The organism is Streptomyces iranensis (genome assembly GCF_017874715.1).
GTDB classification, from domain to species: domain Bacteria; phylum Actinomycetota; class Actinomycetes; order Streptomycetales; family Streptomycetaceae; genus Streptomyces; species Streptomyces iranensis.
Genome location: NZ_JAGGLR010000012.1, coordinates 57,672 through 114,589, shown reverse-complemented (window position 1 = coordinate 114,589; position 56,918 = coordinate 57,672). Strand labels below are relative to the sequence as shown.

51 protein-coding genes and 2 pseudogenes (2 of these 53 cut by a window edge) are annotated in these 56,918 nt (G+C 70.3%); 29 read left to right on the top strand and 24 right to left on the bottom strand.

All coding sequences use genetic code 11. From position 1 onward, the window contains the following. Positions 1-1,477, top strand: partial view of a glycosyl hydrolase family 95 catalytic domain-containing protein gene (locus J2Z30_RS22735; protein WP_107073452.1) — the 3' portion only. The gene continues 875 nt to the left of window position 1, outside the view; only the last 1,477 of its 2,352 coding nucleotides appear in the window; its start codon lies off the left edge, out of view; its stop codon occupies positions 1,475-1,477. A gap of 44 nt (positions 1,478-1,521) precedes the next feature. Here J2Z30_RS22735 and J2Z30_RS22730 read toward each other — a convergent pair whose 3' ends face one another. Together J2Z30_RS22730 and J2Z30_RS22725 are read right to left on the bottom strand one after the other, a co-directional pair. Continuing rightward, the gene (locus tag J2Z30_RS22730; protein WP_044580470.1) at positions 1,522-2,589 is read right to left on the bottom strand and encodes a D-2-hydroxyacid dehydrogenase; all 1,068 of its coding nucleotides are present in this window, start codon (positions 2,587-2,589) and stop codon (positions 1,522-1,524) included. Beyond that, positions 2,586-3,224 (bottom strand): RraA family protein, encoded by a 639-nt coding sequence (locus J2Z30_RS22725; protein WP_044580471.1) that lies wholly within the window; start codon positions 3,222-3,224, stop codon positions 2,586-2,588. The genes J2Z30_RS22730 and J2Z30_RS22725 overlap by 4 nt, the downstream gene beginning before the upstream one ends. Before the next feature lie 472 nt (positions 3,225-3,696). On the opposite strand from J2Z30_RS22725, the gene J2Z30_RS22720 reads away from it, so the two are divergent. The 8 genes from J2Z30_RS22720 (at position 3,697) to gdhA (ending at position 11,835) form a co-directional block, all read left to right on the top strand. After that, positions 3,697-5,073 (top strand): MFS transporter, encoded by a 1,377-nt coding sequence (locus J2Z30_RS22720; RefSeq protein ID WP_078957207.1) that lies wholly within the window; start codon positions 3,697-3,699, stop codon positions 5,071-5,073. A gap of 52 nt (positions 5,074-5,125) precedes the next feature. After that, entirely contained in the window at positions 5,126-5,941 is an 816-nt protein-coding gene (locus J2Z30_RS22715) for a 5-oxoprolinase subunit PxpA (RefSeq protein WP_044580475.1), read from the top strand. An 18-nt stretch (positions 5,942-5,959) separates the two neighbouring features. Beyond that, a complete protein-coding gene (locus J2Z30_RS22710) occupies positions 5,960-6,697 on the top strand; it encodes a 5-oxoprolinase subunit B family protein (RefSeq protein ID WP_044580476.1) in 738 nt (245 codons plus the stop codon). After that, entirely contained in the window at positions 6,694-7,698 is a 1,005-nt protein-coding gene (locus J2Z30_RS22705; protein WP_052701932.1) for a 5-oxoprolinase subunit C family protein, read from the top strand. The genes J2Z30_RS22710 and J2Z30_RS22705 overlap by 4 nt, the downstream gene beginning before the upstream one ends. Before the next feature lie 53 nt (positions 7,699-7,751). Beyond that, positions 7,752-8,549 (top strand): SDR family oxidoreductase, encoded by a 798-nt coding sequence (locus tag J2Z30_RS22700; protein ID WP_078957208.1) that lies wholly within the window; start codon positions 7,752-7,754, stop codon positions 8,547-8,549. Between the two features lie 23 nt (positions 8,550-8,572). Further along, positions 8,573-9,742, top strand: a complete 1,170-nt coding sequence (locus J2Z30_RS22695; RefSeq protein WP_044580478.1) for a pyridoxal phosphate-dependent aminotransferase — start codon at positions 8,573-8,575, stop codon at positions 9,740-9,742. A 32-nt stretch (positions 9,743-9,774) separates the two neighbouring features. Beyond that, complete coding sequence (locus J2Z30_RS22690) at positions 9,775-10,401, top strand: TetR/AcrR family transcriptional regulator (RefSeq protein ID WP_044580479.1); 627 nt, start codon at positions 9,775-9,777, stop codon at positions 10,399-10,401. Positions 10,402-10,488: 87 nt separating this feature from the next. Then, positions 10,489-11,835 (top strand): NADP-specific glutamate dehydrogenase, encoded by a 1,347-nt coding sequence (gene gdhA, locus J2Z30_RS22685; protein ID WP_044580480.1) that lies wholly within the window; start codon positions 10,489-10,491, stop codon positions 11,833-11,835. Between the two features lie 86 nt (positions 11,836-11,921). Here the strand turns inward: gdhA and J2Z30_RS22680 are convergent, their stop codons facing one another. Further along, positions 11,922-13,184 carry an outer membrane protein assembly factor BamB family protein gene (locus tag J2Z30_RS22680; protein ID WP_044580482.1) on the bottom strand — a complete coding sequence of 421 codons (1,263 nt, stop codon included), beginning with the start codon at positions 13,182-13,184 and terminating at the stop codon, positions 11,922-11,924. 143 nt (positions 13,185-13,327) lie between these two features. Between J2Z30_RS22680 and J2Z30_RS22675 the strand changes: the two genes are divergently transcribed. Then, positions 13,328-13,900, top strand: coding sequence for an SRPBCC family protein (locus tag J2Z30_RS22675; protein ID WP_044580483.1), 573 nt, complete (start codon positions 13,328-13,330; stop codon positions 13,898-13,900). Between the two features lie 81 nt (positions 13,901-13,981). Here J2Z30_RS22675 and J2Z30_RS22670 read toward each other — a convergent pair whose 3' ends face one another. Then, entirely contained in the window at positions 13,982-14,926 is a 945-nt protein-coding gene (locus J2Z30_RS22670; protein ID WP_044580484.1) for an SDR family oxidoreductase, read from the bottom strand. Between the two features lie 411 nt (positions 14,927-15,337). On the opposite strand from J2Z30_RS22670, the gene J2Z30_RS22665 reads away from it, so the two are divergent. Together J2Z30_RS22665 and J2Z30_RS22660 are read left to right on the top strand one after the other, a co-directional pair. Next, positions 15,338-16,177: a helix-turn-helix transcriptional regulator gene (locus tag J2Z30_RS22665; RefSeq protein WP_044582565.1), complete on the top strand. Its 840-nt coding sequence runs from the start codon at positions 15,338-15,340 to the stop codon at positions 16,175-16,177. A 127-nt stretch (positions 16,178-16,304) separates the two neighbouring features. Then, on the top strand, positions 16,305-17,099 hold the full coding sequence (locus J2Z30_RS22660; RefSeq protein ID WP_044580485.1) for an SDR family NAD(P)-dependent oxidoreductase: 795 nt from the start codon (positions 16,305-16,307) through the stop codon (positions 17,097-17,099). A gap of 422 nt (positions 17,100-17,521) precedes the next feature. On the opposite strand, the gene J2Z30_RS22655 is transcribed toward J2Z30_RS22660, so the two are convergent. Next, the gene (locus tag J2Z30_RS22655; protein WP_044580486.1) at positions 17,522-18,145 is read right to left on the bottom strand and encodes a TetR/AcrR family transcriptional regulator; all 624 of its coding nucleotides are present in this window, start codon (positions 18,143-18,145) and stop codon (positions 17,522-17,524) included. Next, a complete protein-coding gene (locus J2Z30_RS22650; RefSeq protein WP_044582566.1) occupies positions 18,142-18,822 on the bottom strand; it encodes a TetR/AcrR family transcriptional regulator in 681 nt (226 codons plus the stop codon). The genes J2Z30_RS22655 and J2Z30_RS22650 overlap by 4 nt, the downstream gene beginning before the upstream one ends. A gap of 317 nt (positions 18,823-19,139) precedes the next feature. On the opposite strand from J2Z30_RS22650, the pseudogene J2Z30_RS22645 reads away from it, so the two are divergent. The 5 genes and pseudogenes from J2Z30_RS22645 to J2Z30_RS22625 all read left to right on the top strand — a co-directional run bounded on the left by J2Z30_RS22645 (position 19,140) and on the right by J2Z30_RS22625 (position 24,151). Then, positions 19,140-20,778, top strand: a pseudogene (locus tag J2Z30_RS22645) (acyl-CoA carboxylase subunit beta). 167 nt (positions 20,779-20,945) lie between these two features. Next, a complete protein-coding gene (locus tag J2Z30_RS22640; RefSeq protein WP_044582567.1) occupies positions 20,946-22,715 on the top strand; it encodes an acetyl/propionyl/methylcrotonyl-CoA carboxylase subunit alpha in 1,770 nt (589 codons plus the stop codon). A 74-nt stretch (positions 22,716-22,789) separates the two neighbouring features. Next, positions 22,790-23,224 (top strand): Zn-ribbon domain-containing OB-fold protein, encoded by a 435-nt coding sequence (locus J2Z30_RS22635; protein WP_052701934.1) that lies wholly within the window; start codon positions 22,790-22,792, stop codon positions 23,222-23,224. A gap of 27 nt (positions 23,225-23,251) precedes the next feature. Next, positions 23,252-23,377 (top strand): annotated as a pseudogene (locus J2Z30_RS22630) (acyl-CoA dehydrogenase family protein); the annotation flags it as partial. A gap of 3 nt (positions 23,378-23,380) precedes the next feature. Beyond that, positions 23,381-24,151: an SDR family NAD(P)-dependent oxidoreductase gene (locus J2Z30_RS22625; RefSeq protein WP_044580487.1), complete on the top strand. Its 771-nt coding sequence runs from the start codon at positions 23,381-23,383 to the stop codon at positions 24,149-24,151. A gap of 141 nt (positions 24,152-24,292) precedes the next feature. On the opposite strand, the gene J2Z30_RS22620 is transcribed toward J2Z30_RS22625, so the two are convergent. The 4 genes from J2Z30_RS22620 to J2Z30_RS22605 all read right to left on the bottom strand — a co-directional run bounded on the left by J2Z30_RS22620 (position 24,293) and on the right by J2Z30_RS22605 (position 28,656). Then, the gene (locus J2Z30_RS22620; protein WP_044580489.1) at positions 24,293-25,291 is read right to left on the bottom strand and encodes a sugar phosphate isomerase/epimerase family protein; all 999 of its coding nucleotides are present in this window, start codon (positions 25,289-25,291) and stop codon (positions 24,293-24,295) included. A gap of 23 nt (positions 25,292-25,314) precedes the next feature. Further along, positions 25,315-26,511, bottom strand: coding sequence for a Gfo/Idh/MocA family protein (locus J2Z30_RS22615; RefSeq protein ID WP_044580490.1), 1,197 nt, complete (start codon positions 26,509-26,511; stop codon positions 25,315-25,317). A gap of 203 nt (positions 26,512-26,714) precedes the next feature. Next, on the bottom strand, positions 26,715-27,572 hold the full coding sequence (locus J2Z30_RS22610) for a sugar phosphate isomerase/epimerase family protein (RefSeq protein ID WP_044580491.1): 858 nt from the start codon (positions 27,570-27,572) through the stop codon (positions 26,715-26,717). Positions 27,573-27,621: 49 nt separating this feature from the next. Next, positions 27,622-28,656, bottom strand: a complete 1,035-nt coding sequence (locus J2Z30_RS22605) for a sugar ABC transporter substrate-binding protein (protein ID WP_044580492.1) — start codon at positions 28,654-28,656, stop codon at positions 27,622-27,624. A 209-nt stretch (positions 28,657-28,865) separates the two neighbouring features. On the opposite strand from J2Z30_RS22605, the gene J2Z30_RS22600 reads away from it, so the two are divergent. After that, a complete protein-coding gene (locus tag J2Z30_RS22600) occupies positions 28,866-29,897 on the top strand; it encodes a LacI family DNA-binding transcriptional regulator (RefSeq protein ID WP_044582569.1) in 1,032 nt (343 codons plus the stop codon). Positions 29,898-29,945: 48 nt separating this feature from the next. On the opposite strand, the gene J2Z30_RS22595 is transcribed toward J2Z30_RS22600, so the two are convergent. After that, positions 29,946-30,494, bottom strand: a complete 549-nt coding sequence (locus tag J2Z30_RS22595; protein ID WP_044580493.1) for a DapH/DapD/GlmU-related protein — start codon at positions 30,492-30,494, stop codon at positions 29,946-29,948. 78 nt (positions 30,495-30,572) lie between these two features. Between J2Z30_RS22595 and J2Z30_RS22590 the strand changes: the two genes are divergently transcribed. Both J2Z30_RS22590 and J2Z30_RS22585 read left to right on the top strand, forming a co-directional pair. Then, entirely contained in the window at positions 30,573-31,250 is a 678-nt protein-coding gene (locus J2Z30_RS22590; RefSeq protein WP_308280018.1) for a LysR family transcriptional regulator, read from the top strand. A gap of 87 nt (positions 31,251-31,337) precedes the next feature. Continuing rightward, entirely contained in the window at positions 31,338-32,828 is a 1,491-nt protein-coding gene (locus J2Z30_RS22585; RefSeq protein WP_044580494.1) for an MFS transporter, read from the top strand. Between the two features lie 12 nt (positions 32,829-32,840). Here the strand turns inward: J2Z30_RS22585 and J2Z30_RS22580 are convergent, their stop codons facing one another. The 6 genes from J2Z30_RS22580 to J2Z30_RS22555 form a co-directional block, all read right to left on the bottom strand. Next, the gene (locus J2Z30_RS22580) at positions 32,841-33,845 is read right to left on the bottom strand and encodes a hypothetical protein (protein WP_044580495.1); all 1,005 of its coding nucleotides are present in this window, start codon (positions 33,843-33,845) and stop codon (positions 32,841-32,843) included. 51 nt (positions 33,846-33,896) lie between these two features. Further along, positions 33,897-35,183: a TRAP transporter large permease gene (locus J2Z30_RS22575; protein ID WP_044580496.1), complete on the bottom strand. Its 1,287-nt coding sequence runs from the start codon at positions 35,181-35,183 to the stop codon at positions 33,897-33,899. Next, the gene (locus J2Z30_RS22570) at positions 35,171-35,788 is read right to left on the bottom strand and encodes a hypothetical protein (RefSeq protein WP_052701937.1); all 618 of its coding nucleotides are present in this window, start codon (positions 35,786-35,788) and stop codon (positions 35,171-35,173) included. Before J2Z30_RS22570 ends, J2Z30_RS22575 begins: the two co-directional genes overlap by 13 nt. Next, a complete protein-coding gene (locus tag J2Z30_RS22565) occupies positions 35,785-37,917 on the bottom strand; it encodes a hydantoinase/oxoprolinase family protein (RefSeq protein WP_044580497.1) in 2,133 nt (710 codons plus the stop codon). The genes J2Z30_RS22570 and J2Z30_RS22565 overlap by 4 nt, the downstream gene beginning before the upstream one ends. A gap of 82 nt (positions 37,918-37,999) precedes the next feature. Further along, positions 38,000-39,598 carry an FAD-dependent oxidoreductase gene (locus J2Z30_RS22560; RefSeq protein ID WP_044580498.1) on the bottom strand — a complete coding sequence of 533 codons (1,599 nt, stop codon included), beginning with the start codon at positions 39,596-39,598 and terminating at the stop codon, positions 38,000-38,002. A gap of 64 nt (positions 39,599-39,662) precedes the next feature. Next, positions 39,663-40,769: a LacI family DNA-binding transcriptional regulator gene (locus tag J2Z30_RS22555; protein WP_308280016.1), complete on the bottom strand. Its 1,107-nt coding sequence runs from the start codon at positions 40,767-40,769 to the stop codon at positions 39,663-39,665. 278 nt (positions 40,770-41,047) lie between these two features. Here J2Z30_RS22555 and J2Z30_RS22550 point away from each other — a divergent pair, with 278 nt between their 5' ends. After that, complete coding sequence (locus J2Z30_RS22550) at positions 41,048-41,854, top strand: IclR family transcriptional regulator (protein WP_044580499.1); 807 nt, start codon at positions 41,048-41,050, stop codon at positions 41,852-41,854. Positions 41,855-41,912: 58 nt separating this feature from the next. On the opposite strand, the gene J2Z30_RS22545 is transcribed toward J2Z30_RS22550, so the two are convergent. After that, a complete protein-coding gene (locus tag J2Z30_RS22545) occupies positions 41,913-43,292 on the bottom strand; it encodes an MFS transporter (RefSeq protein WP_044580500.1) in 1,380 nt (459 codons plus the stop codon). A 195-nt stretch (positions 43,293-43,487) separates the two neighbouring features. Here J2Z30_RS22545 and J2Z30_RS22540 point away from each other — a divergent pair, with 195 nt between their 5' ends. The 7 genes from J2Z30_RS22540 to J2Z30_RS22510 are packed head-to-tail and all read left to right on the top strand — an operon-like array spanning position 43,488 to position 49,140. Continuing rightward, the gene (locus J2Z30_RS22540) at positions 43,488-44,378 is read left to right on the top strand and encodes a DUF6282 family protein (protein WP_044580501.1); all 891 of its coding nucleotides are present in this window, start codon (positions 43,488-43,490) and stop codon (positions 44,376-44,378) included. Beyond that, entirely contained in the window at positions 44,379-45,314 is a 936-nt protein-coding gene (locus tag J2Z30_RS22535; RefSeq protein ID WP_245388312.1) for a cupin domain-containing protein, read from the top strand. After that, positions 45,311-46,099 (top strand): HpcH/HpaI aldolase family protein, encoded by a 789-nt coding sequence (locus J2Z30_RS22530; protein WP_044580502.1) that lies wholly within the window; start codon positions 45,311-45,313, stop codon positions 46,097-46,099. The genes J2Z30_RS22535 and J2Z30_RS22530 overlap by 4 nt, the downstream gene beginning before the upstream one ends. Then, entirely contained in the window at positions 46,096-47,004 is a 909-nt protein-coding gene (locus tag J2Z30_RS22525; protein WP_052701939.1) for an LLM class flavin-dependent oxidoreductase, read from the top strand. Before J2Z30_RS22530 ends, J2Z30_RS22525 begins: the two co-directional genes overlap by 4 nt. Next, positions 47,004-47,945 carry a 3,5-dioxohexanoate:acetyl-CoA acetone transferase gene (gene kce / locus J2Z30_RS22520; RefSeq protein ID WP_044580503.1) on the top strand — a complete coding sequence of 314 codons (942 nt, stop codon included), beginning with the start codon at positions 47,004-47,006 and terminating at the stop codon, positions 47,943-47,945. The genes J2Z30_RS22525 and kce overlap by 1 nt, the downstream gene beginning before the upstream one ends. After that, complete coding sequence (locus J2Z30_RS22515) at positions 47,942-48,700, top strand: SDR family NAD(P)-dependent oxidoreductase (protein WP_044580504.1); 759 nt, start codon at positions 47,942-47,944, stop codon at positions 48,698-48,700. Before kce ends, J2Z30_RS22515 begins: the two co-directional genes overlap by 4 nt. Before the next feature lie 44 nt (positions 48,701-48,744). Beyond that, the gene (locus J2Z30_RS22510; RefSeq protein ID WP_044580505.1) at positions 48,745-49,140 is read left to right on the top strand and encodes a GNAT family N-acetyltransferase; all 396 of its coding nucleotides are present in this window, start codon (positions 48,745-48,747) and stop codon (positions 49,138-49,140) included. Here J2Z30_RS22510 and J2Z30_RS22505 read toward each other — a convergent pair. Continuing rightward, complete coding sequence (locus J2Z30_RS22505; RefSeq protein ID WP_044580506.1) at positions 49,106-50,017, bottom strand: NAD(P)H-binding protein; 912 nt, start codon at positions 50,015-50,017, stop codon at positions 49,106-49,108. The genes J2Z30_RS22510 and J2Z30_RS22505 overlap by 35 nt on opposite strands. 163 nt (positions 50,018-50,180) lie before the next feature. Between J2Z30_RS22505 and J2Z30_RS22500 the strand changes: the two genes are divergently transcribed. Beyond that, positions 50,181-51,101 carry a helix-turn-helix transcriptional regulator gene (locus tag J2Z30_RS22500; protein WP_078957210.1) on the top strand — a complete coding sequence of 307 codons (921 nt, stop codon included), beginning with the start codon at positions 50,181-50,183 and terminating at the stop codon, positions 51,099-51,101. Here the strand turns inward: J2Z30_RS22500 and J2Z30_RS22495 are convergent. The 5 genes from J2Z30_RS22495 to J2Z30_RS22475 form a co-directional block, all read right to left on the bottom strand. Then, positions 51,077-52,087, bottom strand: coding sequence for a sugar ABC transporter substrate-binding protein (locus tag J2Z30_RS22495; RefSeq protein ID WP_044580507.1), 1,011 nt, complete (start codon positions 52,085-52,087; stop codon positions 51,077-51,079). The two genes, J2Z30_RS22500 and J2Z30_RS22495, sit on opposite strands and share 25 nt — an antisense overlap. A gap of 36 nt (positions 52,088-52,123) precedes the next feature. Continuing rightward, a complete protein-coding gene (locus tag J2Z30_RS22490) occupies positions 52,124-53,173 on the bottom strand; it encodes an ABC transporter permease (RefSeq protein ID WP_209468791.1) in 1,050 nt (349 codons plus the stop codon). Further along, positions 53,170-54,720 (bottom strand): sugar ABC transporter ATP-binding protein, encoded by a 1,551-nt coding sequence (locus J2Z30_RS22485; protein ID WP_245388335.1) that lies wholly within the window; start codon positions 54,718-54,720, stop codon positions 53,170-53,172. The genes J2Z30_RS22490 and J2Z30_RS22485 overlap by 4 nt, the downstream gene beginning before the upstream one ends. A 105-nt stretch (positions 54,721-54,825) precedes the next feature. Continuing rightward, positions 54,826-55,845 (bottom strand): zinc-dependent alcohol dehydrogenase family protein, encoded by a 1,020-nt coding sequence (locus J2Z30_RS22480; RefSeq protein WP_044580508.1) that lies wholly within the window; start codon positions 55,843-55,845, stop codon positions 54,826-54,828. A gap of 92 nt (positions 55,846-55,937) precedes the next feature. Continuing rightward, positions 55,938-56,918, bottom strand: the 3' portion of a protein-coding gene (locus J2Z30_RS22475; RefSeq protein WP_044580509.1) for a zinc-dependent alcohol dehydrogenase. 36 nt of this gene lie beyond the right edge of the window; only the last 981 of its 1,017 coding nucleotides appear in the window; the start codon falls outside the window, past its right edge; its stop codon occupies positions 55,938-55,940.

The window sequence follows — 56,918 nt, the reverse complement described above, 5'->3', positions numbered from 1 at the left end:
CTACGAGCACAGCCTGCTCTCCGTGCCCGACAAGCGGATTCAGGACTTCTACTGGATCCAGCTCTACAAGGCCGCCTGCGCCACCCGCGCCGGAGGACCCTCGATGTCCGAATGGGGACCCTGGTATCCGGAGACCGGCGGGAGCTGGACCGCGGTCTGGTGGAACCTCAACGTCCAGATCGCCACCTGGCTGATCCAGGGCTCCAACCACCTCGAACTCGACTCCGTCACCTCCACCTTCAAGAGCTTCGAGAAGAACCTGCCGCTGTCGCTCCCGCCCGAGATCCCGAACGAAGAGATCTACGCCCTGTCCCACCCCTCCGACTGGACGCTGCGCCCCGGCGCCCACACCGTCGGCGTCCCGGGCACCTCCACCAAGACCGACAACAACGGCAACCTCTCCTGGGCCATGCACAACGTCTGGCTCAGCTACCGCCACACCATGGACGTAGCGATCGTGCGCGATGTCCTCTACCCGATCCTCGTCAAAGCGGTGAACTACTACGACCACTTCCTCTACGAGGGCGGTGACGGCAAGCTGCATCTGCCGCTCACCCGCTCTCCGGAGTACGCGGACGCGGTGGACTGCACCTACGACCTCTCCCTGCTCCGCTGGGGTTGCGCCACGCTCCTCGACTGTCTGCGCATCCTCCGCACCGACAACCCGCGCGCCGGGCGCTGGCGGGAGATCCTGCGCCGTCTGGTCGACTACCCGCGCGGCGCGGACGGCGTCCTGATCGGCGCCGACACACCACTCGCCGACTCCCACCGCCACTTCTCCCACATGCTGTGGCTGTACCCGCTGCACGAGCTCACCTGGGACCGGCCGGCCGACCGGGACATCATGCGCACCACCTTCGACCACTGGGCGGAGGACCGCAGCCTCTGGGCGGGGTACAGCTACGCGGCGGCCTCCTCGATGGCGTCGCGGATGGGGCGGCCCGACGACGCCCTCGACTTCCTGACCACCTTCACCGGGAACCTCTTCGACGAGTCCTACATGGACTGCTACATGACCGCGAACACCATGTACGCGGAGGACACCAACCTGGGCATCGAGAGCCCGCTGACCACGGCCCAGTCGATCCTCGACATGGGGATGCAGAGCCATGGCGGCGTCGTCCGGGTCTTCCCCTCCGTCTCACGGCGCTGGCCCGACGTCTCGTTCCAGGCCCTGCGCGCCCAGGGCGCGTTCCTCGTCGACGCGGACCGCTCCGACGGCAGGACCCGGTGGGTGCGGGTCCACAGCGAGGCGGGTGCGCCACTGGTGCTGCAGCACGGCATCGCCGGCGCCGTCGACGTACGGGACGAGCACGGCCGCCGGCTGCGGTACCGGGAGACGGGACCCGGCCGTATCGAGATCCCGCTCGGCCGGGACGAGACGGCCGTCGTCGCCCCGCGCGGCGCCCACCCGGACCTGCGGCCGCGCGACGTACCTGCCGTCGGCGACGCGAAGCCGTGGGGGCTGCCGGACTGAGCCGGGGCTCCGGAGAGAGGCCAGGTGCGCGGGTGGTCCCCCGGTCAGTAGAACTCGACGGTGTTGACACGGTTGATCAGCTCGTGTCCGTCGAGGAGCCGGGTGGCGTTGGCGGCGAAGAGTTCGGCGATGAGGCGGTCCTCCGCCGCGTCGAGCGCGGCGGTGTGCGGGCTCACCAGCACCCGCTCGTGGTCCCACAGCGGGCTGTCGACCGGCAGAGGCTCCGTCTCGAACACGTCCAGCGCGGCGAAGCCGACCCGGCCGGAGTCGAGTGCGCGGGCCAGGGCGGCCTCGTCCACGACGCTGCCGCGGCCGACGTTGACGAGGGAGGCCCCGGGGCGGAGGGCGTCGAAGAACCGCTCGCCGAGGAGGTGCTCGGTCGCCTCGGTGCCGGGGAGCGTGTTGACGACGGCGTCCACGGTCGGTGCCACCTCGGTGATGCGGTCGGGGTGGATCATGGTGGAGACACCGGGGACGGTGACGCCTGACCGGCTCGTGCCGATGACCGTCGCACCCAGCGCCTGGAGTGCCCCGGCGACGGCCCGGCCGATCCCGCCGAGGCCGAGGAGGAGCACGGTCTGGCGGCTGACCTGTCCCATCGTCCAGCGGCCGCCCCACTCCCGGTCACGTTGCCGGCGGCTGAGGCGGGGCAGATCCTTGGCTCCCGCGAGCACGCCGAAGACGGCGAACTCCGCGAGCGGGCGTCCGTGGACCCCGGCCGAGGTGGTGAAGAGGACACGGTCGAGTTCGTCCGGACGCAGCCCGGCGGCCTTGACCTGACTGCCTCCGCCCGCGGCCATGGTGTGTACCCAGCGCAGGCGCGGATTGGCCCGGACGGCTCGCGCCAGGGCGGCCGGGTCCACGTCGGGGACGCCGTACAGGGCGTCGGCGGAGTCGATGGCCTCCTCGTAGGCGCGCTGCCGCGCGGCGCCGCGCGGCCAGGCCGGGTCGCCCGCGAAGTCGGCGGGCCAGCGCATCGGAGGCAGCAGATCATGGTCGACGACGAGGTCGATCCGCGGCTCCAGCTCCCTGACGCGGGCGCGGTTCTCCTCGGACAGCGGGGCGGCGACCGCGACACGGAGACGGCCTCCCGCCTGGTTCCGGCCGGTCATCGGACGCCCGCGTTCCGCAGTGCCTCGACCTCGGCGTCCAGTGCGGCCTCGCGGGCGACGATCTCCTGGACCGACGTCAGTGCCTCGTGGGCCCGGTGGGGCGGGATGACGATGACGCCGTCCCCGTCGGCCGCGACGATGTCTCCGGGGTTCACCACGACGCCGCCGATGGCGACCGGTTCGCCGATGGCGCCGGGCCCGTTCTTGAACGGGCCGGCGGGGGTGAGCCCCCGGGCGAAGACCGGGACGCCGAGTTCCCCGATGATCGCGGCGTCGCGGACGTAGCCGTCGACGATCGCGCCGACGGCCCCGTACGCGGCGAAGCGCTGGGCGAGGTTGTCCCCGATGACGGCGCGCCCGTCGTGGCCGAAGGCGTTGATGACGAGGATGTCGCCGGGGCGGATGTGCTCGAGTGCCGCGATCACCGCCTTGTTGTCCCCGGCGACGGTCAGGACCGGAAGGGCGGTTCCGACGGCCTTGGCGCCCTGCCAGACGGGTGCGATGCCGCCGTCGACGATGTTCAGCCGGTCGAGCGCATCGCCGAGGTTGGCCACGGAGTGGGCGCGGAACCGGTCCAGCAGCTGCCCGTCGACGCGCTCCCATGAGGGTGTCACGCGCACGTTGTCCTGAGTCATCGAGGGCTCCTTCGGATGGTGTCCGGCGCGAGGGAGGAAGCGCGCCGGCGACGGTGTCGTACGGCATAGAAAATGCGAAAGTTTTCGCGTTTCATGGGTGTCAGTCTGCATCGCTCCGCGCCGCAGGACAAGGGCCGGTGTGGGGGAGTGGGCCACCGGAGCCGTTCCCGATCGTATGGGCAACTCCGACAATTCGGGACGGAAGTGCGGCGGAGGTGAGGGGTTAACGTGGGGGCAACGCGGACCCTTGACCGCCCCAAGAATGCGAATCTATTCTCATTCGCGATTCAAGTCGCACCTTGGAACCGTCGCGACGAGCGGTCCGGCACGGACCACCGCGAGCCCTGGACGGACGGGTTCCTGAACATCCAGAAGCCACCCTCACCGCGGCTGCCGGCGGCTACCAGGCTCAGCTCACGATCCTTCTTCAGGACACCCTTCCCGGAGTCCGCGACACCGAAAGTGAACGCGTATGACAGCGTCAGATCGGCTTGACACCACATCAGCCCGTCCGGAGGCGGTGCCGGGCCAGTTCGATACGGCAGCCGCCAATGTCGTCTCCGCCGATGACAAGGTGGTCCGCAAAGCCACCTTCGCGGGCGCGATCGGGTCCTTCGTCGAGTGGTACGACTACGGCATCTACGGCCTGCTCGTCACCTATCTCGCGATCGACATCATGGGGGAGGCCGAGGCCGGCAACCTCTTCCTCACCAACGTCGGCTTCCTGATCAGCTTTGTCGCCCGCCCGTTCGGCAGCGTCATCTGCGGATACCTCGGTGACAAGATCGGCCGGAAGTCCCTCCTGGCCACCCTGCTGGTCCTCATCAGTACGGCGACCGCGGCGATCGGGCTGATCCCCTCCCACTCGGTCATCGGCATCGCGGCGCCCGTCCTCCTGGTCCTGCTGCGGGTGCTCCAGGGCTTCTCGGCGGGCGGCGAGGTGGCCGGTGCGATGTCCTTCGTCGGCGAGTACGCCCCCGACGCGCGCCGCAACTACATGATGAGCTTCATCGCCGTGGGCTCGTTCATCGCCCTGATGTTCGGCAGTGCCTTCTCCGCCATCCTCATCACCGCGCTCGGCGACGACTCGATGACCTCATGGGGCTGGCGTCTGCCGTTCCTCCTGGCCGTCCCCCTCGGGTACATCGGCTTCTACATCCGCCGCCGGCTGGAGGAAACCCCTCATTTCGAGGCGCTGCGCGAACAGAGGACGGTAGCGCGCAACCCGCTGCGGGAGGCGCTGAGCTCGCCGCGCCACCTGAAGGCGATCGGGCTGACCATCTTCCTCCCCGCGCTCAACGGCCCCGGCTACTACCTGCTCTTCGTCTACATGCCGACGTACCTGAAGACCTCGCTCGGCGAGCACGACTTCTCCATGCTGCGAGCCCTCATGGTCACGGCGTTCAGCCTGATCGCCATCGCCATATGCATCCCGGTCATGGCCCGCCTGTCGGACCGGATCGGCCGCAAACCCGTCCTGGCCGGATCGGCCGTGGCCATGGCCGCCGTCTCGTACCCGATGTTCCGGCTCCTCACCACGGGCGAGTTCGGGCTTGCCTGTATCGGCACCATCGTGCTGGCGATCGCCTTCTCCGGGCACGCCGCCGTCGTCCACACCGCGCTCGCCGAGATGTTTCCGACCAGCGTGCGCTACTCCGCCTACAGCATCGGGTTCTCCATCTCGACCATCATCTTCGGCGGCAGCGCCCCCCTGCTGATGACCGAGCTGATCGAATCGACCGGCTCCAACATGATCCCCGCCTACGCCTCCATCCTCACCGCTCTGATCACCTTGGCCACTGTCGCCTTCGTGCGCGAGACCAGGGGCCGGCCCCTCGCCGGCCACTGAGCCACCCGGCGGCATCCCACTCGGCGCCCGCCCCTACCTCAGGAGACACCTCATGGGAAGCAATTCCGTAGCCGTCGTCGCCGATCTCGGCGAGAGCTTCGGCAACTACACGATCGGCGACGACGCCGCCCTGCTCACCCTCGTCACCTCCTCGAACATCGCGTGCGGCTTCCACGCCGGTGACCCGCGCATCATGGACCGCACCGTCGCCGACTGTGTCGAGCGGGGCATCGAGCTCGGCGCCCACCCCGGCTACCCGGACCTCGTCGGCTTCGGCCGCCGGCTCATCGAGGCCACCGAGGAGGAGATCCGTACGGACGTCCTCTACCAGCTCGGCGCGCTCGACGCCTTCGCCCGGGTGCACGGCGGCACCATCAGCCATGTGGCCCCGCACGGCCGTATGGGCTCCATCGCCCAGACGGACGCCAAGCACGCGCGGGCCATCACCGACGCGATCGCCGCGTACAACACCGACTACATCGTCATCTGTCAGCGCGGCCTGCTCGCCGAGGAGTCCCGCAAGCGCGGCCTCGAGGTCGGCTACGTCTTCCTGGCCGACCGCGGTTACGGCGACGACGGCATGCCGGTGTCCCGCTCGCACGAGGGCGGCCTGATCTACGACCCCGAACTCATCGGCCGGCGCTCGGCCCAGGTCGTGCAGGAGGGCACGGTCCGCTCGGTCAACGGCAATGTGGTCCCCCTCGGCCATGACGCGGACGTCCTGCTCCTGCACGGTGACCACCCGACCGTGCTGGAGAACGGCACCGCTGTGCGGGCAGCACTGGACGCCGCCGACATACGGGTCACCGGACTGCGGGACGTCCTGGCGGAGAAGGCAGAGAAGACGGAGGCCGCGCTCGCCGGCTGACGTCGGGCGCACCAGGCGATGACCACAGCACAGTACGGCGCCATCACCGTCGAACCCTTCGGGGACTCGGCGGTGATGGTGACCATCCCCCACGCCGACCAGGCCATCCGCAGAGCCGCGACCGTCGCCTTCCGCGACCGGTTCCTGGCGCACCGCCCGCACGGTGTGCTCGACGTCGTCTCCGGTCTCGAATCCCTGCTCATCGAGTTCGATCCGCTGCGGACCGCGCTCCAGCACGTGGAGTACGCGGCTCGTCTGGTGGCGCGGTGGGCGCCCTCCCCGTCGAGTACCACGGACGGCGGGCGAGCCGTACGGACCTTCGCGATTCCCGTCGTCTTCGACCACGACAGCGGTCCCGACCTGGCCTCCGTCGCCGGAGAACTGGGACTCGCGCCTGCCGAGGTCGTCGAGGCGATCGCGGAGTCCACCTTCACCGTCGCTCTCCTCGGCGCGGCGATGGCCCCGATGATGGACGGTCTGAAGGTACCCGGGCCGGTGCGCCGCCGTGCCGAGCCACGGACGGACGTCGCTCCCGGAGCCGTCATGATCGCCGGTACCAACGCGATCATTCAGCCGTTCCCGGGGCCGACCGGCTGGCGGGTCGTCGGCCGCACTCCGCACACCATCGTCGACATCTCCCGCCCTGACCCGGCGGCGTTCGGGACGGGCGACATCGTGCGCTTCGTGCCCGTCACACGGGATGAAGCCGAGGCGCTGAAGGCCGGTTTCCCGCTGCCGACGGGGGAGGGCGCATGAAGACCGTGGCACTCGAGATCACCGGCACCGGCTGGATCACGACGTTCCAGGACCTCGGCCGACGCGACACCGAACGCCGCGGAGTGCCCACCGGCGGCGCCGCCGACCAGCACTCGGCAACCGTCGCGAACCTCCTGGTGGGCAACGCCCGCAGTGCGACCCTGATCGAGAATCTCGGAGGCGAGCTGGCGCTCGTGCCCGACGAGGACGTCCTGGTCGCCGTGACCGGAGCTCCCGCCCGGGTCACCGTCGCGGGCGGGCCGGTCGAGGGCTGGTCGCCGCTGGTCGTTCCCGCCGGGCACGAGGTACGGGTCCGCGGTGATATGAACAGGGGAGCCCGGGTCTATCTGGCCGTGAACGGCAGAATGACCTCGCGGACGCTGCTGGGCAGCGCGGCCCCGGACGCCCGGATGGGATTCGGGCAGAACCTTGCCCCGGGCTCTCGTGTACTGCTGGAAACGGGGTTCGGCGGATTCGGCCGCAGTCTGTTCGAGCCGCCGTTGTTCCGGCTCCCCGTCCCCGTGCCCCGCTTCGACGACGGCCCCTGGGTCATCGACGTCGTCGCCAGCCATGGCATCCACGCGGTCCCCGGCATCCGCGAGATGGTCGAGGAGTCGGCCTACGTCGTCACCCCTCGCTCCAACCACGTCGGACTCCGTCTCGACGGCCCCGTACTGCATCCGGACACCGACGCCGAGATCGTCTCGCACGGGGTGCCCATCGGCGCGCTGCAGATCCCGCACGCGGATGAGCTGATCGTGCTCGGCCGCTACCGGAGCCTGACCGCGGGCTATCCGATCGTCGGCGTTGCCGCGCGTGCCTCGTTGCCGATGCTCGGGCAGGCCGGCCCCGGCCGGGAACTGCGGTTCCGCTGGATCGACCGGGAGAGCTCGCTGCGGCGGTTCGCGCGGCGCGCGGCGGAGGTCAGGGCCCTCGGGCATGCCGCCGCCGAGGCGTTCGGCGCCCTCGGCTTCAAGGAACCCTTGTCACACACTAAATGAGAAGATATTCTCACTTGTAATTGGGATCGCAGATGAATCATGGAGGAGGAGCGGTGACACCGTCGGCCGGCAGGATCGCGCTCATCACAGGAGCGGGCAGCGGGATGGGACTCGAGACCGCCCGGCTGCTCGCCCGCGACGGCGCCACGGCCGTGCTGCTCGGCCGCAGACAGCGGGTCCTCGACACCGTCGCGGCCACGATCCGCGCCGAGGGCGGCACCGCCCTTCCCCTCGCGGCGGATGTCACCCGCGCCGAGGACGTCACCCGCGTCGTCGAACAGGTCCATGCCGCGCTCGGCCCGATCGACATCCTGGTGAACAACGCGGGGAGCGCCTCGTCGGTGCTCAACCCGCAGTGGCTCCCGCACGACGAGTGGCGCCAGGTCCTCGACGTGAACCTCACCGCGGTCTTCCAGCTCACCCAGGCCGTCCTGCCCGACATGCTCGGCCGTGGCGCCGGGACGATCGTCACCGTCTCCTCGCTCGCCGCCGTCAACCCCAACCTGCTCGGCGGGGCCGCCTACGGTGCGGCCAAGGCCGGGGCCCGCAACTTCATGACCTTCCTGCACAACACCTTCCGCAACCAGGGGCTGCGAGCGATCACCGTGCTGCCCGGGGAAGCGGACACTCCCATCCTCGACAACCGCGCCCGGCCTCCGGAGCCGGAGGAGCGCGCCACCATGGTGCGGCCGGAAGACGTGGCCGAGGCCATCCGCCTCGCCGTCACCCTTCCCCAGCGCGTCGTCCTCCAGGAGATCGTCGTGGCCCCCACCCGGCAGCGCGACACCTCCGACGACCTCGAGATCAGCCGCTGGGCCGGAGCGCCCGCCGACGCCGCACCGCCGGCCTGACCACCCGCCACCAGGAGGAGCGCATGCCGCCCACCGTCACCACGCAGCCGCCCCGGTTCGCCACCGCCGACGCCGTCGCCCGGATCGCGGCCGCGTCCCGCCGGACGCAGCAGCCGCAGTCCCGGGCCGACCTCGTCTCCCTCGCCATGGGCGAACCCGATTTCGACACTCCCCCCTCGGTGACCGAGGCGGCCCAGGCCTCGCTGCGAGCCGGACGGACCCACTACTCGCCGCTGCTCGGCGAACCCGCCCTGCGCGAAGCACTGGCCGGGAAGCTCGCCGCCACCGCCGAAGCGCCGGTCTCCGCCGCCGACATCCTGATCACCCAGGGCGGGACCGCCGGCCTCGCCGCCTCGATCCTCTCCATCGTCAACCCCGGCGACAAGGTGGTCATCCCCGACCCCACCTACTCCCTCTACGCCGACCTCGTCGCCATGGCCGGGGGTGTCGTCGACCCCGTACCGCTCGGTCCGGACCTGCACTGGGACCTCGACCGGCTCGCCGCCGCCCTCGACGACGCCAGGCTCTTCGTCTTCTGCAACCCCGTGAACCCGACCGGGATCGTCCACGGCCACGAGGAACTCTCCGCGCTCGCCGATCTGCTCGACGGCACCTCCACGATCGTCATCTCCGACGAGGCCTACTCCGACCTGGATTACACCGGGCGGCCCTTCACGTCCGCGGTCTCCGTCGACGGGCTGCGCGAGCGGACCGTCTACTGCCAGACCTTCTCCAAGAGTTACGCGATGACCGGCTGGCGCGTGGGTTACCTCTGGGGCCCGTCACCCCTCGTCCAGGCGGCCGCACGCGTCCACAACACCTTCAACGGGTCGGTGAACACCTTTATCCAGGACGCCGCGCTCGTCGCGGTGGAAAGCTGTGCGGATGACGTCGCCCGGATGCGCGCCGCCTACGAGGAACGCGGCGAGATCATGCGCAAGGAACTGGCCTCGATACCCGGTCTCACCCTCAGCGCGCCCGAGGGGGCCTTCTACCAGTTCCCGCGGTACGACCTCGGCCTGCCCTCCGTCGATGTCGTGGCGGCACTGCGCACGCACGGTGTCGCCGTCCGGCCCGGAAGCGAGTTCGGGGCCCGGGGCGAGGGGCACCTGCGCCTGTCGTACGCCGCCGGTCCGCAGTCCATCGTCGAGGGCGTCCGCAGGCTGGCCCACGGCCTCGCCGCCCTGCGATGAACGCCGTCCCGGACGCGAGGAGGAGTCGTCCCATGCGCAGTGACACCGAGCGCAACCGCAGGCATCTCATCAAGGCGGCGGCACGACTCTTCGAGAACTCGCCCACCCCGGTCAGCCTCGCGGAGATCGCCAAGCATGCCGAGGTGTCCACCGCGACCGCCTACCGCCACTTCTCCTCCGTGGAGGAGATCCTGCACGCCTTCCGCGCCCAAGTGGGCTCCGAACTGAGGGACTTCAGTGCCGCGCAGACCACCCGGGGCATGCGCAAGCTCGACGCGGTGTCGCGGTACTGGGTGTCCCTGGTCCTCGAGCACGGCGGTGCGATGGCGCAGATGCGCTCGCACCGCGGCTACCTCGAGCGACTTCGCGAGGGCACCGGCTATCTCACCCCGCAGGCCGAGGCGCTCACCGAGCCACTGCGGCAGACGGCCGAGGAGCTCGGTCTGGGAGACCTCGGCGACGAAGCCCTGTATCTGTGGAACGCGTTGTTCGACCCACGGGACATCCTCGACCTCATCAAGAGCGGACGAACCGAGGACGAGGCGGCCACCCGCCTCATGGGCGCCCTGCGCGGAGCCCTGATCGGGTGGTCGGCGGCCCGGCACGGCACGCCGGACTCCGGTCTGGTCTCTTCCCCACTGAAGGCCGACACCGGCTGAAGTACGCTGTCGGCGCACTTCAGCGCCTGAAGCACAGCTCGGGCCGGCGCCCGGCCGGCCCGCATGCGAACGGAGAGAACAGCGCACATGGACGTCAGCGCCTACCTCGAGGCCGTCTACGGCAATCTCCACCGCCGGGATCCCGCGGAAACGGAGTTCCATCAGGCAGCACACGAAGTGCTGCAGGCGATAGGACCCGTGCTCCAGGCCCACCCGGAGTATCTGCACGCCAGGATCGTGGAACGGCTCTGTGAGCCCGAACGACAGGTGATCTTCCGGGTGCCGTGGGTGGACGATCAGGGAACGGTGCAGGTCAACCGCGGCTTTCGGGTGGAGTTCAACAGCGCCCTCGGCCCGTACAAGGGCGGGCTGCGGTTCCACCCCAGTGTCAACCTCGGCATCGTCAAGTTCCTGGGTTTCGAGCAGATCTTCAAGAACGCGCTCACCGGCATGGCGATCGGCGGCGGCAAGGGCGGTTCGGACTTCGATCCCAAGGGCCGCACGGACGGCGAGGTGATGCGCTTCTGCCAGGCGTTCATGACGGAGCTGTACCGGCATCTGGGCGAGCACACGGATGTGCCCGCCGGGGACATCGGAGTCGGCGGCCGTGAGATCGGCTACCTCTTCGGCCAGTACAAGCGGATCACCAACCGCCATGAGTCCGGCGTTCTGACCGGCAAGCCGGTCGGCTGGGGCGGATCGCACGCCCGCACCGAGGCGACCGGCTACGGCGCGGTGTTCTTCGCCCAGGAGATGCTCGCCACGCGCGGCCAGGACTTCGACGGACGGCGGGTCGTGGTCTCCGGATCGGGCAACGTGGCCATCTACGCCATCGAGAAGGTCCACGCCCTCGGTGGCCGGGTGGTGGCCTGCTCCGACTCCTCCGGCTACCTGGTCGACGAGGACGGCGTCGACCTGGAACTGCTCAAGGAGATCAAGGAGGTGCGCCGCGAGCGGATCTCCGCCTACACCGAGGTGAAGACGACCGCCCGGTTCTCCGCCCGGGGGTCGGTGTTCGACGTGCCGTGCCAGGTCGCACTGCCGTGCGCGACCCAGAACGAGCTGCACCAGCAGGACGCCACCGCGCTGACGAAGAACGGTGTGCTGGCCGTGGCCGAGGGCGCGAACATGCCGTGCACGCCCGAGGCGGTCGAGGTCTTCCGCGGCGCGCGGATTCTGTTCGGTCCCGGCAAGGCCGCCAACGCGGGCGGGGTGGCGACCTCCGCACTCGAGATGCAGCAGAACGCGTCCCGCGAGAGCTGGAGCTTCGAACGTACGGAGGACCAGCTCGCCACCATCATGCGGCAGGTGCATGCGCAGTGCCGCGCCACCGCGGAGACCTACGGCGGTGACGCCGACGACTACGTGCTCGGCGCCAACGCCGCGGGCTTCCTCCGTGTCGCCGAGGCCATGACCGCCCAGGGGGTCGTCTGACCTGCTGCCGACAGGACGAGGCGGGGGCCGCATGACGTATTGGCCCCCGCCGGGCCACCGGCGCGCCGCGACGCTCCGAGGTACCGCTACGAGGCCGACGGTCCGGTCCAGTCGGCGGCCACATGGCCGATGCGCACCCGCTGCGGGTGGTCGCCGACCGATACGGACGCGGTCTTCTCGCCCGTCGCGAAGTCGATCGCGGTGACCCGGTCGGCACCGCTCTCGGAGACGACGCACGCGGTGCCGTCGCCGCTCACCGTCGCCCAGTACGGCTTCGAGGTCGGCACCAGGGGGCCTTCCTGGAGCGATTCCCGGTCCACGACGGTCGCGTAGTCGTCCATCGTCCCGGCCACGCACAGCTTCTTGCCGTCGGGGCTCATCGACAGGCCGTGGTGGCGGGAGTCGTTGACCCAGGTGGTGCGGTCCTCGCTGGTCTCAGGGTTCTTCGGGAGGGTCTTCGCGCGGGTGATCTTGTCCTTGGCCACGTCGTACTCCAGGAACCCGTTGAAGAAGGAGACCTGGAAGTAGAGCTTGGACTCATCGGGGGTGAAGGCGACGGGCCGGACGGCGTCGGACAGGTCCTTGCGGCCGAAGGCGTCGAGCCGTTCGCGCATGTCGATGACCTTGACCTGCCGATATGTGTTCGTGTCGACCACGGTGATGTGCCGATCGCCCTTCGTCCAGTCCATCGACGGATCGTCCAGGTCGGTGTTGACCTCGCCGATCGACATGTTCCAGAGGTACTTGCCGCCGTCGGTGAAGACGTTCTCATGGGGCTTGTCACCGGCGGAGAACGAGCCGAGCTGCTTTCCCGTCTCGATGTCGAGGACATGGACCGTGTTCGACGTCGAAGCCGACACCGCGACGCGTTTGCCGTCGGGGGACACGGCCATGTGGTCCGCGCGGAATCCCGACACGGGGAAGCGCCAGTTGAGCTTGCCCGTCGTGACGTCGATCGAGACCACGTCGGCGAAGCTGGGCCGGGAGACGACGATGGCGGAGCCGTCCGGGGTCGAGTACATGTCGTCCACGAACTGGTCGTGCCCTTCTCCCGGACCCAGCCGGATCCCCAGGAAGAAGGCGAGCTTGATGGGGTTGAGGTAGATCTCGGTGAGCCGCTGGTCCTTGTCCGGTATGACGTTGATCCGGCCGATCCCGGCCAAGTCGCCGGTGGACTTTATGACGTCGGCGGTGCCGTCCCAGTTGTTGCCCACGAACATCACTTCCCGCAGGCCGGCCGCCTTCGGCTGGGCGGAGGCGCTCACCGCCGTGGAACCGGTCACGGCCAGCGCCACGGCGGCGGCGAGGGAGAGAATCATTCGGGTGGAGCCACGGTGCTCGGGAGGCATGGCCACTCCATTGGAGGTGATGGGGGTATGTCATCGTCGGGGCGCCACCTACTGGAAAGTAATGAAGTCGGATGGCTCTCACAAGAGCTCGGACGGCAAAAAATGACAGACTCTCAACTTCACGACGGACAAGGTCTGTTTTGATGCACTGGACGCTGGAACGACTGCTGCCGGCCTTCGACAAGCGTGAACACCACAGCCGACGGATCGACGCCCCGCCGGAGCGGGTCTGGCGTGGGCTCGTGGACCTGCGGGTCGGCGAACTCGCCGTGACCCTCGGCCTGATGCGGGTGCGCGGCGGCCCCAGGACCTGGACCGGCGGTGTCGACCCCGGAGCCCACCAGGGCGTGGACCCGCGGGTCCTGGAGTGGCTGCCACCCCGGGAGATGGCCGCCGACCCGCCCCATGAGGTGGTGCTCGGCGACATCGCCCGCTACACCGCGTTGCGCCCCGTGCGTCCGGATGTCGAACGCGGTGATCCGGAGGCGTTCGCGCACTTCGACGAAGCGGGCTGGTCCAAGGTGGTGATGAACTTCCGCCTCACCCCCGAGGGCGACGGCACATGGCTGTCCACCGAGACCCGGGTCCTGAACACCGACCCCGCCACCCGCCGCGCCTTCGCCCTGTACTGGGGCTTCATACGCGCGGGCAGCGGCATGATCCGCCGTGATGTGCTGCGAGCCATCGCGAAGAAGGTGGCCGGCGGCGGACTATGACGACGGCTCCAGTCTTATTGAGGTCAGGAAGCGGCGAGCCTGGACGAAGAAGCGTCGAGCTTCTCAGATGTGTCGAGCTGCTCAGATATCGGGGAAGGCAACCTTCGTGAGCTCTTCGGAGACCTGCCAGATGCGCCGGGTCTCCTCGGTGCCGCGAAGGCGCGAGTAGAGCTTCTGCTCGCCGGGAGGGCCACCCATGTGCCCTGGTCCGCGCGGCCCATAGAACCCGCCACGCTCGGCGTCGGGGGAGGTGGCGGCGTAGAGGGCGGGAAGTTGCGCGGTGTGGACTGTCCCGGCGAGGATGCCGCGGGCTGACAGAGCCCGGATCATGCGCACGCCCAGGGTGTCCTTGGCGCGTCCGATCTCGGGGCGAGCGGCGAGCAGGTTCGTCGGAGCGACCCCGGGATGGGAGAGGTTGCTCGTGATGCCCCAGCCATTGGCCCGACTGCGCCGGTCGAGTTCGAGGCCGAAGAGCCCGAACGCGATCTTCGACTGGCTGTAGGCCTTCATGCCGTCGTAGGAGCGTTCCCAGTTCAGGTCGTCCCAGTTGATGGCGCGCTGATTCGCCGCGACGCTGACCTGTGAGGTCACGCGTGCGTGGCCGGCGCGCAGCAGCGGCAGCAGGTGGGCCACCAGGGCGAAATGGCCGAGGTGGTTGGTGCCGAATTGAAGCTCGAACCCGTCGGCGGTCGTCTGCCGGTCGGGCGGGGTCATGACGCCGGCGTTGTTGACGAGGATGTGGATCGGCCGGCCCTCCTCCTGCAGGGTCTTGCCGAGGGCCGTGACGGAGGCGAGCGAGGACAGGTCGAGCTCGCGGAGCGACACGTTCGCGTGGGGCGTCGTCTGACGGATCGTGGTGAGCGCGGCCTCGCCCTTGCGTGGGTTGCGAACGGGCAGGAGCACTTCGGCCCCGGCCGCGGCGAGCCTCGTGGTGAGGCCGAGCCCGATGCCGTCGCTCGCTCCGGTGACGACGGCGCGCCTGCCGGACAGGTCGGGGACGGTGATGTCGATGGGTTTGCGTGGCATGCGCCCACTCCTGGGTTGTGTCGTTGCCTCCACCGTCGTGGAAGACGGCGGCGCTGTGTCAGGGCTGCTCGATCCACTGATCAGGAAGTCCGGGCTCTCCGGCAGGATCCGCGGCGGTGCATGTGTGAGCCTGACCGGCGGCTATGGGATCGCCCCGCCGACGGCTGTGGCGCTGCCGATCCCGCGCGCCGAGTCCGTGACCACGGCGACCTTCCCGGTGAGATCAGTCATGCCCTCGTTCCCTTCGCGACCGGGTACGTCACTGAGCCTCGGATGGCGCCGTAGCGGCGGCAACCCGTGAAGGGGGGATTGAGAATCCGTGGATGTCGAGATGCGCGGGCGGTAGAAATGAACGTCGAAGGGGTCGAAGGGGTCGAAGGGCAGGCACGCACGGTGACGGAGGCGCGCGCGGTGATCGATCGGACCGGACTGGCGGAGTTCCTCCGGCGCCGCCGGGAGTCGCTGCAACCCGAGGACGTCGGCCTCCCGCGTGGACCACGCCGCAGGACAAGCGGGCTGCGGCGGGAGGAAGTGGCCGCGCTGTGCCATATGTCGACCGACTACTACGCTCGGCTCGAGCGGGAGCGCGGACCCCAGCCGTCCGAGCAGATGATCGCCTCCATCGCGCAAGGGCTCCACCTCTCCCTCGCTGAGCGCGACCATCTGTTCCGGCTCGCCGGACGGACCCCGCCCCCGCGGGGCGCGGACAGCGAGCACATCGGTCCCGGCCTGCTGCGCATCCTCGACCGGCTGCAGGACACTCCCGCGGAGATCGTCACCGAGCTGGGCGAGACGCTGCGGCAGACCCCGCTCGGCATCGCGCTCACCGGCGACCTGACCGTCTACAGCGGCCCGGCCCGCAGCCTCGGCTACCGATGGTTCACCGACCCCGCCACGCGACAGCTCTACGCCCCCGAGGACCATCCGTTCCTCACCCGCATGTTCGCCTCGGGCCTGCGCGGGGTGGCCACACTGCGGGGTCCTGGTTCCCGCGCGGCCCACTACGCCGACCTGCTGCTCGCTCAGAGCGAAGAGTTCCGTCAGGTGTGGAACGACCACGAGGTCGGCATCCGGCCCAACGAGGTGAAACACTTCATCCACCCCGAGCTCGGCGCATTGGAGCTGACCTGCCAGACGCTGCTCGATCCGGACCAGTCGCATTTCCTCATCGTCTACACCGCCATTCCCGGCAGTGAGAGCTACGAAAAGCTGCAGTTGCTGTCCGTCATAGGAGCACAGGCGCTGCGCTGAGGGGCCCTCCTCGCCATACGGCACAGCCACTGTCAACGACGCTCGTGGTCAATGCGTCCAGTAGAGCTGCCACAGAGCGCCACAGAGCCGCCACCGCTGTCACAGACGTCGTCTAGTGTGCCGAAATATGGACCTGGACCTTGCGGGACGACGGGCGATGGTGACGGGGAGCAGCGGCGGTATCGGTGCCGCCGTGGCCCGGCGGCTGGTCGACGAAGGGTGCGCTGTGCTGGTGCACGGCCGCGACCCGGCGCATATCGGCGACGTCGCGGAGCGGCTTCGTGCTGTCGGCGGGGTGGTGGACGTCGTGCTGGGCGACCTTGCCGATGAGGCCGCCGCCGGGACGGTGGCCGAGCGGGCCCGGGAGTGGGGCGTGGAGATACTGGTCAACAATGCCGGCCCCTTCGCCGAGCACGACTGGGAATCCGCGGAGCCGGCGCTGTGGCTGGACGCGATGAACGGGAACGTCGTGTCCGCGGTGCGGATGATCCGGGCCCTGGTGCCCCAAATGCGCGAGCGCGGATGGGGAAGGGTGGTCAATGTGGGCAGCCGGGCCGCGACGACTCCGTTGCCGAACATGGTCGAGTATTCGGCGGCGAAGGCGGCGGTGGTCAACATGACGACCAGCCTGGCCCGGCATCTGGCCGGATCCGGCATCACCGCGAACACGGTGAGCCCCGGTGTCATCGTGACGGACGGCATGCGGCAGATGTTCGAGGACGGAGCGGCCGCACGCGGCTGGCCGGAGCAATGGACAGAGCTGGAACCGCTGGTGGTGGCGGAGTACGCCCCGAACCCGACGGGCAGGCTCGGCACCGCGGCGGATATCTCGGCCGTGGTCGCGTTTCTCGTCAGCCCGCTGGCTGGCTACATCAACGGAATCAATCTGCGCGTCGACGGGGGTATCGCGCTGGTGCCGTAAGGCCGACCGCCCACCGCATGATGTCCGCCCGCACACGCCCAGCCTGGCTGAGAAGGACTCCTTGGTCTTGAGGCTCTCCCGGCTAAAGGCCAAGGCCATGAAGTTATGGGTCTGGGTGGGGCCGCAAGTGGGGTCTGATCTGGAAGAACGTTGGACGCGAGAAGCGGAGCCCCGGTAGAACTGGCTGGTCCGCCAAGACAAGCCGTTCACAGCACCGGAGGCTCCGCTGGCAGGTCAGTGTGTCGTCACCCGCGAGATCGCGGTAGCCGACGGTGTCTTCGCTCCGGGGCATCTGGGTGAGCTGACGCAGATCGTGCCGTTCGAGATGGCCGCCGCCTTCCCCGATGAGACACGCCGGGCGCTGCGCCGCGCGGTGGGCACCACCACGGGCAAGCTGGTGCTCAAGGTCGCGGTGTTGTGACCTACGGCCGAGAGCGCTGGGCATCGGAACGCGGGTGTTCGACGGGAAGGCGGGCGGGCAGGCCGCGCAGCAGCGTGTCGAGGAACAGGTCGAAGCGGGGCGGCGCGCCGTCCATGGAGACGCCCTGGTCGACCGCGCCGAGCCACTGGACGACGCCGAGTCCGAAGACGTACCAGCTCTGCTGTGCCGCCTCCGGTGCGGCGCCGGCCGCGATGAACGCGGCCTCCACCCGCTCGCGCAGCCGCCCGAACGAGGCCGGGTTGTGCCGGTGCGGATGCGCGACGCGGGCGGCGTATCCGGGTACGGCCAGGAACTCGTCGTGCATGGCCCATGCCAGGCTGGCCAGCCATGAGCGCCAGGTGTGCTCCGTGGGGTCGTCCGGCGGCAGGATGCGCTCGACCATGACCTCGCTGATCAGGTCGAAGAGCCCTTCGCGGTCGCGGACCCAGCGGTAGAGCGCGGAGTGTGAGACGCCGAGGCGACTGGCGAGTTCCCGCATGGTGAGCGTGGTGAGGTCGCACCGCAGGGCGGTGGAGACGATCAGCTCGCGGCTCAGCCGCGCGGGACGCCCCCGTGTGGGGGGCGCGGTGCTCTTCGGTTGGGGGCCATGCCGATGTGCGCTCAACGGCTGTCCTCGATGAGGCGTCGCAGCGAGGGGAGCAGGGCATCGAGGTCCTGGCTGGTCCGGAACGCGACGAGAGTGGTGCCCTCATCGTCCCTTCCCTTGGGGGACTGAGGTGCCGGGAAGAGAGCGAGGACTTCGCGCATCGCCTCGTCGACCTCTGCGACGGGGTCCGCGGACTCTCCCCGGAGCCATCGGCGCAATACGTGGTTGTGAGCCGCCACCACTGCCGCCGCCATGAGCTCGGCCCGAAGCGAGGCCGCCTCGGTGGGGTCTCCCATCCAGTCCGCGATGAACTCACGGAACAGCCGCTGGTACCGCGCCACGCTGGCGATCTCCCGGTCCCGCAGGGCGGGGACCTTACTGGTGAGCGCGTACCTGCGGCGCGCGAGGTCGCCCTCGTCAATGTAGTGCAGCAGCACCAGGCGTACGGCGTCGGACACGGCGACCAGGGCGGTGCTGTCACTGGAGGTCGCCAGGCGGTCCCTGATCAGCTCCAGCAGCCGGTCATGGTCGGGGAAGATGACCGCTTCCTTGGACCGGTAGTGCCGGAAGAACGTCGTACGGCCCACTCCGGCCCGTTCAGCGATGTCATCGACGGTGGTCCGCTCGTATCCGCGTTCGTCGAAGAGAACGAACGCGGCGTCCGCGAGCCGGATCCGCGCGGCTGGCTTCCTCATGACCACCCATCTTTCCCTGTCTCAGTGCTCGGAGACCACTTGCCCCACCGAGCGGTACTGAGTACCGTCTATAAGACATTGAGTACCACGAGAGGGTTCCGGCGTGGATTCCGTTACACAGAGTGAGTCCGGTGTGCCGATCCAGACGGTGTACGACGGCTGGGTGCTGATGGATCCGCCGCGCAGGACACGGACAGCGTGCTGCCCCCGATGCGCGAGGCCCTGAGGCTGCGCGCCACGGTCGGTGAGGTCTCCCACGCGCTGCGCGACGCCTGGGCCGCGCACATCTTTCACGAGACCTTCTGACTACGCATGCCATGTCGCCGACGTATCAGCCCGAAGGGATCCATCCGGTGAGTGCCGAGCCCGAAGACGTGTCCGACATCGACATCCACACCACCGCCGGCAAGCTCGCGGATCTCCAGCGCCGTATCGGGGAGGCGACGCACGCCGGCTCCGCACGCGCCATCGAAAAGCAGCACATCAAGGGCAAGTTGACGGCCCGTGAGCGGATCGAGCTGCTGCTCGACGAGGGCTCCTTCGTGGAGCTCGACGAGTTCGCCCGGCACCGCTCCACCAACTTCGGCCTGGACGACAACCGCCCCTACGGCGACGGCGTCGTCACCGGGTACGGCACGGTGGACGGCCGCCCGGTGGCCGTGTTCTCCCAGGACTTCACCGTCTTCGGCGGCGCGCTGGGCGAGGTCTACGGCCAGAAGATCGTCAAGGTGATGGACTTCGCGCTGAAGACCGGCTGCCCGGTCATCGGCATCAACGACTCCGGCGGCGCCCGCATCCAGAAGGGCGTGGCCTCCCTCGGTGCCTACGGTGAGATCTTCCGCCGCAACACCCACGCGAGCGGTGTCATCCCGCAGATCAGCCTGGTCGTGGGCCCCTGCGCGGGGGGAGCCGTGTACTCCCCGGCGATCACCGACTTCACGGTCATGGTCGACCAGACCTCGCACATGTTCATCACCGGCCCGGACGTCATCAAGACCGTCACCGGTGAGGACGTCGGCTTCGAGGAGCTGGGCGGCGCCCGCACCCACAACTCCACCTCCGGCGTGGCCCATCACATGGCCGGCGACGAGAAGGACGCCATCGAATACGTCAAGCAGCTGCTGTCGTACCTGCCGTCCAACAACCTCTCCCGGGCGCCGGTCCTCCCCGAGGAGGCGGACCTCGCCGTCACGGACGAGGACCTCGAGCTGGACACCCTCGTGCCCGACAGCGCCAACCAGCCGTACGGCATGCACACGGTGATCGAGCACATCCTCGACGACGCCGAGTTCTTCGAGACGCAGCCGCTGTTCGCGCCGAACATCGTCACCGGCTTCGGGCGGGTCGAGGGCCACCCGGTGGGCATCGTGGCCAACCAGCCGATGCGGTCCGCCGGCTGCCTGGACATCAAGGCGAGCGAGAAGGGCGCGCTTCGTACGCACCTGCGACGCCTTCAACATCCCGGTCATCACCTTCGTCGATGTGCCGGGCTTCCTGCCGGGCGTGGACCAGGAGCACGACGGCATCATCCGCCGCGGCGCCAAACTGATCTTCGCCTACGCGGAGGCGACGGTCCCGCTGATCACGGTGATCACCCGCAAGGCGTTCGGCGGCGCCTACGACGTCATGGGCTCCAAGCACCTGGGCGCAGACCTCAACCTGGCCTGGCCGACGGCCCAGATCGCCGTGATGGGCGCCCAGGGCGCGGTCAACATCCTGCACCGCCGCACCCTCGTCGAGGCCGAGGCCGGCGGCGACGTGGAGGCGACCCGGGCGCGGCTCATCCAGGAGTACGAGGACGCCCTCCTCAACCCCTATGTCGCGGCCGAGCGCGGCTACGTCGACGCGGTGATCATGCCGTCCGAGACCCGTCGGCACATCGTGCGCGGCCTGCGTCAGCTGAGCACCAAGCGGGAGTCGCTGCCACCCAGGAAGCACGGCAACATCCCCCTCTAGTCCGGACCGCTCCCACTGGCCCCGTTGAACGAGCAGACCCCGACTCTTGGAGAAAGCAGCATGAACCACCTGTTGGAACGAGCGGAACATGCCGGCGCCGTTGCGGCACCGCACATGCGAGTGGTGCACCGGCTGACCGCGGCTGGGAACGAGCTGGAGTCGGCATGCTGACGAAGGTGCTGATCGCCAACCGCGGCGAAATCGCTGTCCGTGTGGCCCGCGCCTGCCGGGATGCCGGGATCGTGAGCGTGGCCGTCTACGCGGACCCGGACCGGGACGCGTCGCACGTCCGCGCCGCGGACGAGGCGTTCGCCCTGGGCGGCGCCACCCCGGCGACCAGCTACCTGGTGATCGACAAAATCCTGAACGCGGCATACGAGTCCGGCGCGGACGCCGTCCACCCCGGCTACGGATTCCTGTCGGAGAACGCCGAGTTCGCTCAGGCGGTCCTGGACGCCGGTCTGATCTGGATCGGCCCGCCGCCGCGGGCCATCCGCGACCTCGGTGACAAGGTCGCCGCCCGGCGCATCGCCCAGCGCGCCGGTGCCCCACTGGTGGCCGGGATCCCCGATCCCGTCTCCGGGGCGGAGGAGGTCGTGGCCTTCGCCGAGGAGCACGGCCTGCCCATCGCCATCAAGGCCGCTTTCGGCGGCGGCGGCCGCGGCCTGAAGGTCGCCCGCACCCTCGAAGAGGTCCCTGAACTCTACGAGTCGGCGGTCCGCGAGGCGGTGGCCGCGTTCGGCCGCGGCGAGTGCTTCGTCGAGCGCTACCTGGACAAGCCCCGCCATGTGGAGACCCAGTGCCTGGCCGACACCCACGGCAACGTGATCGTCGCCTCCACCCGTGACTGCTCGCTGCAGCGCCGCCACCAGAAGCTGGTCGAGGAGGCCCCGGCGCCGTTCCTGTCCGAGGAGCAGGTCGCGCAGCTGTACTCCGCCTCCAAGGCCATCCTCAAGGAGGCCGGCTACGTCGGCGCCGGCACGGTGGAGTTCCTGGTCGGCCTCGACGGCACGATCTCCTTCCTGGAGGTCAACACCCGTCTGCAGGTGGAGCACCCGGTTACCGAGGAGGTCGCCGGGATCGACCTGGTGCGCGAGATGTTCCGCATCGCCGACGGCGAGAAACTCGGCTACGGCGACCCCGAACCGCGCGGCCATTCCTTCGAGTTCCGCATCAACGGCGAGGACCCGGGCCGCGACTTCCTGCCCGCCCCGGGCACGGTCACCACATTCATCCCGCCGTCCGGTCCGGGCGTGCGCATGGATGCCGGTGTGGAATCGGGCAGCGTGATCGGCCCGGCGTGGGACTCGCTGCTGGCCAAGTTGATTGTCACCGGTGCCACCCGCGCGCAGGCCCTCCAGCGCGCGGCCCGCGCCCTGGCCGAGTTCCAGGTCGAGGGCATGGCGACCGCCATCCCGTTCCACCGCGCGGTGGTCAGGGACCCGGCGTTCGCCCCCGAACTGACCGGCTCCACCGAGCCGTTCACGGCCCACACCCGCTGGATCGAGACCGAGTTCGCAGGCGGGATCAAACCCTTCGCCGCCCCCGCGGACGCGGAGACGGACGAGGACCCGGGCCGCGAGACGGTGGTCGTCGAGGTCGGCGGCAAGCGCCTGGAGGTCTCCCTGCCGTCCTCGCTGGGCATGTCACCGGACCGCACCGGCCACGCGGGCGCCCGCCCCAAGCGGCGCGCGGCCAAGAAGTCCGGCCCGGTCGCCTCGGGTGACACCCTCGCGTCCCCGATGCAGGGCGTGATCGTCAAGGTCGCCGTCGAGGAGGGCCAGGAGGTCAAGGAGGGAGACCTGGTCGTTGTCCTGGAGGCGATGAAGATGGAGCAGCCGCTGACCGCGCACAAGTCCGGCACCATCAAGGGCCTGTCCGCCGAGATCGGCGCCTCCCTCACCTCCGGCGCCGCGATCTGCCAGATCAAGGATTGACGACACATCAGCCCGCCCTCGTTCCCTTCACAGAGCCGCTCCGCCGCACCCGGCAGCGGCCAGGAGAATTCGCCATGTCCCATACAGTGATCGAAACGGCAGACAACGGCCCCTTCGAAGGGGACGGCGTCCCGACTGTCGCAATTCGGATTGACGCGGACCATCGCAGCCCCATCCCAGCAGGGGGGATCCGGGACGGGGTGCTGTACTTCCAGCGCTGCCGCTGGTGCCATACCTCGGTCTTCCGCCGCCTGCTGTGCCCTGTCTGCGGCTCCACCGACATGGCCGAGGAACGCAGTGACGGTATCGGCGTCATCCATCACGTCACCGTTGTCGGTCGCAGCGCGGGCAAGCCCCGCGCCATGGCCATCATCGACATGCAAGAAGGGTTCCGCCTCCGCGCCAGGGTCAGCGCCGTGCCGCTGGCCAGGGTGTGTGTCGGGGCCCAGGTACGGCTGGGGTTCGGGCCGCAGCCACAGGAGATCGCCTTTCACCTCTGCGACGCATAGCGGGTGCGGGATCCGGATCTCGGGTTCGGCGGATACGGCCGCATACTGGAGTACCCGATCGCCCGGCTGTACGCTGACGCGCGCGTCACTCGTATCTATGCCGGGACAAGTGAGGTCATGAAGGTCATCGTCGCCAAGTCCCTGGGGTTGTGAGGCGTGGACGACTTCGCGGGCCGACCGGGGGCTGCCTTTGTCGCGGGCGGCACTGGGGCCATCGGTGCGGCGATCGTACGGTTGCTCGCCGCACGCGGCAGCGACATCGCCTTCACCTACCGAGCCAACCAGGACGCGGCGCACGCACTCATCGAGGAGATGGAGGCATTCGGGCGTCGGGCTGCCGCGACCGCGCTCGACCTGACCGACGAGGAGGCCACAGCACGGGCCGTCCGGGGCGCCGCGGCGGACTTTGGCGGCCTGCACACCCTCGTCTACGCGGCCGGACCGCACGTACCGATGACGCATCTGAGCAAGGTGACGCCCGGCCGGTACCGCACGCAGCTGGAGGCCGACGCGGTGGCGTTCTTCAACCTCGTCCACCCCGCGCTGTCCGTGCTGCGGGAGAGCCGGGGCAGCATCGTCGCCGTGACGACGGTCGCCACGCGGAGATTCCCGGTCCGAGACGGGCTGTCCTCAGGGGCCAAGGGTGCCGTCGAGGCGGTGGCTCGGGCACTCGCCGCCGAGGAGGGACGGTACGGCGTCCGTGTCAACTGCGTCGCCCCCGGCATGCTCACGGACGGCATGGCCAGCCGGCTGATCAGCTCCGGCGAGCTGGACGAGGAAGCCTTGGCCGTCGCCCGGCGCAACATCCCCCTGCGCAGGTTCGGGCAGGCGCGGGACATCGCCGAGGCGGTCGTGTTCCTCGCGTCGGAGCGCGCCGGGTTCATCACCGGGCAGGCGCTGGGGGTGGACGGTGGGTACAGCGTCTGACCGCGCGGGTCACGACACGATCGCCCGGCCGCCGACATAAACGGTCCGTACGGCATATACGGTCCGTACGGCCTCGGCCGACAGCACGTCGTCCCCGCTTCCGCCGGACGGCGGAAGCGGGGACCCACGGGTGCGGGTGGATCAGAGGGCTTCCGCGGCGCTACGGAGGTTCTTGGCGGCCAGGGCCAGGCCCTCGGTCTGGGAGTAGGCGGCGTCCTCGTGTTCGATGTTGACGGCCATATCGGGGTTCACCTCGGCGAGGGCGCGCAGGAACTCCGTCCAGAAGGGGACGTCGTTGCCGAGGCCGACGGCGACGAACTTCCACGCCGGGTCCTCGGGCCAGGCGTTGCACCAGAAGCCGTAGCCGGTGGGGACCTTGCCGGGGGCGTCGGCGGGGACACGGGTGAAGGACGTGTCCAGGACGCCGCGGATGTCGGCGCCGGGGCAGAGCGTGGCGTCCTTCGCGGCGGCGTGGAAGACCAGCGGGCCGAGCCACTTGATGGCGGCGACGATGTCCATGCCCTGCCACATCAGATGGGAGGGGTCCATCTCGGCGCCGAGGTTGGTCGCGCCGGTCTCGTCGACGAGCCGCTTGAGGGTGACGGGGGAGAAGACGACGTTGTGCGGGTGCATCTCGATGGCGACCCGGACGTCGTTCTCCCGGGCGAGCGCGTCGATCTCCTTCCAGAACTCGACGGCCACGCCCCACTGGTAGTCCAGGACGTCCATGTAGACGCCGTCCCAGGGGTTGACGACCCAGGAGGGGTACTTGGCGCCGGGGTCGGAGCCCGGGGTGCCGGACATGGTGACCACGTGCCTGACACCGAGCAGGCCCGCGAGGCGGATGGTGCGGCGCAGGTCGTCGGCGTGTTTCGGGCCGACACCGGGGAGGGGGTTGAGCGGATTGCCGTTGCAGTTGAGGCCGGTCGGTTCCATCCCCCGGTCGGCGAAGACCGCCAGGTACTCCTCGCGCGCGGTGGCCGAGGACAGCAGCAGGTCGACCGGGCAGTGCGGGGAGGGGATGAAACCGCCGGTGTTGACCTCGACCGAGGTCAGACCGTTCTCCTTCAGGATGTCCAGGGCCTCGGAGAGGGTGTGGTCGTGCAGGCAGGCGGTGTAGGCGCCGAGCTTGAGGGGCATGGGTGCAACTCCTTAGGGGTGTTTCAGACGGCGGGCGGAACGTCGACGGCGGTGCCGCCCCGACGCGAGGACTCGACGACGGCCTGGATGATCTCCATAGTCCGCAGGGCGTCGGCGAACGTGGCGCAGGGCGGCAGCGGTTCGGCGACGCCCGCGACCTGGTCGAGGAAGGCGCGGGCCTGGTAGGTGAACATCTCGGCGTTGCCGCCGCCCACGCCCGGTGCCTCCATCGGGTAACCACCCTTGAAGTAGGGCAGGTTCGGGCCGGCGATGATCTGGCGGGCGCCGCTCGGGCGAGCGTCGGGCTGTGCGTCGTCGAAGAGGTATTCGGCCGGGCGGTGCTGGTCGAACGCGGCCCGGCCGCCCACGCCCAGGACGTCGAAGGAGAGCCCGTTGGGCAGGCCGAAGGCGGTGCGCGAGACCGAGAAGGTGCCGACCAGGCCGGACTCGAAGCGGACGGTGAAGGACGCGGTGTCCTCGTTCTCGACCGCGCCGAGCTCGTCCGAGACGGGCGCGGCGTTATGGCCGACGACCGCGCCGAGCGGCAGGGGCCGCTTGGGGATCTGCGTCGACAGCGAGGCACCGGAGACCGCGGTGATGGGGCCGGCGATGTACTCGGCGGTGTCGATCACGTGCGCACCGACGTCCCCGAGCGCACCGGAGCCGGGCCCGCCCTTGAACCGCCAGCTCAGCGGCCCCTTCGGGTCGGTCGCGTAGTCGCACCAGTACCGGCCGCTGAACAGCGCAAGATCGCCCAGCTCATCGCGCAGGACATGATCGCGGATCGCGGCGATGGCGGGGGAGCGGCGGAAGGTGTACCCGACGGCGGTCACCACATCGGCGCCACGCTCCAACTCGGCCATCGCACGGGCATCCTCGAGCGTTCCCGCCAGCGGCTTCTCGCACAGCACATGCTTGCCCGCCGCGACCAGCGCCTCGGCGATCGGGCGGTGCAGAGCGTTTCCCACGACGATGCTGACGGCGTCGATCGTCGGGTCCTCGGCGACCGCCTCCCAGCTCGGCAGCGCCTTCTCATAGCCGTAGCGGCGGGCGGCGTCCTCGCCGAGCGCGATGTTGGCGTCGGCTATCGCGGCCAGCCGGACCGGCGGCAGACCCGCGTCGAAGACGGTGTTGACGTTGCGGTAGCCGGCGGCATGGGCGCGGCCGGCCATCCCGGCTCCGATCACCGCGACGGAGAGGGGCTGGGCGGACGTGGTCATGGCGGATGCCTTTCGAAACGAGGGAAAGAGAGGCGGAACGGGACAGGAGCGGGTGATCAGGCGGCGTACCGCCGGCGGAAATGGGACTCGATGGCCTCCATCGAGCGGCCCCGGGTCTCGGAGACGGTGCGGACGTGGAAGATGAACGCGCCGACCCACCTCCTACCGGCCGGCAGGGGCGTGGGGTGATGGGGGTGCGGCCGTCAGGAATGGGCGGCCAGGTATTCGTCGATCTTCTTCCGCATGAAGGCGGAGGACTCCCTGGCCCGTTCCTCCCAGGCGAAGACGCAGGCGGTCAGGGCGCCGTCGAAGCCGTGTGCGCGCAGTTCGCGGAAGAGCTCGTCGAAGTCCACCTCGCCCTGGCCGATGTCGAGGTGCTGATGGATCCGGGCCGGGGTGCCGGGCGGGTTGAGGATGTAGCGGTTGCCCGAGGAGGCGGTGTGGTCGAAGGCGTCCGCGAGGTGGACATGGGTGAGGAGGTCGCCCGCGTACTCGATGATGCCGGGCGCGTCGTCGCCGATGTGGAAGGTGTGCGGGGCGCAGTAGAGGAAGCCGACGTGGGAGTGGTTGATGCCCCGGATCAGGTTGATCGCGTCGTAGCCGTTCTCGATGAAGTCGTCCGGGTGGGGTTCCAGCGCGAGCTTGATGCCCTCGCGCTCGAACACCGGGAGCAGTTCCTCCATCGAGCGCCAGAACTGCGCCTCGCTGCGGTCCGGGTCCTCGGGGCGGCCGTTGAACTCCGAGATCATGCTGTCCACTCCGAGGTCCGCACAGATCTGGATCGAGCGCTTCCAGTACCGGACCGCGGCCTGCCGTGCGTCCTCGTCCGGGCCGGACCAGCGGAACAGGGGCAGCAGGGAGGAGACGCCCACTCCGGCCGTGTCCAGCGCCTTGCGGAACTTCCTTACGGTGGCGTCGTCGACACGGGGGTGGCGGAAGAAGGGGATGAAGTCCTCCCGGGGGGAGAGTTCGATCCACTCGTAGCCCAACTCCGCGACCACCGAGGGCAGTTCGAGAAGCGGCACGTCGCGGATCATAAACGGGTCGAGGGCGATCTTCATGGGGAATCCCTTCGGGTCGGGGGAACACGGGTGGAGCGGGTCAGGCGCGTCACCGGGTGCCCTTCGCGGCGAACTTCGCGATCGTGCCGACGTTGGACTTGTCGACGAAGGCCGGTCCGGTCAGCACCGGCTGCTCACCGCCGCCGCTGAAGTTGCCGTTGGTCTTGTGGAGCCACAGCGAGTCGATCGCCAGATAGCCCTGCAGATACGGCTGCTGGTCGACGGCGAACTGGATGTCGCCCTTCTCGATGGCGGAGACGAGTTCCTTGTTGAGGTCGAAGGTGGCGACCTTCGCCCTGCCGCCGCCCTCGGACACGGCCTGTACGGCGGTGAGCGCGATGGGGGCGCCGAGCGTGATCACCTCGTCGATGGAGCCGTCCTGCTCGAGCTTGGCGTTGATCGTGGACTTCACGGAGGGCATGTCGGTGCCGTTGACGTAGAGGATCTCCGTCTTGCCGCGGAAGGTCTTCTTCACACCGGCGCAGCGCTCTTCGAGGTTGACGTCCCCCTGGGCCTGGATGACACAGAGGGCGTGTTCGGCGCCGGTGCCATTGAGCTTGGTGCCGAGCGCCTGGCCGGAGACGGACTCGTCCTGTCCGAAGAACGACAGCAGGCCCTGCTCCTTCCAGACGCCCAGACCGGCGTTGAGGCCGACGACCGGGATGCCCGCCTTCCCGGCCTTGGCGACCACCGCCTTCAGGGCGTCGGGCTTGGCGAGGGTGACGGCGATGCCGTCGACCTTCTGGTTGATCGCGTTCTGCACCAGGTTGGCCTGGTCGCCCGCGTTCTCGTCGCCGGAGTAGATGAGCTTGACGTTGTCCTTGGCGGCGGCAGCCTGGGCGCCCTTGTGGACGGTGTCCCAGAAGGTGTCGCCGGCGGGCGCGTGGGTGACCAGCGCGATCGTCATCCGGGGGGTGCCGGCCTTGCCCGCGGGGACGTCGGCCGCCTCCTCCTGGGCCTTCTTCCCGCCCGCGCTGCTGGAGCACCCCGAGAGGGTCAGGGCGACAGCGGCAGCGGCGGCGACGGCCACGACGCGCGGGGATCTGGCGGATCTCGGGGGACGGGGCAGAGATATGCGGCTCATGCTGCGTGCACCTCGCTGTGCATCGGGGAGGGGCGGGAGGGGGATCACCGGCTGCCGGTGGGGCGGGGACGCCACGACGGCTCCGGTCGGCGCAGCCTTTGTTGGAACGACAGGACAATTTAAAGCGCTTTAAGTCCTGGTACTATCGGCCGTGTCGCACGAGGGTGTCAAGGGTGTCGCCCGAGGAGATTCGCGCCGGGGAGGCACAGGTGGAGGACGGTGGTTCCGGGCGTCACCAGAACGGCACGCCCAAGCGCCCCAGGCTCGAGGACGTGGCCGCGCGGGTGGGCCTGTCCACGGCATCGGTCTCCCTGGTGCTGCGGGGTGTGCCCGGCCCGAGCGAACGGACCCGGCAGCGCGTCCTGAAGGCGGCCGCCGACCTCGGCTACCAGGTGGACCGCACCGCCAGCACACTGGCCAGCAGACGCAGCCGCCTGCTCGGCGTCATGGTCGACATCCACAGCCCATTCCACGCCGAACTTGTCGAGCACCTGCACACCGCGGCCGAGGAGGTCGGCTACGACCTGGTCCTGAGCACCCTCACCCGCACCCGCGACGAACGCACCGCGGTGGACACCCTGCTGGCCTTCCGCAGCGAGGCGCTGATCCTGCTCGGCCCCACCGCACCCGCGGACGCGCTCGCCGTGCTCGACAACAAGGCCCCCGTCATCACCGTCGGCCGCCGGATCGCGGACACCGCCCTGGACGTCGTACGCACCGCTGACGACGACGGCGTGAGTCAGACCGTCGATCACCTGGTCGGGCTCGGTCATCGCGAGATCGTCTACGTGGACGGCGGGAAGGGCGTCATCGCCACCGACCGGCGCCGTGGTTACCGCACCGCCATGCGCCGCCACGGCCTTGGCGACCACATCCGTGTGCTGGCCGGAGACAACACCGAAGCGGCCGGCGAACGCGCCGCCCGCCACCTCCTCGACGGCGGCCGACTGCCCACCGCGGTGGTCGCGTACAACGACCAGTGCGCCATCGGCGTCCTGGCCGCCCTCGCGCGCGCCGGAGTCGCCGTCCCGGGCGAGGTGTCCGTGGCCGGCTACGACGACGACACCCTCTCCCGGCTGAGCTGCTTCAACCTGACCACCGTCAGCCAGAGCGCCCGGGAACAGGCCCAGCACGCGGTGACCGCCGCCGTGGAACGCCTCGACCAGGACCGCACCGAGCCCCGCGAGGTCGTCCTCACCCCGCGCCTCGTCGTGCGCGGCACCACGGCCGGGCGCGGATAGGGGAACACTGCGCTCGACGCGGCCGTCCGCCGCGCCCGCGCGCCGGGCTCAGTCGTTCCATTGTTTGCGTGCGAACGCGGCCGATCCGGTCACCAGGGTGTTGGGGGGAACGTCCTTCGTGACGACGGCTCCGGCGCCGACCACGGCACCGCGTCCGACCGTGACACCGGGAAGTGCCGTCACCGCCGCGCCGAGCCATGCGCCGGCTTCGATCGTGATCGGTGCCCGGGTGATGAACTCGCTCCGCTCGGAGGCCGGGAGAGGGTGGTCGGAAGAGATGAGATTGGTCTTCGGACCGATCAGGACGCCGTCGCTCAGGTGGATGCCGCCCTGGTCCAAGAAGGTGCAGCCCTGGTTGACGAAGACGTGTTCGCCGAAGTCGATGCCGAGCCCGTGGTCGGTGTAGAAGGGCGGATAGACGGTGACGGAGTCGGGGACGGGCTTGCCGACGATCTCGGACAGCAGGGCCGCGCGGGCGGCCTTGTCGTCGAAGGGCAGGACGTTGAGCCGTGACGTGAGCGTGGTCACGTGCTCGATCCGCTCGGCCACTCGCGCGAACTCGGCGGTGCGGACGTAGAGACGGCCTTGATCAGGCATGAGGATTCCTCACGTGGTGGCGTTCGGACCGTATCCGTCGGATGGCACCCGTCGGATACGACAGTCGATCAACCAGCCGTGCGCACCTTCGTCGCCGTCGCGGACGCGGGACAGTTCCAGGAGGCCGCCGCGGGTCTGTCGATCACGCCGCAGGCCGTGTCCAAGCGCGTCGCCGCGCTGGAGAAGGAGCTCGGTGTCCGGCTCTTCATCCGTGACGCCCGTGGAGCGCGGCTCACCATCGACGGACAGGCGTTCCTGCCCCACGCCCGCACCTTCCTGCACTCCGCCGAGCGCGCCGTCGCGTCGGTGCGGGCAGGCCGTCGGGCGCTGCGCGTCGACGTGATCGGCCGCCAGCTCTCCCTGACAGGACTGCTGCGCGGCTTCCATCTCGCCCACCCCGAGATCGAGCTGGACGTCGTGACGCTTTACGACTCCGACACGGCCATCGCCGCCGTCCGGGACGGGACCATCGACGCGACGTTCCGTGCCGTGACCATGCCGGGCCGATCGTTGCCCCGCGGCGTGGAGGCCACGTCCGTCTTCGATGAACCACTGCACCTGTTCACCGGACCACGACACGAGTTCGCGAACGCCCCCGCGCTCACCCCCGCCCAACTCGCCGGACGACGGATCTGGATGCCCGGCAACCTGCCCGGCACCGAGTGGGCCGCCTACTACGACGAAGTGTCCCGGCCGCCCCAACGGCGCCATCTGGACACCGGAATGGACGCGGCCCAGGCATTGACGGGCAATTAGTTACCAGTGGTCACTAACGATGTTAGGGTCACCTGACCCAAGTCGTCGATGTCCTCTCGTTCCTCTTGGGAGGCCGGAAGGTGCCCTGTGGAAGCCGTATCCGACGAACCCGGTGGCAAGGGCCTCACGCGCCCCGTCACCGCCGTTCTGCTGCTGGCCGCCTTCGTCGTCGCCTTCACCCAGGGCGCCGTCATCCCCGCGCTCCCGCTGTTCCGGCGTCAGCTGGGCGTCTCCGCGTCATCCGCCGCCTGGCTGGTCACCGCGTTCATGCTGGCCTCGGCGGTGGTGACGCCGATCGCCGGGCGGCTGGGCGATCTGCTCGGCCACCGCCCCGTACTGCTGGCCTGCCTGGGATGCCTGGCGGCGGGCGGCGCGCTGGCCGCGGCGGCCGACCACGCGGGCTGGTTCGGCGGCGTGCTCGCGGGGCGGGCACTGCAGGGTGTGTCCGGCGGCGTGTTCCCCCTGACGTTCGGACTCGCCCGACACTGGACGCCGCCCGGACGGCTGCATGGTGTGATCGCCGCGCTCAGCGCGATGTTCGGCGTCGGCGGGGCACTCGCGATGGCGGTCGCCGGGCCGCTCGCCGGTGCGCTGGGTACGGCGGCGCTGTCCCTGCTGTCCGTGCTGATCACGTTCCTGGCCCTCGCCGGGGTGCTCATCCGGCTGCCGCGCGGCGACACCCCGGCGCGCACCGGACGGCACGGCACAGTGCTGGACCTGCCCGGCACCCTGCTCCTGGCGGCGGCGCTGGTGGCACTGCTGCTGGGCGTGACCCAGGGCCGGACGTGGGGATGGGGTTCGGCCGCCACTCTCGCCACGCTCATCAGCGCCCTCGTGCTCGGCGCCGGCTTCGCCGCCGTCGAGTCCCGGTCGTCCGAGCCGGTCGTGGACCCGCGCCTGTTGCGCGGCCGTGGCCCCGCGCTCACGCATCTGGCCACGTTCGTGATCAGCGTGGCGATGTTCGCCGCGGTCACGCTCATCCCGCAGTACGCGCAGACCCCGGCACACGCGGGTTACGGGTTCGGGACGTCGGCCACCGGAACGGGGTTGCTGCTCGCGCCGATGGCCGTGGCGATGGTGGCAGCAGCGCCGCTGTCCACGCGGCTCGCGGCCCGCGCCGGCAGCGGGACCGCGTTCCGGGCGGGCGCGGCCCTGGCCGCGACGACGCTCGCGGCGCTCGGCGTGGCGCATGGCGCGCTGTGGCAATTCGCCCTGGCCGGGACGGCGCTCGGAGTGGCATACGGGTTCGCGTTCGCCTCGTTGGGCGGCCTGGTCGTGAACGCGGTGCGTCCGGACCGGACAGGCGCGGCGACGGGCGTCAATACGCTGCTGCGCACGCTCGGTGGCGCGGTGGGCGCACAACTCGCGGCCGTGATCATCACCGGCTCCGCCGCCGCGCCCCCCACGGAGACCGGCTACACCGTGGCCTTCCTCGCGTCGGCCGCGGTCGCCGCCGTGGCCCTCGCCCTGTCGGCCGCGCTACCGAGGACGCGGACACCGGATGGCCGGCGTCCGGATCGATCGCCGTCGAGGCTGTGCGCTGTCCGGCGAACCCGGCGGGACAGCGCACAGACGTGACGTGGGCCCCGGCTACCCTCGTGCCACCGCGATCGAGCCCTGGAGCCGTTCCCCCGCCTCGAAGATCATGTACGGCACCCCGTGGTCGGTGCCGAACGACGGCGCCGCCGACCTGCCGTTCTCCGGTGGCCCGGAGCGGGAGTTGTAGAAGACGCCCAGATGGCGACGGAGCGAGAAGTCCGCGCCCACCTCGGTGATCATGAGGTCGCCGCCGCTCTCCTTGTCCTTGTTGTAGACCACGTACGCGGAACCGTTGCGCGTGAGCAGATGGGGGCCGCCGACGTTCACCGCGCCGACGTCCGAGTGGCGCACCAGCGGGGTCTGGTCGAAGGTCCAGTTCCGGCCGTCGGCGGACCAGCCCCAGCAGATGTCACGGTGGTTGGTGGTGTTGTTGAGCATGAACAGCATCACATAGTGTGCTCGGCGCGACGGCAGCTCGTGCCGGAAGACCCTGGCGTACGACGTCTCGGTGGTGCCCGACGGCATCATCGAGGTGGACAGGACGACCTTGTCGTAGGTGAAGTGGACGCCGTCCTCGGAGCGGGCGAGCCGTGTCGTGGTGTTCTCGCCGTGGAAGTACAGCCAGAACTCCTTGACGTCCTCCTTCCACAGCACATGCGGTGAGGAGACATGGCTGACCGAGTAGTGCGGGGACCACTTGTTGGACACGATCGGGTTCGCCGGGTACTCCGTGAACGGGCCCTCCAGCGAGTTCCCGTAGGCGAGGCAGATCCCGCCGGGCGCGTCGTGCGGCGCGTAGTAGAGGTAGTAACGGCCGAGCGGCGACGCCAACTTGTCGTAGACGCCGCGCACGGTCGGGAAGATGATCTCACCCGTCGGGTTGTACTTCAGCTGTGACGGCGTCAGCAGCGTCCGAACGTAGGTGTAGTCGGGGAAGCCTCCGGGCGCGGCCGACGCGGTCTGCGCCGACAGGCCACCGAGGGTGAGCGCGGCGCCGGTGACGGCGGTCGCGCGCAGGAACATGCGACGATCCGGGCCGGACTGCGGCTCTTGCATGATCGGCTCCTGAGGTCGGTTGCTGTTGAAGAGGGTGCTGTTGGAAGGACGTCACAGTTGGGTCGCGGCGGTGACACACAGGCCCCCGAGCGCCACGGCCCACACATACGGCAGCGTCCGGACCATCACCTGCTGCGGTGAGACCCCCGCGTACTGGGCGGCCCACACGGTCTGGGTGCTGGTCGGGTCGGCGACGCCGAAGACCTGGTTGTACGAGGTGGCCATGCCGAGGACGGCGGTGGCCGGGTAGATACCGGTGGCGATGAGGACGCCCGCGATGCCGGCGCCGAGGCCGAAGACATTGAGCGGGCCGCGGTACAGGCACAGCGGCACCAGCACCGTGAAGACCAGGACGAACAGCACCGCGTTCTGCGGGCTGACGGCCTTGACGAGCGGTTCGAGGGCGTCGACCGCGCCGGGCAGTTTCACCGCGGCGAGCAGGATGCCGATCGCCACGAACAGTGTGATCGGGGGCGCCGCCACCTCGAAACCGCCGTACAGGGTGCGCAGCAGCCGTCGGTTCATCTCGCGTGGCCGTGTCGTCGTCACCAGCGCGTACACCACTCCCGCCAGCAGCGAGGGAATGATGGCCAGTTCGAAGCCGAGGGCCAGGACCAGCGGAACCACGGGCGTCAGCAGCGCGTACCACGGGGCGTCGCCGAGCAGCTGCCGTCGGCCGCGTGACGTCGGCCTGCCCTCCAGCGACTTGAGCGACCAGGTGTGCTCCACGCCGCGCCGCCGCGACTCCACCAGGACGTACGCGACGGCCGCCACCAGCGCGAACGGGAACAGCTTCACCATGAAGCCGCGCACGGTGTCCACGGGCAGTTCCAGCGCCGTGGAGAAGAACTGCCACACCGGCAGCTCGAACGGGACACCCACCGCGATGCCCATCAGGATCGTGCCGGCGGCCGTCACCTTCGGGATGCCCACCGCGATCATGGCCGGGATCCCGATGAGCCCGGCGAGCATCGCCGCGGGCGCGGACCCCGTCACCGTGCCCACGAGGGCCGACACCGCGAGGACGCCGAGCGCCACGAACACCGGCCGGTCGCCGCCGAACTCCACGATCTTGCGGACCAGGGTGGCCGCGATACCGGTCTCCTCCAGGAGCTTGCCGAGCCACGACCCGAGCAGGATCGCGACCATCGTGGCCGCCAGCGCGGGCGCGCCCTCCTGGAGCACCGTGTCCAGCACGCTGTTCTTCCCGGTCAGCGGCGCGCCCGCGGCGAACGCGATGGCCACAGCGAGCAGCACCAGCGCGAACGCGGTGGGCAGCCTGCGGGTGAGCATGGCGGCGACGCCCGCCGCCATGAGGAGCAGAATCACGACACCCATCGATCCGTCTCGCTTTCGGGCACCTCTGGTTTTTTGGACATTGCGGCGGCCAGCGCCTCGGTGAGCAGCAGGGGGCTGCGGCCGAGGCCGCAGGCAGCGCGGGCGTAGGCGTGCGCGGCGAGTTCGTCGGCGCCCGCGACATGCGCGTACAGACGACGCGGCCCGAGCCGCAGCGCGGTGTGGCCGAGCGCCCGCTTGAACTCGGCCCGGACACGCGCGTGATGGAGCCAGGCGTGCGCCCGCTCGTGGGCGAGGGCCGCGGCCAGCACCGACCCCGCGGGAAACCAGCTCCGCCAGCCGAGCTCGGCGACGAGCCGTTCGGCGCGGTCGACCGTGTCGACGTACACCTCGACCACCGGCGGCCGCGACCGGTACCGGGCCAGCAGACCGGCGGTGAGTCCGCCGTCCCGCTCGACCACCCGGACCGGTACCGGATCGGGACTCATGCGGCGTCCGAACTCCTCGGCCGCCTCGGCCCATCGGCGCAGGACCAGCGGATCGCGGCCCTCGTGCGTGGGCGTCCCCGCGAGCAGCCGCACGGCGAGGTCCAGATCGTGGTCGTGGCCGGGGTCGAGGCCGAGGCCGGGGCCGTGGTCGCCGCTCATGCGCGGGACTCCACGACCGCGACCACCGGCTCGTCGGCCGCGCGCGTACGCAACTCGCTGCGGGCCAGCGCGAGCAGCGCTTCGGGTTCGAGCACCCCGGACAGATCCGCGATCCGGCCGCCCACCAGCAGGCGCACCGCGGGCGCCCGCACCCCGCCGTCGCCGTACGAGGTGGACTCCCGCACCAGTGAGGCGAGCACCTCGCCGGCCGCGCCCACGGTCGTCGTCCGCACCCGAGCGTCGGACACTCCGAGCCGCACCACCCCGTCCGCGTCCACGACCCGCACCGGCTGCCGCCCCGCCCGCAGCCGGCGCCGCACCTCCGTGCCGTACACCGTGTACGCGTCCGTGCCGGCCAGGATCCTCACCCGGGTCTCCTGTGCCTTGAGACTGGTGGCGGCCGCGCGCAGCCGCTCGGCGTCGTCGGCGCGGTGCGTCCGGTCCCGTGTGCGTAGCTCGGTCGCGCCGGTGGCGACGGCCCGTACGGTGCTGGTCTGCGGGTCGACCGTCACCTCGACCTCCACGCCGTCGGCCGCCGCGCCCTGCGCGACGACCGCCCGCTCGGCCTCGGCGCGCACGGCGAGGATGTGCTCCTGGGTGGCGCCGGGGATGATCCGCTCGACCTGTTCGCGGACCAGCGCGAGCGCCACCCCGATCGGGCTGATGACCTCGTGGTGACGGGCGATGCGCCCTTCCAGACCGGCGGCGCGGGCCAGATGCGGGGTCACGGCCGCCGCTCCGCCGCCCCCGCCCACCAGGACGGCGGTCTCCCGGCCGAGCCGGTAGTCGCGGATCATCGTGTCCACGACCGCCCGCACCGACGCCGTCCCCGCGTCCAGCACGGCCCGCGCCGCGCCCGCCACATCCATGCCGAGCAGGGCGGCGAGCGGGGCGAGCGCCGCCCGCGCCGCCTCCGGGTCGCAGCGCGCGAAGTCGCTCTCGGGGACCCGGCCGAGCGCGTTCGCCGCGCACGTCATCGTCACGGCGAACCGGCCGCCCGCCGCGTCCAGGACCACATGGTCGCCGGGGTCGCCGTCCATCGGCCGCACCGTGGAGACCTTCGCGTCCCGCAGCTCGTCGAGCGAGGCGAAACAGGCGTAGGGAAGCCCGGCGATGTGCGCGCTGCGCGGACCCACGCCCGTGACCTTCCCCGCAGAGACCCGCACCATGGACCCGCCACCGACACCGACGGTGCGCACATCCAGGGCGTTGAGGTACGACGCCCGGCCGAGGATCGTCGCATGCCGCACCGCCACCTTGCCGCGTCGCACCACACTGATGTCCGTCGACGTGCCACCCGTCTCCAGGAACACCCCCTCGCTGATCCGCTCCCGCATCAGCGCCCCCGCCACACCCGCCGCGGGCCCCGACAGGACCGTCAGCAGCGGGCGGCGCCGCATCTCGTCCAGCGACATGACACCGCCGTCGCACCGCATCACCATCAGCGGCGCCGTGACCCCGGCCTTGGTGATGGAGGAGTCGACGAGATCGGCCGTGGCCAGCATGCGCGGCAGGATCGCCGCGTTCACCACGGCGGTACGGGTCCGCTTGTGCAGCCCGTACAGCGATGTGATCTCGTGTGCCGCCGCGACCGGCAGCCCCGTGGACCGCGCCACGTCGAGCACGGCCTGCTCCCCTTCGGGCCGGTCCACCCCGAACGGCTCGGTGGCCACGATGACTTGGGCGCCCTCCTCCTGTACGCGGGTCACGGCCGCCCGCACCGCGTCGCCGTCGAACGGGTCCGCCACATGCGCGTACACCAGCGGAAGCCGCTTGCCCGGGGCGACTTCCAGTTTCCCGAACGCGGCGAGGCGCCGGGTGAACACGGCACCCGCCCCCGTGCCGATCCCGATGAGCCCGACCTTCGCCACATCGCCCTCCAGGAGCGCGTTCGTGGCCTGGGTCGTGCCGTGCGCCAGGAACGTGACGTCGGCCGGGGTGCGCCCGGCCTGTTCGAGGAGACGGCCGAGCGCCTGGACGATGCCGTGTGCGACGCCGTCCTCATGGTGGTGGCTGGTGGGCACTTTCACCTGGCCCACCAGTTCGAGCGTCGCGGCATCGACGGCCACGGCGTCCGTGAACGTGCCGCCCACGTCGATACCGACGCGGACGCGACGGTCAGGGGACATGTCGGGCACCTCCTTGTGCGTTGACGTGCGTATGTTGCCGAAGGGGGGACCGGTCGAAGGGGGACCGGTCGAGGGCGGCCGGTCAGTAGCCGCGGACGTCGGGCCAGCTCCTTTGCACGCCCGCCCGGTCCAGCACCCGCGCGAACTCCTCGAACCGCTTGTCGTCCGCCTGCACCTGGTGCGGCTCCACGTCCTCGGCCAGACAGTGCGCGGCGAGCGCTCCCGCGACCTCGCCGACGTTCCATTCCACGGGGTGCAGGCGGTAGCAGCCGTTGGTGATGTGCGTCGTGCCGATGTTCTTGCCGCCGGGCAGCAGGTTCCGCACCCGGCGCGGGACCATCGCGCCCAGCGGGATCTCGAACGGCACCGAGCCGATGTCGATGTAGGTGTCGCCGCCGGTCGAGGGGTGCAGATCGATGCGGTAGCCCCCGACCCCGACCGAGTCCCGGTAGTGCTTGGTGCCGTACGGTCCCACGACGTCGATGGCGACGTCCTGCTCGACGACGGTCGTCACCGCCTTGACGCGCCGCGATTCGCGTACATAGGCCGCCTTGGCGAGTCCATCCGCCGTGCCCGTCACATCGGGGCGGATGCGCAGCCCGGGGAACCCGGTGCCACCGTCCGCGCGCGGTGCCTCGGTCTGCAGCCAGTACAGGACGGACAGCGACAACTGCCGTGCCTCGCACAGCGCTTCGGCCTCCTGGCCGATGAAGGGCTTCCGCCAGTAGTCGTTCAGGGGCCAGTTGACCAGCGTGATGTCCGAGTCGAAGGCCCCGGGCCGGTGCAGCTTGCGGGCCAGGATCCGGCGGAAACCCCACAGCTCCTTGTCCCCGGCGTCCGCGCTCTGGTCCGCGCTGACATCCAGCGGATCCAGTGCGGGGTTGGGCACGAACGTACGCGGGACGGACTCCAGCGTCCGCGGGTCGGGAGCCTCGAACCCGAGCAGCGGCCCCGGCCAGAATTCGGGGCGGTAGGCGCGCCAGAAGTCATAGGTCCCGGGCCGGTCGATGGTATGGTCCTCGCCCTCGTGGTGGGAGAGCGCGAAGCACACCGTGATGCCCTGCTGGTTACCGGGCTGGGCCTGGGCGGGGGCGTGCGGCTCCCCGAACTCGGCATGCGACTCGGCCCCGCTCGCGTGCTCCACACCGGCCAGCTCGAGCAGCTCACCGGTCTCGGTGGCGTCGATGACGTAGGGGGCGGCGAGGGTGCGCAGGGTGCCACCGCGCAGGTCCCGTACCGTGACGGCCGTGATGGCATCGTTGTCGTGCTCGGCGGAGACGGCCCGGTGCTCGGTCAGGACGGTCAGCAGCCCGGAGGCCCGGTGGGGCGCGAGCATCGCCTCCAGGACGGCGAGCGCGACGCGCGGCTCGTGGCACAGTTTGCTGACGCGCCCGGCGCCCGGGTTGAGATCCGTGAGCCCGAGTGCTTCGCCCCGCAGCGGATACCACTGCCGGTAGTAGGCCCGGATGCCCTCGCGCAGGGCCCGGTACGTCGCCGTCGTGCCGAACCGCTCCACCCACGGGTGCTCGTCCGGCGGCACGGCCTGCGCCGTCAACTGCCCACCGATCCAGTCGGTCTCCTCGGTCATCACCACGCGCCGGCCCGCGCGGCAGGCGGCGAGTGCGGCGGCGACGCCGCCGAGGCCGCCACCGACGATCAGGATGTCTGGCTGGGGTATCACCGTGCTCCTCGTGGTCGTGACTGAACTTCGTTCCATGGCACCGGAGTTGCCCCGGTGCCGGTCGCTACGGTGGCGGGACGGGCGGGCCCGCCGTCTCGCCCGCACGGAACTCGCAGGCCACCAACGGCTCCCGCGCCTCCTCGCCGGCCACGAGCGCGGCGAGCAGCCGGACGGCCGCGGCGCCGAGCCGGTGCCGGGGGATGTCGAACCCCATCGGCACGGGCCGGGCGGCGAGGTCGGCGGGCGGGCTCCCGAGCAGCCCCAGCGAGACATCGCTCGGGCAGCTGAGCCCGGCATCCCGGACGGCGGCGTTCAGCGCCCGCCACGCCGCCCCCGTGTCGGTCTCCTCGGCCACGAACGCGGTCACCCCGTCCGCGACCAGGGCCCGCACGCGCCGCGCGGTCAGCTCAGGTGCCGGATCGGCGCAGCGCAGCACCGCGCCGGGACCGCCCGCGATGCCCGCCGCCGCCAGGCCGTCCAGGAAGCCCTGCTGACGGTCGGTGGACGGGGGCGCGTCGTCGTCCTCCCGTACGAGCACGATCCGCCGGTGGCCCAACTCGGCCAGATGGGCGACGACTTCACGGCTGGCGCTGACATAGTCGGCGCCGACCCAGGCCAGCCCCTCCAACTCCTCGCGGCGGCCCAGATGCACCACCGGAAACCCGTCGGCGACGAGCCGCTTCAGTTCGGCGCGCGGTACGTGCCGGCCGAGGAAGAGGCAGCCGTCGGCCAGCCGGACCCGGCTCAGCGCGTCCGGTCCCGCGGCGCCCGCGCCACCGGTGCTCGACCCCGTGAACAGCACCAGGTCGTAGCCCCGGGCCGCCGCCTCCTGCTCCACGCCCACCAGGAACGGGTAGTACGAGTGCTGTACATCGGTCGGGAAAGTGGCGGTGAAGCTGAAGACGCCCAGCAGGTTGTTGCTGGCCGCCGCCAGCCGCCGGGCCGCCGGGTCCGGCACGTAGCCGAGACTGCGGGCCGCGTCGAGGACGCGCTGCCGGGTCTCCTCGGAGATCGCGGCGGCTTTGCCGTCGCCGCGCGCCGACAGGACCAGTGACACCGTCGCCTGCGACACTCCGGCGAGCCCGGCCACCTCGGCCTGCCGCGGCCGTGACGTACGGCTCGCGGAACCGGGGTTTCGTCCCGGTTTCGCCCGCTTCTTCGGCTGATCCACCCCTGAGGTCCCCTCGCTCACCGATCTGTTAATGCGCATTACTAATGCGCATTAACGAACTCTGGCGTGAGCTTCACCCACCGTCAAGGGCCAGGACGGAACCATTCCCACGGGACGCACACCCCACGGAGCACGCAGCGATCACCGTCGTGCCATGCCGACGCCCGGTCAGGCGGCTCCCGGCAGTGGCGGACCAGTCGACTCGGGTAGTCTGACCATCAGGTTCACTTCGTGAACATGCGTGTCAGCCCCTCGATCACCATCCGGCGGAGGCTCCCATGAGCAAGTCGACGAGGCCGTCCGATGCCGCGCGCGCGGACCGGGGCGACCAAGCCGATATCCAGGCGGTGAGCAGGGTCAGCCAGATCCTGTCGCTGTTCGAGCCCGCCACTCCGGAAGTGACCGCCGTCGAGGTGGCCGAGCGGCTCGGCCTGAACCGCACCACCGCGTACCGGTACTGCACGTCCCTGGTCGCGGCGGGGCTGCTCGAGCGCAATGCCGAGGGCAGCTATGTGCCCGGTGGTCTGCTGCTGCAACTCGGCGCCTTCGCCATCGGTCACCGCAGTGTCATCAACCTCGCCCCGCGCCATATGAAGGCGCTCGCGCGGGCCACGCAGACGACCGTGGTGCTCAGCCTCTGGGGCCTCACCGGGCCGGTGGTCTCCCGGGTCGAGGAGAACATCTCAACCGTGGTCGTGGTGTCCGTACGGGTGGGCAGTCATCTGCCGCTGGATTCGGCGCAGAGCAAGGTCTTCCTCGCGTACCACGCCGACCAGCTGTCCATGGAACGGCTGATGGCGAATCTGTCGGGCCAGGCACGGGAGGAACTGCGCGCCGACGTCGAGCGGGTTCGTACCGCGGGCCACTGCTCCGCGATGAGCACTCCCGGAGTCGTCGCGGTGGGAGCGCCCGTGTTCGACGAGGACGGCATCTGTGCCACGATCGCGATCGTCGGCCCGGACAACACCCTCTCGATGTCCGACGACGCCCCCGAGTTGAGTGTCATCGTCGACACCGCGCGTGCGCTCACCCACGAACTCGGCGGCCACTACCGGCCCGACGACTTCGGCCGGCGGGCGGTGTAGGGCAGCCGCGGGCCGCGCGGAGCCGGGCCGGGTGGCGCCGGGTCAGGCCGATTTCGGGTCAGGCCAATTTCGGGATCGTGCTGTCATCGGCCATGTCGACGTCCCTGGTCTCCGGGCCGAGGAAGCCACCGAACGCGATCAGTGCGCCGGCGAGCGCGATCAGGACGGCCGGGGCGAGGTGCGACGGCATGACGCCGTCGAATTGCCGCAGATAGAACTGGTAGAACGCCGGCGCGATGAGCGCGAGGCTGTACCCGACGCCGTAGCCCGTGGAGCGGATGCTCGCCGGGAACCGCTCGGTCAGATACGCGGCGATCGGGCCGAATGTGCCGACGGTGAAGACGCCGATCATGACACCCCAGCCGAGGGCCGTCCCCAGGCCACCGTCGGAGACCATCAGCAGCGCGTATGAACCGGCGCCGATCACCATGACCGACAGACCGTAGCCGATGTAGAACCGCCGCCTCCCGATGCGCTGGGACAGCAGCCCGAAGAGGGGGTAGGACAGCGCGGCGGAGACGTTGATCACGAGCATGGTCAGCGTGACCTGCTTGCTCGAGAGCAGAAGGTGCTCCTTGAGCTGCCCGGGGGTCACGGCGGCCTCCATATTGGTGGCCAGCCAGGTGCCGGTCATCAGCACGAACACCTGGGCCAGCGATTTCGGGTAGCGCACCAGCAGCCGGGCCAACGGCAGTTTGTGCCGCTCCCCGGTGTACTCGGGCGGCGGCTCGTGCACCTGCGTGAGGTAGTAACGGAACAACAGGGCCGCCAGCACCGCGCCGACCAGGAAGGGTATCCGCCAGCCCCACTGCACATAAGCGCTGTGCAGTCCGGTGGACGGCAGCGCTTGCAGCAACAGCAGGGTGAGCGCGGCGATCATCGCGTAAGCGGCGGGGGAGGTGGAGGTGATGAGCGAGGCGTTGAGGCCGCGCTTGTGCCGTGGGCTCCACTCCATCGCCAGGGGCACCGCGGTGGTGTACTCACCGCCGAGGAAGATCCCGTCGATGAATCTCAGCGCGATCAGCAGGCCGACCGACCAGGTCCCGATCGTCTCGTGGCCCGGCAGACACGCGGTGATCAGCGTGATGACGCCGAAGCCGCCGACCGCGACGAGCGTGGTGCGCTTGCGCCCGACCGTGTCGGCGAAGTGGCCGAAGATGATCGCGCCGAGCGGGCGGCCGATGAGCGTCGACGCGAACACCAGCGATGCGAGCAGGGCCGTGGTGCTCGCGCTCAGATGCGCCGACTGGAAGTAGTCCGTCGCGGGCGCGAGCACCACGATCGGCAGATAGATGTCGAATTGGTCGACGAAGTAGGCGAACGCCCCGCCACGCACCGCGGCGCGCGCCCTGGCGGTGTCCGGACCGTGCGGGGTGTTCGGGCGAGCGTCGTCGTCCAAGGTCGCCGACTGCTGCTCTGCGGGGGGCAGTGGGGACATCGCGTCCTCCGGATCGGTTGCTGGCTGCCCGCAGCTCTGAGGTGCCACATGCGGCGCGTTGCGAACTGCGTGTTCACGAAGCGAACTGCTGACCACCCTAAAGTTGTGACTTGCGTCGCACAAGACTGCTGCACGGGGTTGACTTGCGGTCTACAGTGAAACACGAATTCACAATGCGAACCGAGGTGGTCTCCTATGAGGGAACGTCCTGCCATCGCCGCCGTCCTGGACGGCCTGGTCGACATGCATGTCCACTCCGGCCCCAGCCCGTTTCCCCGGCGCTTCGACCACGTCGAAGCCGCGCAGGACGGTGCCCGGATCGGGATGCGCGCCATGGTCGCGAAGTCCCACCACCACAACACCCAGATGGACATTCTGGCGATGAGGGGACGCCTGGCCGGGGTCGCCGCGTCCGCCTACGGTGGCATCGCCCTCAACAGCACCGTCGGCGGTCTCAATGTGCACGCGGTGCGCATGTGTCTGCGCATGGGCGGCAAGGTCGTCTGGTTCCCGACCATCTCCTCGGGCCGGCACATCGACTGCCACCCCGAGGACGGGGCGTTCCCGACCACCACCGTGCCCCTGACCCTGGAACGCATCGACATCGTCGACGACAGGGGGGAACTGAAGCCCGAGGCGGCCGGGATACTCGACGAGATCAAGGAGCAGGAAGCCGTTGTCAACGGCGGTCATATGTACCCCGAGTACATCCGCACGCTGTTCCGGGCCGCGAAGGACCGCGGCATGACGCGGATGGTCGTCAGCCACCCCGACTATGTGATCGGCGCCGATCCCGACCTGTGCCGCGAGCTCATCGCACTCGGCGCGTTCGTCGAGCACGAGGTCGGCATGTACGACCCCGAGGGGATGCAGAAAAGGGATCCGAAGCGGCTGCTGACCTGGATCGAGGCGCTCGGCCCCGAGCACACCGTACTGGCCTCGGACTTCGGGCAGGCGGTCAATCCGAAACCGGTGGACGCGTGGCTGCGGGTCGCCGGGGCGCTGCTCGACCTCGGCCTGCCGGAGAAGGACCTGCGGCGCATGGTCCGCGACAACCCGGCCTATCTGCTCAACCTCGACAGCTGAGTGACAGCCGAGCGAAAGGACACCACGGTGTACGAAAAGGACGACCCCCGCTCCTCGCTCGCGACGGCGACCGCGCCACGGCCGGACAGCGGTGCCGCGATTGCCGCCGCTCAGTACTTCGATCTGCACCGCCTCGCCCCGCCCGGCGCCGCGACACCGGACGCCCGTACCGCGGTCGTCCGCGCTCAGAACGTGGTGCTGGTGCACACCGAGGCGCGGGCCGGTGACGACCTCGACAACGGGACGCTCGACGGTGAGCTCGCCGTGGTGGTCACCGGTGCCTCTCCCGCCTTCACGGTGGCCACCGGCGACGGCGGCACACGCATCGACGCACCCGGGCTCGTCGTGGTCCCATCCGGTGCCTCGCGGATCAGTGTGCACGGCGACGGCCCGCTGATCCGCCTGGTCGAGGCCGGCGAGCCGGCGTGGCGGGACCGGGCCGCCAACGCCGGGGCCTACGCGGAAGACCACCCGCGCGTCGCACCGCTGGAGCGGTGGCCGGAGCCCGTCGGCGGACCCGCCATGCGGTTCTATCCGCTGGCCGAGGTTCCGGACGACCCGGCACGGTTCGGCCGCATCTTCCGCACCCGGTCGTTCATGGTCAACTTCCTGCCCGAGATGGACGGCCCGCGCGACCCGCGCAAGCTCTCACCGCATACCCACGACGACTTCGAGCAGCTGTCGCTGGCCGTGCGGGGCCAGTATGTGCACCACATCCGCACCCCCTGGCTGAGCGACAGCTCCCAGTGGCGCGACGACGAGCATGTGCGGCTCGGCAGCCCGTCCCTCGCGATCATTCCGCCGCCCACCGTGCACACCTCCGAAGCCGGCGATCCCGAGGTGAATCAGCTGATCGACATCTTCAGCCCGCCACGCACCGACTTCTCGGAGAAACCCGGCTGGGTGCTCAACGCCGACGACTACCCGATGCCATGAGCGCGCCACGACGCACGGGCGCCGGGCTGTTCGCGCCGGACCGCGCCACCACCCCGCTCGGCACCTGGCTGAAGATCGCCTCGGGTGAGCCGGCCGAGATCATGGCGTTCGCCGGGTTCGACTTCGTCGTGATCGACCTGGAACACGCGCCGCTGGACCTCCAGACCGCGTACCGGCTGATCAACTCGGCCGCCGCGCTGGGCATGGTGCCCCTGGTGCGGGTGCCGGACAAGACAGCCTCGACGATCCAGAAGATCCTCGACGCGGGGGCCATGGGCATCCTCGTGCCCCACGTCGACACCGTCGAGGAGGCCGCCGCCGTCGGGCGGGCGTGCCGGTTTCCGCCCCACGGTGTGCGCGGCGCCGGCGGCACCAGCCGTGCCGGGGCGTGGGGGCTGCGCCCCGGCGCCGACTACCTGGCCACCGGCAACGACGACGTGCTGTGCGTCCCGCAGCTCGAGAGCGTCGAGGCCATCGAGGCCGCACCGCGGATACTGGCCCTCGACTCCGTCGACGCGGTGTTCGTCGGCGCCGCGGACCTTTCGATGTCGATGGGTTCCACCCCGTCCTCGCCGGAGGTGCTCGAACTGATCGCCTCCGCGCAGGACGCCGCGCACGCCGCGGGCAAGCGCTGCGGGCTCGCGTTCGGCGGCGCGCCCGAGCGTGCCGCGCGGGCGGTGCGCGACGGCTGCGACTTCGTTCTGCTCAGCAATGACACATCGATGCTGGCGGAGACCGCGCGCGGGCTGGTCACGGCGTTCCGGGAAGCGGACGGTCACCGATGACGCTCTCCTTGCCACGCTCGGCGCTGTCGATCGCCGAGCTGGACGACCTCGACCACGAGGGAGCGGTGCGCTTCCTCCGCGTACTGGAAGAGGCCGGCCACCCGATGGTCTGGATCCCCGAGGTCGCCGGGCGCGAAGCGTTCACCACCGCCGCGCTCGCGCTCGGCTCGACACGGCGGATGGTCGTGGGCAACGGCGTCGCCCGCGCGCTCGAACGCGTGCCGAAGTCCGCGGCCTCGGCGGCGCGGGACCTCGCCGCCGGCTATCCCGGGCGCTATGTGCTGGGGCTCGGGGTCAGCGGCGCGGTCCGCGAGCGGGGCGTCGGCCCGCTGCCGTTCCTCCGCCACTACCTCGACGAAGTCGACGCGACCATCGCCCGCCGCGGCGGCGGCCGGGCGGCGGTGCCGCGGGTGCTCGGCGCGTACTCGCCCGGGATCACCCGCCTCGCCTCCGAACGTGCCGACGGCCTCATCACCTTCCTCGTCACACCGGAGCACACCCGCTGGGCGCGCGAGACGATCGGGGACGACCTGTTCCTGTCGGTCGTCCAGTGGGCGGTGGTGGGCCGCGACCGTGCCGCCGCCCGCGAGGTGGCACGCGGGCGTCTCGCCTACTACCTGACGCTGCCGCACCAGATCGCGAAGCTGACCCGGCTCGGGTTCACCGAGGCCGACCTCACTCCGCCCGGGTCCGACCGGCTCGTCGACGCCCTCGTCGTCAGCGGCACGCCGGAGCAGGTGCGCCGGGCGGTGCGAAGGCAGTACGACGCGGGCGCCACCCAGGTCGCCATCAGCCTGGTCGGCCGGCTCGACGACGCCAAGCTCGACGCCTACCGGGCGCTCGCCCCCGCACACCATCCGAACGACGGGAGAGGACACATGACCACCACCGAGGAGAACGACTGATGCGGGCGGCCGGAAAGGTCATCATCACCACCGCGGTGACGGGCTCCGTACACGTACCGTCCCAGAGCCCCTACCTCCCGCTGTCCGCCGAGCAGGTGGCCGAGGCCGCACTCGAGGCGGTCGAGGCCGGATCCGCCGTCGTGCACCTGCACGCCCGGCAACCGGACGGGCGGCCCACGTTCGAGCCCGAGGTCTTCGAGCGGATCATCGGGCGGATCACCGCGCGCACCGACGCCGTCATCAACATCACGACCGGTGGTTCGCCGGCGATGACGATGGAGCAACGCCTGGCGGCGGCCGTCCGGCTCCGTCCCGAGCTCGCGTCGATGAACATGGGCTCGATGAACTTCGTGTACTCGGGGATGGCCGACCGGGTGACCGACTGGAAGCACGACTGGGAGAGGCCCCACGTGCTCAAGTCCTACTCCCGACCGTTCATCAACACCTTCGAGACGATCGAACACGCCTTGCGTACGCTCGGCGAGTCCGGCACCCGGTTCGAGTACGAGTGCTACGACATCGGACACCTCTACTCGCTCGCCCACTTCGCCGAAAGAGGCCTGGCCAAGCCGCCCCTGCTGATCCAGGGCGTGTTCGGCGTCCTCGGCGGCATCGGCGCCGATCACGCGAACCTGGACCACATGGTGCGCATCGCGGACAAGCTCTTCGGCGACGACTGCTCCTTCTCCGCCTTCGCGGCCGGCCGTGACCAGATGCGGTTCGCCACCCACAGCGCCCTGCTCGGCGGCCATGTGCGCGTGGGGCTCGAGGACAGCCTGTGGATCGGCAGGGGGCGGCTCGCGGAGAGCAACGCCCAGCAGGTCAGGAAGATCCGCTCCCTCGTCGAGGACGCGGACAAACAGATCGCCACACCGGCCGACGCGCGGACGATGCTCGCGCTGCGCGGCGTCACGGACATCGACAGGAGCACGGTCTCATGAGCACTCCGCCGCTGGCCGGCAAAGTCATCCTCGTCGTCGGGGCGAGCGCGGGAATCGGAGCCGACGCCGCGCACGTCCTCGCGGAGGACGGCGCCGCGCTCATGCTCGTCGCACGCACCAAGGAGCCGCTTGCCGCGCTTACGGAGGAACTCGCCTCCGCCGGACACGACGTGGCCTTCACGACCGGAGATGTCTCCGACGCGGCGAGCGTGACCCGGTTCGTCGATGCCACCGTCGCACGGTTCGGCCGCCTCGACGGGGCGTTCAACAACGCCGCGATGACCCAGGGCGGGCGCCTCGACGCGGTCCCGGAAGCGGACTTCGACCGGATCATGGCCGTGAACGTGAAGGGCACCTGGCTGTGCGTCCGCGAAGAGGTGCGCGTCATGGAGCGGCAGGGCCTCGGCTCGATCGTCAACGTGAGCAGCATCGGCGGTCTCCGCGGCAGTTCCGGCATGGGCGCGTACCAGGCCACCAAACACGCGGTCATCGGCCTGACCCGCACCGCCGCCCATGACTTCGGACCCCTCGGAATCCGGGTGAACGCGCTGGCCCCCGGCCCGACCGAGACCCCGATGCTCGCCGAGACACGGCGCGCGATCCCCGGCGGCGTGGAGGCCCGGATCGCGGCCACTCCCTTGCGCAAGGTCGGCACGGGCCGGGAGGTCGGAGCGAGCGCGGCATTCCTCCTGAGCGACCGCGCGAGCCACATCAGCGGAGCCGTTCTGCCGATCGACGGTGGGCTCTGCGCCTGAACCGCCCATAACCCCGGCCCTGCGCGGGTGGCTACGATCGCGGCATGACGATCACGTATGAGTGGCGAGGTGAGGTCGACAGTGCGGCCATTGAAGCCTTGCACGCCGAGGGTTTCGACCATCCCCCTCTGAACGTCGACTGGCTCGCGCAACTGCGTCGGCACAGTCTGGGCTGGGTCTGCGCACGCGAAGAAGACCGCCTCGTCGGATTCGTCAATGTCGCCTGGGACGGCGGCGTCCATGCCTTCATCCTCGACACCGTCGTGGCCCGCGGGGACCGGGGGAGCGGTATCGGCACAGCGCTCATCGCGGCGGCGGTGGAAGGCGCCCGCGCCGCTGATTGCGAATGGTTGCACGTTGACTTCGACGACGAACTGGAGTCCTTCTACGTCGACTCCTGCGGGTTCAAGCGGACGAAGGCGGGACTGATCGCCCTTTGAACCAGTGGCTCCCACGAGGGCGGTCCTCAACCCGCGCCCACCCGGGTGCGTGTTCCCGGACGAACTCGGCGAAAGGGCGGGGCGGACGGCCGGTCAGGTCCAGCACCGCGGTGCTGACCTGGCCCTCGCGACCAGCCCTGATGCTGTCTTCCACGGCAGCGAGGGCGGCGGCGAACTCGGCAGGCATGCCTGCCGATCGGTAGTTGGCGGCCTGCTCCTCGACTCCGATGTGCACCACCCGGACCGGTCGCCCGGTGCAAGCGGTGATAATCGCCGCCGTGCCCTGGTAGCTCAGTGCCTTCGGCCCGGTGAGCAGGTGATCGCGCCGGTCACCGGGGTCGATGCCGGGGTCGGCCAGCAGGGCGGAGGCGACGGCTGCGATGTCTCGTGCGTCGATCCAGCCCACTCGGCCGTCACCGGCGGCGGTACGGATCTCGCCATGCCGCCGGATCCGCTCGCCCAGCGGATGTGAATCAAGGAAGTTCTGCATGAACCCGGACGCGCGCAGCACGACCCACCCGGGCCGGGCCCGCACCCGCGCCGCCAGCTCCAGCGCGCCAGGCGCGTCCGGCAGCACGACGGCGGAGCCGAGGAGCACCAGCCGGCGCACGCCGAAGCGTTGAGCCTCGGCCAGGAACGGCCCGGCCAGAGGCATCGGATCCACGCTGGCCGGCGGCGGCACCAGGAATACCCGGTCCACGCCGCGCAGCGCGGCAGAGTGGGTGGCCGGGTCATCCCAGTCGAACCGGACCGCGTCGGGGTCACCGGCAGACGGGTTGCGGCTGGCCACCCTGACCGGCACACCGTTGCCGCGCAGCAGTTCCACCAGCGCGGTCCCGGTCTTCCCGGTGCCGCCGGTCACCAGCACACCGGTCATCGGGTGCCTTCCTCGGGAGCGTTCTGCACTGTCGTGCCCTCCAGTGTGCAACGGGGTGTGACCGGTCCAGACTGGACGCGGGCCCGCCGCTTGGGAACGGACGGCTTAGCCCCGGACCGCCAGTCCGTGGCTGAGCCGGATGTCGCTGTGCCAACCTGGCCAAGTGAGCAGAATCGAACTGGCCGACTTCCTGCGTCGCCGACGGGAGGCGCTGCGCCCGGACCAGGTGCCGGTCACGGTCACTCACCCGCCGGGCCGGCGCGCCCGACGCACTCCGGGGCTGCGCCGCGAAGAGGTGGCCGCACTGGCCGGGGTGTCAATCAGCTACTACGAACGACTGGAGCAGGCTCGCGCACCGCGTCCGTCCCCACAGGTGCTGGCCGCTATCGGCACGGCGCTGCAGCTCACCGCCGCGGAGCGCGAGTATCTGGCACGGCTGGCCGGACAGGTCCCGCCCGGCACCGGCACCGATCGGGCGCCGGTGTCCGCCGGCGCCCGTCGGCTGCTGGACCGGCTCGGTCCGATACCCGCATACCTGGTCGACGAGCGCCAGGACATCGTGGCCTGGAACGGCGCGGCAGCCGCATTGATCACAGATTTCGGAGTGCTGTCCGCCGAGGAGCGCAACACCGTGCGGCTGTCCATCCGGCTGAACGGCGTCCTCTGCACGGCGCCGGCCGACGCGGAGGGCGAGTTCGCCCGGCAGACCGCCGCCCAACTACGCTGGGCCGGCGCCCGCTACCCGGCCGAACGCGTGCTTGGCGAATTGGCCGACGAGTTCGCGGCACACAGCGCGGACTTCGTCGCGGCATGGCGCAGCCATGATGTTCGGCCCATACCCACACTGCGCAAGCATCTGCGCCACCCCACGCTGGGCGAGCTCGACCTGGAGTGCCAAACCCTGCTCCTGCCCGACACCGACGTGCGGTTGGTGATCTATACCGCGGAACCGGACAGCCCGAGCGCCGCCGCGCTCGCCCGGCTCGACACCCGCGATGCGCGGCCCCACCTCACCGGCGGTGGCAGGGGTCAAGCGGCGCCTACGACCCCGTATGCCAGTCAGAACACGGAGCGCGGGTCGTAGAACTTGTCGACGTTCTTGCAGTTGATGCCCGCGGCCCGCGTGTACTCCTGTTTCTTGAAGCTCTTCGGTGCCGCCTTGCCGGTGCCGATCTGCAGGGCGATGTCGAAGGCGCGGTCGGCGGCGAGGGCGGGTGAGTTCAGTCCGGTGGAGATGTACCGGCCGTCGCAGCCACCGGATTTGATCTCCTGCAGTGCCTGTTTCTGCCCGTCCGCCGCCGCGGCGACGAGGGTTTTCTCGTTGCCCTTGTCGCGCAGGGTGCTGAGGGCTCCGAGCGTCATCGAGTCGTTGAGGCCCACGATGAGGTCCACGTTGCGGTGTGCGGCGAGGATCGACTCGGTGGCGGGTACCGCGGCGTCCTGGGAGTAGTTCGCGGGAGTCCTGGCCACGAGGTGGTATTTGACGCCACCGGCGCGCAGTCCGTCGAGGAATCCCCGCTGGCGGTCGGGGCCGACGATCTCGTCGTCCGGCCCGCCGTTGAGGATGGCGAGGCTGATCGTCTTGCCGCGGTGGAACCGCTTGGCCGCGAGCCGTCCCGAGAGCTTTCCGATCGCGTAGTTGTCGGAGGAGACGGAGGTGACACCGACCCCCTCGATACCGGTGTCGACGAAGACCAGGGGTACCTCTCCCGCCACGTCCTTCAGCTGTACCTGCTGTGTCTTCGGGCTCATCGCGTCGGCCACGAGGACGTCGATGCCCTGCGCCACCAGGGTCTGGGCCTGGTTCAGCTGGGTGACCGCGTCGCCGTCGGCGTTCTGCACCTCCAGATGGAAACCCTCCTTCCTGGCCTTCTTCTCGGCGACGTCGACCATGGCCGCGAAGTAGGGCGCGTCCAGTTGCCGTTGCGAGAACCCGATCGTGACGTCCTTGACGTCCTTGGCCTCTCTGACGCCACCCGAGGATGCCTTGCCTCCGATGGTCGAGCAGCCGGCCAGGACGACGGCGGCCACCGACAGCGCGGCGAGCGAACCCCGTCGCATGGTGTCCATGCATGACTCCGTGTTCTGTCTGGTGATGCGCTGAGGTCAGGAATGTGCGATCTGTGCGGTGGGTGCGGTCCGGTGCCGGCGGCGCCGGGTGAACTGGACGGTGGTGAGGACCATCGCGAAGATGATCAGGGCCCCGCGGAAGGCGTCCTGCAGGAACGTGGAGACGTTGAGCAGCACCAGCAGGTTGGAGATCACGCCGAAGATGAGCGTGCCGAGGACGGCGCCGAGGACCCGGCCGCGGCCGCCCACGAGGCTGGCACCGCCGATGACCACCGCCGCGATCGAGTCGATCTCGTAGTTGTCCCCTCCGGTCGGAGTGGCCGCGCCGATGCGGGCGGCGAGCAGGAAGCCCGCGAAGCCGACCAGCACACCGGCGATCACATACACCGTGATCATGGTGCCCTTCACCGGGACACCCGAGGCGTACGCGGCCTCCTTGCTGCTCCCCAACGCGTACACCCGGCGCCCGAACACCGTGCGCCGGACGAGGAAGGCCACGGCGACCGCCAGGGCGATCCAGATGACACCGAGGACCGGGACCCCGGCGATCGCCGTCGTGGCGATGGTGCGGAAGTCCGCGGCGTGGGGGCTGACCGGCTGGCCCTCGGTGTAGGCGTAGACCAGCCCCCGGCCCAGCGCGAGCATGCCGAGGGTCACGATGAACGCCTCGAGCCCGCGGTAGGCGATGAGATAGCCGTTGAAAGCCCCGATGGCGGCGCCCAGCGCGATCGCGACCGCCACGGCGAGCAACGTGTTCCCGCCGCCGAAGAGACCGGCGGAGAGCACACCGGCGAGCCCGGCGACCGCGCCGACGGAGATGTCGATGCCACCGGTGAGCACGATGAGGAACTGCGCGAGCGTGACGATGCCGATCACCGACACCTGCAGCAGCAGGTTGGAGAGGTTGTAGGAGGAGAAGAACGCGTCGGAGGTGAGGCCCGCGAAGATCAGCAGCGCGATGAGGATGTAGAGCGGGTACTGCTCCTTCGACCATTGCCCGAAGCGACGGAGCGCCAGACCGCCGGTGGTTTCCCCGGGGGCCTTCGGCGGCGCGTCGGCAGTGCGGGCAGCGGTGTCCTGTGTCACTGGATCTCTCCTCCGAGGGCGGTACGGGTCAGGTCGTCGGTGGTGCTGGTCTTCGAGACGAACTCGCCGGCGATGACGCCGTCGCGCAGCACGATCACCCGGTTGCACAGGGTCAGGGCCTCCTCGGCCTCGCTGGTGACGACCACGACCGCCTTGCGCCGCTCGATGAGGCCCCGCACGATCTGATAGATGTTCAGCCGGGCACCGACGTCGATGCCCTTGGTCGGTTCGTCCAGCACGACGACGTCGGGCTCGCTCTCCAGCACCTTGGCTATGCACACCTTCTGCTGGTTGCCACCGGAGAGCGAGCTGGTGAGGCGTTCCGCTCCGCCCTTGATCTGGAACTCGTCCGTCAGCCGCGCCACCCGGCGGCGCTCCCGGCGGACGTTCAGCACTCCGCCGGTCGAGAACGAGCCGAGGGTGGACAGCGTGAGGTTGCCGGCGTTGTCGAAGTCCTTGACGAAGCCTTCACGCCGGCGGTCCTCACTGAGGTAGGCGATCTTCTCGCGCAGGGCGGCCCGTGGTGAGTGCGGGTGCACCTCGCGGCCACGCACCCGTACCGTGCCGGTCTCCCGCCGTTGATGTCCCGAGATCGACCGGGCGAGGGAACTGCGCCCGCTGCCGACCAGACCGTAGATGCCGACGATCTCGCCCTCCCGCACCGAGAAGGAGATGTCACAGGCCGACCCCGACGACACCCCCCGCACATCGAGCAGGGTGGGGGCGGCGTCCGGGCTGACCGGCTCCGGCGGCTCCAGGGCCATCACGGCCTCGCCGATCATGAGCGTCATGATCTCGTCGGGTGTGGTGTCCGCCGTCTCGACGACGTCCACCAAGGAGCCGTTGCGCATGACCGCGATGCGGTCGGCGAGCGCGAACACCTCCGGCATGCGGTGCGAGACGAAGACGACCGTGGCACCGGCTTCGCGTTCCTTGCGCACGAGTGCCTCGACGTCCTTGAAGTGCTCCTCGGTGGTGGAGGCGGTCGTCTCGTCCAGCAGCAGGATGCGATGCTCGTTCACCTGGGACCGGCTGAGCGCCACCATCTGACGGGGGCCGGGCCCGAGCCGTCCGGCGGGCATACCGAGGTCGGCGTCACGCATCCCGACCACACCGAGGGCGGCGCGGGTCCGCTCGGCGCGCTCCCGGCCCCCGACGAGCTGCCACGGCTTGCGGCGCCCGGCCGAGCTGAGCCCGGTCAGCCACACGTTCTCCTGGATGCTGAAGGTATCGACGATGACCGGCTCCTGGTGCATCAGCAGCACCCCGGCATCGAGCGCCGCGGACGGTGTGGTGATCTCACCGTCGTAGCCATCGACGATCACCCGCCCGCTACTCGGACGCTCCTGACCGGCGAGGAGTTTGGCCAGCGTCGACTTTCCGGCGCCATTCGCACCGCAGATGGCGAGCACCTCACCCGGGTAGCCGCTGAGCGTGACGTCGGAGACGGCGACCACGCCCGGATAGACCTTGCCGACCCCGTCGAGAGTGAAAGTGGCCGTCCTCGGCGGCGATGATGCGGACGCCGAAGACGCAGCCGCGCCCATCGTGCTCAATTCGGTTCGCTCCTTCACGATCGGAAGCCGACGAAGTACTCGCGTGCATGTTTTTGATGCGATTGCGCTTGGCCGTACGCAAGCCTGCGGCGCCGGTCACGGGTGGATGACCGCCTTGACGCAGCTGCGGTCGTCCCGGACGGCGTCGAGGGCCGCGCCGAAGGAGCCGAGTCCGAAGCGGTGGGTGATCATGCCGTCGGTGCGTACCCGGCCGGTGCGCAGGACCCGCAGCGCGCGGTCGAAGCTGAAGGCCTGGGTGAACGATCCGCGTACGGTCAGTTCGCGGCTGAAGATCTCATGCGGGGACAGCTCGATGCGTTCCCGCTCGCCGGCCATGCCGTAGAGGAAGACGGTCCCGCCGTCGCGGGTGAGCGGCAGGCACTCCTCGATCACGGGGAGGGCGCCGGTCGCGTCGACGACGGTGTCGAAGCCGTCGGGTGCCAGCGAACGCAGCGCCGTACGGGCGGCGGAGGGGTCGCGGCGGTCCATGACGACCGTCTCGTCGGCGCCGAAGTCCCGTGCCAGCCGCAGCTTGGCCTCGGTCGGTGCCGCCACGGTCACCCGCCCGGCGCCGCTGCCGGCCAGCAGCTGTGCGAGCAGCAATCCGGTGGTGCCGGCCCCGAAGACCAGGACGTCGCCACCGGGCGCGGGGGAGAGGATGTCCATCCCGTGCATGGCGCATGCCACGGGCTCGGCGAAGGAGACCACGTCCAAGGGGATGTCATCGGCGGGGTGGCAGGCCGTCGCGGGGACCACGATCAGTTCGGCGAAGCCGCCGGGCCGGGTGACACCGTGGTCCCGCAGCCGGGTGCAGAAGGCCGGCTTGGCGCGGCGGCAGTTGGCGCAGCCGCCGCACGAGACGCGGTTGTTGACGGCCACGCGCTGCCCGACGGCCAGTTCGGCCACCCCCTCTCCGGTGGACTCCACCTCCCCCGCGATCTCGTGTCCGGGGGTGAGCGGATAACGCGGGGAGAACTCGCCGCGGTGCAGATGGGCGTCGGTGCCGCAGACCCCCGCGGACCGCACCCGCAGCCGTACCTCACCGGGGCCCGGCTCGGGATCGGGCAACTCGGCGCAGCGGTATTCGAGCGGTCGGTCGTAGACAATGGCTTTCACACCGTCTCCTCGGTCGTGGCCGTATCGGTGGCGGGGGTCTTGGTGGCAGAGGTAGCGGTGACGGGCTGCCGGTGGCGGTTCGGCGGCTCCGGTCAGCCGACGGCCACCAGCACCTTCATCTGGTCGGGACTGCCGGCCGCCCGGAAGGCCTCGTCGGCCCGGTCCAGCGGGAAGGTGGCGGTGATGAACTCCTCGACCGGTACGGCGCCCGCTGCCAGGAGCGAGACAGCGGCGCGCACATCCTCCTCGACGTACATCAGCGAGCCCCGTACGGTGATCTCGCGGTCCTGGACCAGGTCGAGCGGGACGCTCGACGGGCCCTGGGGCACACCGACGACCATGACGGTGCCGCCCTTCTCGACGATCTGCACGGCCTGGGTGACTGACGCGGAGACGGACACGCAGTCGAACACCGCGTCCGCACCGCCACCGAGTCGTTCCCGGACCACATCGGGCAGGCCGGGGGTGTCGGGGGCGTAGGCCGCGTCCGCCCCCAGCCGCAAGGCGCGGTCGCGCTTCGCCGCCACCGGGTCGGTGACGATCACTGTCCGAGCGCCCGCCGCCCGAGTGGCCAGGGCGGTGAGCAGCCCGATCGGCCCGGCGCCGATGACCAGGACGTCACTGCCCGCGAGGTCCCCGGCCCGGCGTACGGCGTGCACGGGGGTGGCCAGTGGCTCGACGAGCACGGCCTGTGCGTCGGTGAGCCCGTCGGGCACGCGGTGCAGCCGGCCGGCGGGAACGGTGAAGCTGTCGGCCATCGCTCCGGCCGTCTGGCAGCCGATGACTCGCAGGGTCGCGCAGATGTTGTAGCGGCCCGAGCGGCAGTGGCGGCAGGTGCCGCAGACCAGGTTGGGTTCGAGCAGGACGCGATCTCCCTCGGCCAGGGACGTGACGCCGGGGCCGGTCTCGGCGACCACGCCCACCGCCTCGTGCCCGGGGTGGTACGGCCGGGAGATGAAGGGATGTTCGCCTCGGCGGGCGTGGACGTCTGTGCCGCAGATGCCGATCAGCCGGGTGCTGACCCGCACCTCGCCGGCGGCCGGCCGCGGTCGCGGCACCCGGTCCAAGGTGAC

Bases quoted from the DNA above. Each gene is read 5' to 3' on its own strand.
- J2Z30_RS22730 (WP_044580470.1), bottom strand. From the start codon at position 2,589: ATGACCGGCCGGAACCAGGCGGGAGGCCGTCTCCGTGTCGCGGTCGCC.
- J2Z30_RS22725 (WP_044580471.1), bottom strand. From the start codon at position 3,224: ATGACTCAGGACAACGTGCGCGTGACACCCTCATGGGAGCGCGTCGAC.
- J2Z30_RS22720 (WP_078957207.1), top strand. From the start codon at position 3,697: ATGACAGCGTCAGATCGGCTTGACACCACATCAGCCCGTCCGGAGGCG.
- J2Z30_RS22715 (WP_044580475.1), top strand. From the start codon at position 5,126: ATGGGAAGCAATTCCGTAGCCGTCGTCGCCGATCTCGGCGAGAGCTTC.
- J2Z30_RS22710 (WP_044580476.1), top strand. From the start codon at position 5,960: ATGACCACAGCACAGTACGGCGCCATCACCGTCGAACCCTTCGGGGAC.
- J2Z30_RS22705 (WP_052701932.1), top strand. From the start codon at position 6,694: ATGAAGACCGTGGCACTCGAGATCACCGGCACCGGCTGGATCACGACG.
- J2Z30_RS22695 (WP_044580478.1), top strand. From the start codon at position 8,573: ATGCCGCCCACCGTCACCACGCAGCCGCCCCGGTTCGCCACCGCCGAC.
- J2Z30_RS22690 (WP_044580479.1), top strand. From the start codon at position 9,775: ATGCGCAGTGACACCGAGCGCAACCGCAGGCATCTCATCAAGGCGGCG.
- gdhA (WP_044580480.1), top strand. From the start codon at position 10,489: ATGGACGTCAGCGCCTACCTCGAGGCCGTCTACGGCAATCTCCACCGC.
- J2Z30_RS22680 (WP_044580482.1), bottom strand. From the start codon at position 13,184: ATGCCTCCCGAGCACCGTGGCTCCACCCGAATGATTCTCTCCCTCGCC.
- J2Z30_RS22675 (WP_044580483.1), top strand. From the start codon at position 13,328: ATGCACTGGACGCTGGAACGACTGCTGCCGGCCTTCGACAAGCGTGAA.
- J2Z30_RS22670 (WP_044580484.1), bottom strand. From the start codon at position 14,926: ATGCCACGCAAACCCATCGACATCACCGTCCCCGACCTGTCCGGCAGG.
- J2Z30_RS22660 (WP_044580485.1), top strand. From the start codon at position 16,305: ATGGACCTGGACCTTGCGGGACGACGGGCGATGGTGACGGGGAGCAGC.
- J2Z30_RS22650 (WP_044582566.1), bottom strand. From the start codon at position 18,822: ATGAGGAAGCCAGCCGCGCGGATCCGGCTCGCGGACGCCGCGTTCGTT.
- J2Z30_RS22635 (WP_052701934.1), top strand. From the start codon at position 22,790: ATGTCCCATACAGTGATCGAAACGGCAGACAACGGCCCCTTCGAAGGG.
- J2Z30_RS22620 (WP_044580489.1), bottom strand. From the start codon at position 25,291: ATGCCCCTCAAGCTCGGCGCCTACACCGCCTGCCTGCACGACCACACC.
- J2Z30_RS22615 (WP_044580490.1), bottom strand. From the start codon at position 26,511: ATGACCACGTCCGCCCAGCCCCTCTCCGTCGCGGTGATCGGAGCCGGG.
- J2Z30_RS22610 (WP_044580491.1), bottom strand. From the start codon at position 27,572: ATGAAGATCGCCCTCGACCCGTTTATGATCCGCGACGTGCCGCTTCTC.
- J2Z30_RS22605 (WP_044580492.1), bottom strand. From the start codon at position 28,656: ATGAGCCGCATATCTCTGCCCCGTCCCCCGAGATCCGCCAGATCCCCG.
- J2Z30_RS22595 (WP_044580493.1), bottom strand. From the start codon at position 30,494: ATGCCTGATCAAGGCCGTCTCTACGTCCGCACCGCCGAGTTCGCGCGA.
- J2Z30_RS22580 (WP_044580495.1), bottom strand. From the start codon at position 33,845: ATGCAAGAGCCGCAGTCCGGCCCGGATCGTCGCATGTTCCTGCGCGCG.
- J2Z30_RS22575 (WP_044580496.1), bottom strand. From the start codon at position 35,183: ATGGGTGTCGTGATTCTGCTCCTCATGGCGGCGGGCGTCGCCGCCATG.
- J2Z30_RS22570 (WP_052701937.1), bottom strand. From the start codon at position 35,788: ATGAGCGGCGACCACGGCCCCGGCCTCGGCCTCGACCCCGGCCACGAC.
- J2Z30_RS22565 (WP_044580497.1), bottom strand. From the start codon at position 37,917: ATGTCCCCTGACCGTCGCGTCCGCGTCGGTATCGACGTGGGCGGCACG.
- J2Z30_RS22550 (WP_044580499.1), top strand. From the start codon at position 41,048: ATGAGCAAGTCGACGAGGCCGTCCGATGCCGCGCGCGCGGACCGGGGC.
- J2Z30_RS22545 (WP_044580500.1), bottom strand. From the start codon at position 43,292: ATGTCCCCACTGCCCCCCGCAGAGCAGCAGTCGGCGACCTTGGACGAC.
- J2Z30_RS22540 (WP_044580501.1), top strand. From the start codon at position 43,488: ATGAGGGAACGTCCTGCCATCGCCGCCGTCCTGGACGGCCTGGTCGAC.
- J2Z30_RS22530 (WP_044580502.1), top strand. From the start codon at position 45,311: ATGAGCGCGCCACGACGCACGGGCGCCGGGCTGTTCGCGCCGGACCGC.
- J2Z30_RS22525 (WP_052701939.1), top strand. From the start codon at position 46,096: ATGACGCTCTCCTTGCCACGCTCGGCGCTGTCGATCGCCGAGCTGGAC.
- kce (WP_044580503.1), top strand. From the start codon at position 47,004: ATGCGGGCGGCCGGAAAGGTCATCATCACCACCGCGGTGACGGGCTCC.
- J2Z30_RS22515 (WP_044580504.1), top strand. From the start codon at position 47,942: ATGAGCACTCCGCCGCTGGCCGGCAAAGTCATCCTCGTCGTCGGGGCG.
- J2Z30_RS22510 (WP_044580505.1), top strand. From the start codon at position 48,745: ATGACGATCACGTATGAGTGGCGAGGTGAGGTCGACAGTGCGGCCATT.
- J2Z30_RS22505 (WP_044580506.1), bottom strand. From the start codon at position 50,017: ATGACCGGTGTGCTGGTGACCGGCGGCACCGGGAAGACCGGGACCGCG.
- J2Z30_RS22495 (WP_044580507.1), bottom strand. From the start codon at position 52,087: ATGGACACCATGCGACGGGGTTCGCTCGCCGCGCTGTCGGTGGCCGCC.
- J2Z30_RS22485 (WP_245388335.1), bottom strand. From the start codon at position 54,720: ATGGGCGCGGCTGCGTCTTCGGCGTCCGCATCATCGCCGCCGAGGACG.